The organism is Aeromonas sp. 11P (genome assembly GCF_051920165.1).
GTDB classification, from domain to species: Bacteria; Pseudomonadota; Gammaproteobacteria; order Enterobacterales; family Aeromonadaceae; genus Aeromonas; species Aeromonas veronii.
Window position 1 is genome coordinate 1 of record NZ_JBQBDJ010000001.1, and the last position, 55484, is coordinate 55484.

Annotated in this window: 43 protein-coding genes and 7 pseudogenes; 19 read left to right on the forward strand and 31 right to left on the reverse strand. The window is 61.0% G+C overall.

Translation table 11 applies throughout. From position 1 onward, the window contains the following. The 14 genes and pseudogenes from hscA to ACTG1P_RS00070 all read left to right on the forward strand — a co-directional run. Positions 1-1544 (forward strand): annotated as a pseudogene (hscA, locus tag ACTG1P_RS00005) (Fe-S protein assembly chaperone HscA); the annotation flags it as partial. 1 nt (position 1545) lies between these two features. Further along, positions 1546-1884 (forward strand): ISC system 2Fe-2S type ferredoxin, encoded by a 339-nt coding sequence (gene fdx / locus ACTG1P_RS00010; protein ID WP_005333808.1) that lies wholly within the window; start codon positions 1546-1548, stop codon positions 1882-1884. 173 nt (positions 1885-2057) lie between these two features. Then, positions 2058-3362, forward strand: coding sequence for an aminopeptidase PepB (pepB, locus tag ACTG1P_RS00015; protein WP_440000149.1), 1305 nt, complete (start codon positions 2058-2060; stop codon positions 3360-3362). After that, the gene (gene pepB / locus ACTG1P_RS00020) at positions 3359-4642 is read left to right on the forward strand and encodes an aminopeptidase PepB (RefSeq protein ID WP_005344853.1); all 1284 of its coding nucleotides are present in this window, start codon (positions 3359-3361) and stop codon (positions 4640-4642) included. Before pepB (ACTG1P_RS00015) ends, pepB (ACTG1P_RS00020) begins: the two co-directional genes overlap by 4 nt. A 267-nt stretch (positions 4643-4909) precedes the next feature. After that, positions 4910-5338, forward strand: a complete 429-nt coding sequence (gene ndk / locus ACTG1P_RS00025) for a nucleoside-diphosphate kinase (protein WP_005333805.1) — start codon at positions 4910-4912, stop codon at positions 5336-5338. Between the two features lie 167 nt (positions 5339-5505). Further along, positions 5506-6609, forward strand: coding sequence for a bifunctional tRNA (adenosine(37)-C2)-methyltransferase TrmG/ribosomal RNA large subunit methyltransferase RlmN (locus ACTG1P_RS00030; protein WP_005344856.1), 1104 nt, complete (start codon positions 5506-5508; stop codon positions 6607-6609). Positions 6610-6620: 11 nt separating this feature from the next. Beyond that, the gene (gene tapF / locus ACTG1P_RS00035) at positions 6621-7412 is read left to right on the forward strand and encodes a PilW family type IVa pilus biogenesis/stability lipoprotein TapF (RefSeq protein WP_440000150.1); all 792 of its coding nucleotides are present in this window, start codon (positions 6621-6623) and stop codon (positions 7410-7412) included. Then, positions 7402-8370 carry a cytoskeleton protein RodZ gene (rodZ, locus tag ACTG1P_RS00040; protein WP_440000151.1) on the forward strand — a complete coding sequence of 323 codons (969 nt, stop codon included), beginning with the start codon at positions 7402-7404 and terminating at the stop codon, positions 8368-8370. The genes tapF and rodZ overlap by 11 nt, the downstream gene beginning before the upstream one ends. 10 nt (positions 8371-8380) lie before the next feature. Continuing rightward, entirely contained in the window at positions 8381-9496 is a 1116-nt protein-coding gene (gene ispG / locus ACTG1P_RS00045; protein ID WP_005333801.1) for a flavodoxin-dependent (E)-4-hydroxy-3-methylbut-2-enyl-diphosphate synthase, read from the forward strand. A gap of 138 nt (positions 9497-9634) precedes the next feature. Further along, positions 9635-10912, forward strand: coding sequence for a histidine--tRNA ligase (hisS, locus tag ACTG1P_RS00050; protein WP_005351051.1), 1278 nt, complete (start codon positions 9635-9637; stop codon positions 10910-10912). A gap of 3 nt (positions 10913-10915) precedes the next feature. Continuing rightward, a complete protein-coding gene (locus ACTG1P_RS00055; protein ID WP_236341807.1) occupies positions 10916-11566 on the forward strand; it encodes a YfgM family protein in 651 nt (216 codons plus the stop codon). Next, positions 11559-12743 carry an outer membrane protein assembly factor BamB gene (gene bamB / locus ACTG1P_RS00060; protein ID WP_005333796.1) on the forward strand — a complete coding sequence of 395 codons (1185 nt, stop codon included), beginning with the start codon at positions 11559-11561 and terminating at the stop codon, positions 12741-12743. Before ACTG1P_RS00055 ends, bamB begins: the two co-directional genes overlap by 8 nt. Positions 12744-12817: 74 nt before the next feature. Beyond that, on the forward strand, positions 12818-14314 hold the full coding sequence (der, locus tag ACTG1P_RS00065) for a ribosome biogenesis GTPase Der (protein ID WP_005333794.1): 1497 nt from the start codon (positions 12818-12820) through the stop codon (positions 14312-14314). Between the two features lie 124 nt (positions 14315-14438). Next, positions 14439-14663 (forward strand): zinc ribbon domain-containing protein, encoded by a 225-nt coding sequence (locus tag ACTG1P_RS00070; RefSeq protein WP_031227524.1) that lies wholly within the window; start codon positions 14439-14441, stop codon positions 14661-14663. Positions 14664-15035: 372 nt separating this feature from the next. On the opposite strand, the gene mltF is transcribed toward ACTG1P_RS00070, so the two are convergent. Beyond that, a complete protein-coding gene (gene mltF / locus ACTG1P_RS00075; protein WP_421289913.1) occupies positions 15036-16520 on the reverse strand; it encodes a membrane-bound lytic murein transglycosylase MltF in 1485 nt (494 codons plus the stop codon). 149 nt (positions 16521-16669) lie between these two features. Between mltF and purL the strand changes: the two genes are divergently transcribed. Continuing rightward, positions 16670-20593 (forward strand): phosphoribosylformylglycinamidine synthase, encoded by a 3924-nt coding sequence (gene purL, locus ACTG1P_RS00080; RefSeq protein WP_440000152.1) that lies wholly within the window; start codon positions 16670-16672, stop codon positions 20591-20593. A gap of 242 nt (positions 20594-20835) precedes the next feature. Here purL and nuoN read toward each other — a convergent pair whose 3' ends face one another. From nuoN to ACTG1P_RS00225, 29 genes and pseudogenes are all read right to left on the reverse strand, one after another. Further along, entirely contained in the window at positions 20836-22299 is a 1464-nt protein-coding gene (gene nuoN / locus ACTG1P_RS00085) for an NADH-quinone oxidoreductase subunit NuoN (protein ID WP_440000153.1), read from the reverse strand. Beyond that, a complete protein-coding gene (gene nuoM / locus ACTG1P_RS00090) occupies positions 22296-23840 on the reverse strand; it encodes an NADH-quinone oxidoreductase subunit M (protein ID WP_440000154.1) in 1545 nt (514 codons plus the stop codon). The genes nuoN and nuoM overlap by 4 nt, the downstream gene beginning before the upstream one ends. A gap of 98 nt (positions 23841-23938) precedes the next feature. After that, the gene (gene nuoL, locus ACTG1P_RS00095; protein ID WP_440000155.1) at positions 23939-25786 is read right to left on the reverse strand and encodes an NADH-quinone oxidoreductase subunit L; all 1848 of its coding nucleotides are present in this window, start codon (positions 25784-25786) and stop codon (positions 23939-23941) included. Then, a complete protein-coding gene (nuoK, locus tag ACTG1P_RS00100) occupies positions 25783-26091 on the reverse strand; it encodes an NADH-quinone oxidoreductase subunit NuoK (RefSeq protein WP_005337247.1) in 309 nt (102 codons plus the stop codon). Before nuoK ends, nuoL begins: the two co-directional genes overlap by 4 nt. Next, positions 26088-26639, reverse strand: a complete 552-nt coding sequence (gene nuoJ / locus ACTG1P_RS00105; RefSeq protein ID WP_440000156.1) for an NADH-quinone oxidoreductase subunit J — start codon at positions 26637-26639, stop codon at positions 26088-26090. Before nuoJ ends, nuoK begins: the two co-directional genes overlap by 4 nt. 10 nt (positions 26640-26649) lie before the next feature. Then, a complete protein-coding gene (gene nuoI, locus ACTG1P_RS00110; protein ID WP_005337245.1) occupies positions 26650-27192 on the reverse strand; it encodes an NADH-quinone oxidoreductase subunit NuoI in 543 nt (180 codons plus the stop codon). Between the two features lie 10 nt (positions 27193-27202). Continuing rightward, positions 27203-28171, reverse strand: a complete 969-nt coding sequence (gene nuoH, locus ACTG1P_RS00115) for an NADH-quinone oxidoreductase subunit NuoH (protein ID WP_042019045.1) — start codon at positions 28169-28171, stop codon at positions 27203-27205. Next, positions 28168-30924, reverse strand: a complete 2757-nt coding sequence (gene nuoG / locus ACTG1P_RS00120) for an NADH-quinone oxidoreductase subunit NuoG (protein ID WP_440000157.1) — start codon at positions 30922-30924, stop codon at positions 28168-28170. The genes nuoH and nuoG overlap by 4 nt, the downstream gene beginning before the upstream one ends. Before the next feature lie 41 nt (positions 30925-30965). Beyond that, positions 30966-32351 carry an NADH-quinone oxidoreductase subunit NuoF gene (gene nuoF, locus ACTG1P_RS00125; protein ID WP_236292646.1) on the reverse strand — a complete coding sequence of 462 codons (1386 nt, stop codon included), beginning with the start codon at positions 32349-32351 and terminating at the stop codon, positions 30966-30968. Continuing rightward, complete coding sequence (gene nuoE / locus ACTG1P_RS00130; protein WP_005337236.1) at positions 32348-32890, reverse strand: NADH-quinone oxidoreductase subunit NuoE; 543 nt, start codon at positions 32888-32890, stop codon at positions 32348-32350. The genes nuoF and nuoE overlap by 4 nt, the downstream gene beginning before the upstream one ends. An 80-nt stretch (positions 32891-32970) precedes the next feature. Further along, the gene (gene nuoC / locus ACTG1P_RS00135; RefSeq protein WP_440000158.1) at positions 32971-34776 is read right to left on the reverse strand and encodes an NADH-quinone oxidoreductase subunit C/D; all 1806 of its coding nucleotides are present in this window, start codon (positions 34774-34776) and stop codon (positions 32971-32973) included. Between the two features lie 2 nt (positions 34777-34778). Beyond that, complete coding sequence (locus ACTG1P_RS00140) at positions 34779-35453, reverse strand: NuoB/complex I 20 kDa subunit family protein (RefSeq protein WP_005344917.1); 675 nt, start codon at positions 35451-35453, stop codon at positions 34779-34781. A gap of 29 nt (positions 35454-35482) precedes the next feature. Beyond that, the gene (locus ACTG1P_RS00145) at positions 35483-35887 is read right to left on the reverse strand and encodes an NADH-quinone oxidoreductase subunit A (protein WP_005344919.1); all 405 of its coding nucleotides are present in this window, start codon (positions 35885-35887) and stop codon (positions 35483-35485) included. Between the two features lie 100 nt (positions 35888-35987). Then, a complete protein-coding gene (locus ACTG1P_RS00150; RefSeq protein WP_440000159.1) occupies positions 35988-36224 on the reverse strand; it encodes a hypothetical protein in 237 nt (78 codons plus the stop codon). A gap of 41 nt (positions 36225-36265) precedes the next feature. Further along, positions 36266-36827: pseudogene (locus tag ACTG1P_RS00155) on the reverse strand (DUF1566 domain-containing protein). A gap of 13 nt (positions 36828-36840) precedes the next feature. Continuing rightward, on the reverse strand, positions 36841-38280 hold the full coding sequence (locus ACTG1P_RS00160) for a DUF1566 domain-containing protein (RefSeq protein WP_440000160.1): 1440 nt from the start codon (positions 38278-38280) through the stop codon (positions 36841-36843). Positions 38281-38339: 59 nt separating this feature from the next. Beyond that, entirely contained in the window at positions 38340-40787 is a 2448-nt protein-coding gene (locus tag ACTG1P_RS00165) for a proprotein convertase P-domain-containing protein (RefSeq protein WP_440000161.1), read from the reverse strand. Then, positions 40784-42790: a prolyl oligopeptidase family serine peptidase gene (locus ACTG1P_RS00170; RefSeq protein WP_440000162.1), complete on the reverse strand. Its 2007-nt coding sequence runs from the start codon at positions 42788-42790 to the stop codon at positions 40784-40786. Before ACTG1P_RS00170 ends, ACTG1P_RS00165 begins: the two co-directional genes overlap by 4 nt. Continuing rightward, positions 42790-44928 carry a TonB-dependent hemoglobin/transferrin/lactoferrin family receptor gene (locus tag ACTG1P_RS00175; protein ID WP_440000163.1) on the reverse strand — a complete coding sequence of 713 codons (2139 nt, stop codon included), beginning with the start codon at positions 44926-44928 and terminating at the stop codon, positions 42790-42792. Before ACTG1P_RS00175 ends, ACTG1P_RS00170 begins: the two co-directional genes overlap by 1 nt. Before the next feature lie 163 nt (positions 44929-45091). Beyond that, positions 45092-45967, reverse strand: a complete 876-nt coding sequence (locus ACTG1P_RS00180) for a flagellar motor protein MotB (RefSeq protein WP_101529948.1) — start codon at positions 45965-45967, stop codon at positions 45092-45094. Next, positions 45945-46651, reverse strand: a pseudogene (locus tag ACTG1P_RS00185) (flagellar motor protein). The gene ACTG1P_RS00180 and the pseudogene ACTG1P_RS00185 overlap by 23 nt, the downstream one beginning before the upstream one ends. Position 46652: 1 nt before the next feature. Beyond that, positions 46653-47114, reverse strand: a pseudogene (locus ACTG1P_RS00190) (TPM domain-containing protein); the annotation flags it as partial. A gap of 20 nt (positions 47115-47134) precedes the next feature. Beyond that, positions 47135-47662 (reverse strand): annotated as a pseudogene (locus ACTG1P_RS00195) (TPM domain-containing protein); the annotation flags it as partial. Further along, positions 47652-48218 (reverse strand): annotated as a pseudogene (locus ACTG1P_RS00200) (LemA family protein); the annotation flags it as partial. The pseudogenes ACTG1P_RS00200 and ACTG1P_RS00195, both read right to left, overlap by 11 nt. Before the next feature lie 85 nt (positions 48219-48303). Next, positions 48304-49041: a penicillin-insensitive murein endopeptidase gene (mepA, locus tag ACTG1P_RS00205; protein WP_440000164.1), complete on the reverse strand. Its 738-nt coding sequence runs from the start codon at positions 49039-49041 to the stop codon at positions 48304-48306. After that, a complete protein-coding gene (locus ACTG1P_RS00210) occupies positions 49035-49940 on the reverse strand; it encodes an amino acid ABC transporter permease (protein WP_440000168.1) in 906 nt (301 codons plus the stop codon). The genes mepA and ACTG1P_RS00210 overlap by 7 nt, the downstream gene beginning before the upstream one ends. Next, complete coding sequence (locus ACTG1P_RS00215) at positions 49940-50761, reverse strand: transporter substrate-binding domain-containing protein (protein ID WP_440000165.1); 822 nt, start codon at positions 50759-50761, stop codon at positions 49940-49942. Before ACTG1P_RS00215 ends, ACTG1P_RS00210 begins: the two co-directional genes overlap by 1 nt. A 2-nt stretch (positions 50762-50763) precedes the next feature. Further along, complete coding sequence (locus tag ACTG1P_RS00220) at positions 50764-51561, reverse strand: amino acid ABC transporter permease (RefSeq protein ID WP_201957482.1); 798 nt, start codon at positions 51559-51561, stop codon at positions 50764-50766. Beyond that, the gene (locus ACTG1P_RS00225; protein ID WP_287976932.1) at positions 51554-52324 is read right to left on the reverse strand and encodes an amino acid ABC transporter ATP-binding protein; all 771 of its coding nucleotides are present in this window, start codon (positions 52322-52324) and stop codon (positions 51554-51556) included. The genes ACTG1P_RS00220 and ACTG1P_RS00225 overlap by 8 nt, the downstream gene beginning before the upstream one ends. Before the next feature lie 106 nt (positions 52325-52430). Between ACTG1P_RS00225 and ACTG1P_RS00230 the strand changes: the two genes are divergently transcribed. Together ACTG1P_RS00230 and ACTG1P_RS00235 are read left to right on the forward strand one after the other, a co-directional pair. After that, positions 52431-52973, forward strand: coding sequence for a hypothetical protein (locus tag ACTG1P_RS00230; RefSeq protein ID WP_058057416.1), 543 nt, complete (start codon positions 52431-52433; stop codon positions 52971-52973). Between the two features lie 216 nt (positions 52974-53189). Continuing rightward, on the forward strand, positions 53190-53471 hold the full coding sequence (locus ACTG1P_RS00235) for an RNA recognition motif domain-containing protein (protein WP_005337180.1): 282 nt from the start codon (positions 53190-53192) through the stop codon (positions 53469-53471). 71 nt (positions 53472-53542) lie between these two features. Here the strand turns inward: ACTG1P_RS00235 and ACTG1P_RS00240 are convergent, their stop codons facing one another. Beyond that, positions 53543-54442: an aldo/keto reductase gene (locus ACTG1P_RS00240; protein WP_440000166.1), complete on the reverse strand. Its 900-nt coding sequence runs from the start codon at positions 54440-54442 to the stop codon at positions 53543-53545. 147 nt (positions 54443-54589) lie between these two features. On the opposite strand from ACTG1P_RS00240, the gene ACTG1P_RS00245 reads away from it, so the two are divergent. Further along, on the forward strand, positions 54590-54997 hold the full coding sequence (locus tag ACTG1P_RS00245) for a helix-turn-helix domain-containing protein (RefSeq protein WP_440000167.1): 408 nt from the start codon (positions 54590-54592) through the stop codon (positions 54995-54997). Positions 54998-55060: 63 nt separating this feature from the next. Next, positions 55061-55484 (forward strand): annotated as a pseudogene (locus ACTG1P_RS00250) (hypothetical protein); the annotation flags it as partial.

Sequence of the window (55484 nt, forward strand, 5' to 3'; positions counted from 1 at the left end):
CGATATCGATACCCGCCAGCAGCCTTACCAGTTTGTTGCCGCCGACAATGGCATGCCGCAACTGCAAACCCGTCAGGGGCTGGTCAATCCGGTGCAGGTATCGGCCGAAATTCTCAAAAAGCTGGCCGAGCGTGGCGCCCAGACACTCGGGGGCGATCTCGATGGCGTGGTTATTACCGTGCCCGCCTATTTCGATGATGCCCAGCGTCAGGGGACCAAGGATGCGGCTCGTCTGGCCGGTCTGCACGTGCTGCGGCTGCTCAACGAGCCGACCGCGGCCGCGATTGCCTATGGCCTTGACTCCGGTCAGGAAGGGGTGATCGCGGTTTACGATCTGGGGGGCGGCACCTTCGATATCTCCATCCTGCGTCTTGGCGACCGGCGGCGATTCCGCCCTCGGCGGTGATGATTTTGATCACCTGCTGGCGGACTGGATCAAGGAGCAAGCGGGCCTCTCCGGCGAGCTGGATGCCCATCTGCAGCGCGAGCTGCTGGATGTGGCCGCTGCCGTCAAACACGGCCTGACCGATGCCGAGCATGTGGCGTGCACCTTTGCTGGCTGGCAGGGTTCAGTGAGCCGTAGCCAGTTTGATGAGCTCATCACCCCGCTGGTGAAACGGACCTTGCTGGCTTGTCGCCGCGCCCTGCGCGATGCCGGTCTCGAGCAGGTGGAAGTGCTGGAAGTGGTGATGGTCGGTGGCTCCACCCGGGTGCCGCTGGTGCGTGAACTGGTGGGTGAGTTCTTCCAGCGTACGCCGCTGACCAGCATCGATCCGGACAAGGTGGTCGCCATTGGCGCCGCCATCCAGGCCGATATTCTGGTGGGCAACAAGCCCGATGCCGAGATGCTGCTGCTGGACGTTATCCCCTTGTCGCTGGGTCTGGAGACCATGGGGGGCCTCGCCGAGAAGGTGATCCCGCGTAATACTACCATCCCGGTTGCCCGCGCCCAGGAGTTCACCACCTTCAAGGATGGTCAGACCGCCATGGCCATTCACGTGGTACAGGGTGAACGCGAGTTGGTGGCCGATTGCCGCTCCCTGGCCCGCTTTACCCTGACCGGTATTCCGCCGATGGCAGCCGGCGCCGCCCATATTCGCGTCACCTTCCAGGTGGATGCGGATGGTCTGCTCTCGGTCAGCGCCATGGAGAAATCCTCCGGCGTGCAGGCCGAGATCCAGGTCAAGCCCTCTTACGGGCTGGCGGAGCAGGATATCCTCAACATGCTGAGTGCCTCCATTGAGAATGCCCAGCAGGATATGGATGCCCGCATGCTGGCCGAGCAGCAGGTTGAAGCCGACCGGGTGGTCGAGAGTCTCAATGCGGCGCTGGCCGCCGATGGCGATGCCCTGCTCAATACTGCCGAGCGTGCCGAGATTGATGCCGCCATCGCCCATCTGCTGACCATGCGCAACAGCGGCGCAACCCATCAAATCAAAGAAGCCATTGAGGTGGCAGATGCTGTCAGTGGCGAGTTTGCAGCCCGCCGGATGGACGCCTCCATCCGCAAGGTGCTGACCGGACAAAACGTCAACAAGGTGTAATATGCCAAAACTGATCATTCTTCCTCATCCCGTACTCTGTCCGGATGGCGCCGCCCTCGAGGGGCAAAGCGGCGAGACCATTCTGGATGTGGCGCTGCGCAACGGTATCGAAATCGAGCACGCCTGCGAGAAATCCTGTGCCTGCACTACCTGCCACTGCGTGGTGCGCGAGGGCTTTGACTCGCTCGAGCCAAGCGATGAGCTGGAAGACGACATGCTGGACAAGGCGTGGGGGCTGGAGCCGGAATCCCGTCTCAGTTGCCAAGCAAAATTGGCGGACGAGGATCTGGTGGTGGAACTGCCCAAGTACACCCTGAACCTTGCCTCTGAACGCCATTAATTACACATGAGTGAATTGCACGTGCAGCATCCTGTGGTGCTTCAGTGATATGGTGGAAGGCCGTGACCCTCGGGGGCACGGCCTTTTTTGTATTCGTTATTCTCTCTTTGCCAATAAGCTCTTTCCTATAAAGAGTGCTTATACATAGTGCCAGTAAAAAGGAAGCAAACACGATGGCTGACATGATGAAGGTAGCGTTATCCACCCAGGCTGCGGCTGCCTATTGGGGCGAGGGCGCCCAGCTCAGTTTCAATGGCGACGAGGCACTGATCCATCTTGGTGCCGCCGGTCAGGAGAAGGATGTTCTGCGCACCGTTCAGCGCGCCGCCCGTCGCCTCGAATCGAGCGGGATCAAGCGGCTGACGCTGGTCGGTGAAGGCTGGGATCTGGAGCGTCGCTACGCGTTCGCCCAGGGGTTCTACGCCGCCAAGGGAGCGCGTGAACTGGATTTTGGCCAGCAGAGCGACGCGGATGCCCGCGAACTGGATGCGCTGCTCAAGGCGGCTCGCTGGGTACGTGACATCACCAATGGCTGTCCGGAAGAGATCTACCCCATGAGTCTGGCGGAATCGGCCCTGTTGCTCATTCGTGGTCTGGCCGGGGATCAGGTTACTGCCCGCATCACCGCCGGTGAAGCGCTGCGCGAGTCCGGCCATATCGGGATCTGGTCGGTTGGCCGTGGCAGCGAGCGCGAGCCTGTGCTGCTGGAGCTCGACTACAACCCGACCGGTGATCGCAATGCACCCGTGGTGGCGGCGCTGGTGGGCAAGGGGATCACTTTTGATTCCGGTGGCTACTCCATGAAGTCCTCTGACAACATGCTGCCGATGAAGTCCGATATGGGCGGCGCGGCCATGGTGACCGGCGCGCTGGCGCTGGCTATCAGCCGCGGTCTGAACCAGCGGGTGAAGCTCATTCTCTGCTGCGCCGAGAACCTGATCTCCGGCCACGCCTTCAAGCTGGGCGACATCCTCACCTACAAGAACGGCATCTCGGTCGAGATCCAGAACACCGATGCGGAAGGGCGTCTGGTGCTGGCCGATGGCCTGATGGCGGCCTCCGACAGCGGTGCGGCTTATATCCTTGACGCAGCCACCCTGACTGGCGCCGCCAAGATGGCGCTGGGGCGCGACTACAATGCGGTGTTTGCCCTCGATGAGACCGAACAGCAGCGCGCGCTGGCCGCCGCCAAGGTGGAAAACGAACAGGCGTGGGCGTTGCCGCTGGAGCCCTGGCATGCCAGCCAGCTCACCTCGGCTTTTGCAGATCTGGGCAACGTTGCCTCAGCCGAAGGCACGGCCGGTGCCACTACGGCTGCTGCGTTCCTTTCCCGCTTCGTACGCGATGAGGGCAAAGGCTGGGTGCACCTGGATCTGGCGGCCTCCTATCAGAAATCGGGCAACGATCTCTGGGCAACTGGCGCCAAGGGCCACGGTCTGCGCACCATCGCACGCTGGCTGCAGGAGGTGACCGCATGAATGTCTGGTTAAGTCGTGAATTTGCACCGGCCGAGTGGGGGGAGGGGGCGCTGCTCTCTCACCGTGCCGACGGCATGGTGATCCATCTGGTGACGGCCAATCCGCTGCTCGATATCCAGCAGGCGGCCCGTCGCCTCTGCCAGCAGGGGATCCAGAAAGTGACCCTGGCTGGTCATTGGGAGCGTGAACAGCAGTGGGCTTTTGCCCAAGGGCTGCAAACCCCCAAGGCGGAGGTGCAACTGCAGTGGGCCATGTCCTCGGAAGAGGACAGAGAGGAGCTGGAAGCGCGTTGGCTCTGTGGCCGCTGGGTGCGCGAGATGACCAATGCTACCCCGGAGCAGTTGGGCCCGCTGGAGCTGGCGGTGGAAGCGGCCTCCTTTATTACCGAGCTGGCACCGGACAAGGTGAGTCATCGCATTTTGAAAGGCGAAGCGCTGCAACAGGCGGGCTGGGTCGGCCTCTATCAGGTAGGCCGCGGCAGCGAGCGCGAACCGGTACTGCTGGAGCTCGACTTCAACCCGGGGCGTGACCCCAAGGCGCCGGTAGCGGCAGCGCTGGTGGGCAAAGGGATCACCTTTGACTCCGGCGGCTACTCCATGAAGAGCTCCGAGGGGATGCTCACCATGAAGTGCGACATGGGGGGCGCGGCGATTGTCACCGGTGCGCTGGCGCTTGCCATGCTGCGCGGGCTCGACAAGCGGGTGAAGCTGATCCTCTGCTGCGCCGAGAACCTGGTCTCCGGCCACGCCTACAAGCTGGGCGACATCCTCACTTACAAGAACGGCACCACGGTCGAGATTGTGAATACCGACGCCGAGGGGCGGCTGGTACTGGCCGACGGTTTGCAACTGGCGAGCGAGTCCGGCGCACCGCTGATCATCGATGCCGCAACTCTGACTGGGGCTGCCGTGATGGCGCTGGGTGGGCGCTACAATGCCCTGTTTGGCCTCGATAAAGGACTGGTAAGCCGGGCCATGACCTATGCCGACGCCGAGCATGAGCCTGCCTGGCCGCTGCCGCTGGAGCCCTGGCACCGCCAGCAGTGTCCCTCCCATTACGCCGACACGGCCAACAGCCGTCCGGTGAAGGGGGGCGGGCCGGGTGGCGCCTCCAACGCGGCGGGTTTTCTCTCCCGTTTCGTTGCCAACGAAGGGATGGGGTGGCTGCATATCGATCTGGCAGCTTGCTTCAGTGACAATGGCGATGCCCTCTGGGCGCCGGGGGCCAATACCCTGGGGATGCGCACCATAGCGCGGGCCTTGCTGGCGGAAGCCAAATAGGCGAGACAAGGCACCTTCGGGTGCCTTTTTCATGCTGTTCGAATTGTGAACAAAAGATGGGGTTTTGGCGGCTTAAGGTAACTATCGTGCGCAAGCGCACATATTTTCCGGCTCTGCTCGGTCAAGATGAGTGTGGATGTTGATTGCAAGGGAGTGATGTTTAATAAAAAGTTGCTTGTTTGTGTGTTTTTCCGGTTTTTGTTTACGTATAATCGCCAGCGAACATGGATTCTAACAATAAAACTCTGTAGTTAAGGAAAGATATCAATGGCCATCGAACGTACCTTCTCTATCGTTAAACCGGATGCTGTCAGCAAGAACCTGATCGGTGCCATCTATAGCCGTTTCGAAAGCGCAGGCTTGAAAGTGGTGGCATCCAAAATGCTGCACATGAGCAGTGAACAGGCTGCCGGTTTCTATGCCGAGCATCAGGGCAAGCCTTTTTATGACAATCTGGTCAGCTTCATGACCTCTGGCCCTGTCATGGTGCAGGTGCTGGAAGGGGAAGACGCCATCCGTCGCAATCGCGAGATCATGGGGGCTACCAACCCGAAAGAGGCGCTGGCTGGTACCTTGCGTGCCTGTTATGCCGAGAGCATCGATCGCAACGCAGTGCATGGCTCCGATGCACCGGCATCCGCTGCCCGCGAAATTGCCTACTTCTTCTCTGACAACGAGATCTGCCCGCGCGGCTGATTTTTGTGGATGATGACCCAAGGGAGCCTCGGCTCCCTTTGTTGTTTTCGCCGTTTACGCAATATCCCTCTATTCTCCAGGTGGAAAGCCAGACCCATTATTTGTACAATGCCGCCCCCTGACGTCGTCAGCCAATAATTGATGAAGTGTTTGAACTGAGGCCATTGATGAGCGAAACAAAAATCAACCTGCTGGATCTTGATCGGGATGCCATGCGTGCCTTTTTCGTCGAACTGGGCGAGAAGCCATTCCGGGCAGATCAGGTCATGAAGTGGATTTATCACTTTGGGTGTGATGATTTCGATCAGATGACCAACGTTAACAAGGTGCTCAAAGAGCGCCTCAAGGCGATCGCCGAGATCAAGGCGCCCGAGATCAGTCGCGAGCAGCGCTCTGCCGATGGCACCATCAAGTGGGCTCTGCAGGTGGGCGATCAGGAGGTAGAGACCGTCTACATCCCGGAAGATGACCGCGCGACCCTCTGCGTCTCCTCTCAAGTTGGCTGTGCGCTGGAGTGCAAGTTCTGCTCCACGGCTCAACAAGGCTTCAACCGCAATCTGAAAGTCTCCGAGATCATCGGTCAGGTGTGGCGTGCTGCCCGTGTGGTCGGTGGCAAGCGTCCCATCACCAACGTGGTGATGATGGGGATGGGCGAGCCGCTGCTCAACCTCGCCAACGTGGTGCCCGCCATGCGTCTGATGATGGATGACTACGGCTTTGGCATCTCCAAGCGCCGGGTGACCATCTCCACCTCTGGCGTGGTACCTGCGCTGGACAAGCTGGGCGACCAGATCGACGTGGCGCTGGCTATCTCCCTGCACGCCCCGAACGACAAGCTGCGTTCAGAGATCATGCCGATCAACGACAAATACAACATCGAGGAGTTCCTCGCCGGTGTCCGTCGTTACCTGGCCAAATCCAATGCCAACGGTGGCCGGGTGACCGTCGAATATGTGCTGCTCGATCATATCAATGACGATATGCAGCATGCGCACGAGCTGGCCAAGGTGCTCAAGGACACGCCGAGCAAGATCAACCTGATCCCGTTCAACCCCTTCCCGGGCAACCCTTACGGCAAGCCGAGCAACAGCCGTATCGATCGCTTCTCCAAGGTGCTGATGGAGTACGGTTTCACCGTGATTGTCCGCAAGACCCGTGGTGATGACATTGATGCCGCCTGTGGTCAGCTGGTGGGTGATGTGATTGACCGTACCAAGCGAACTATCAAAAATCGGATGCAACAGGATGGGATTTCCGTCAAAATGGTTTAAATGCTAAGCCATTGTATAGACAGGGAATGGATACACGTACATTGATCGTAGTGGCAGCGCTCTGCGCGCTGCCAGGCTGTGTGACCGAGACCACTTACGCTGGCCAGAACTCGACCCAGCGTGAAGTGGGTCCTGACCTCAAGGCGGCTGCCCAAACCCGCCTCGACCTGGGTATCCAGTACCTGCGTCAGGGCAACGCCGAGCAGGCCAAGTTCAATCTTGACCGCGCACTCCAGTATGACCCCTCCAACCCCCAGATCCAGATCGGTTTTGCCTACTTTTACCAGAAGGTAGGGGATTTCAAGGCAGCCGAGACCAATTACAAGAACGCCCTTGCCATGGATCCGTCCAATGCTGACGCAATGAACAACTATGGTGCCTTCCTCTGTGATCGCGGCAGGTATGCCGAGGCAGATCAGGCGTTCAACCAGGCGGTTATTCAGCCAGGCTACGTAAAAATTGCCGATACCTATGAAAATGCGGCACTTTGTGCGCTGCAAAATCGCAGAAATGATAAAGCAGGCGAGTACTATCGCCTGGCCTTGGGGTATAATCCCCGCAATCCAGGGTTATTGCTGGACTTGGCCGAGCTTTCCATGAAAGATGGCAAGCTGCCTGATGTGCAGTCCTACCTCGCCCGTTTTGCCGATGTGTCAGACGAGAACGAGGAGAGTCTCTGGTTGAGACTGCGACTGGCACAGGCGATGGACAAGCCGGCATTACTTCACCAATTCGGGACTGAGCTGGTAAGGCAATATCCCACTTCGCAACAAGCCAAGCGTTATTTAGCCAATGACTATTGAACAGCAACACGATTTCCAAGACGACTCCCAGGCAGTAGGCCCAGGCCAATTGCTGCGCAACGCCCGTGAACAGCTAGGCTGGACACGAGAACAGGTTGCGTCCCGCATTCACCTTCGTCTGACCCTGATCGCCGCTATCGAATCGGATACCTACGACAAGCACACGTCCCATACCTTTATTCGGGGCTATTTGCGTACCTATGCCAAGCTGGTCGGGATCCCCGATGAGACCATTCTGGCTGCTTACGACAAGCTGGGTCTGACTCCTCCCGACAATATCGACATGCAGAGCTTCTCCCGTCGCTCCCGCCAGCAAGCCAACGACAGTCGGCTCAAGGTGGTGACCTGGCTGGTGATCCTGGTGTTGATTGCGCTCTCGGTCGCCTGGTGGTGGCAGAGTACTTCACGCCGCTCCGCCGGTGATGAAGCGCTGGCAGCCACCGAGATGAGTGCAACCAGTTCGACCCCGGCTGAACCTGCTATCACGTCGCCCGATGCGATCAACACAGCTCCGGTGGAAGGCGCTGCCATTGCACCGGCCGCCACGGACGTGGCTGTCCCTGCGGTGGTCTCCGATGCGACTGCTACCCTGGCGCCTGCTTCTGCGGCTGTTGCCCCGACCGATGTCAGCGCGGCTGTCGGCACTGCGACCGATGCTGCGGTATCCGGCGCCAATGGCACCGAATCTGAAGAGGCTGTCGTTGATCCGGCGACTGCGCCGCAACTGAAGATGAGCTTCACCGCCGATTGCTGGCTGGATGTGAAGGATGCCAACGGCAAGACCCTGTTCAGTGGTCTGAAGAAGGCCAACGACGAGCTGGTGCTGGAAGGCGCCGAGCCCCTGAAGTTCATCATTGGCGCGCCCATGGCCGTCAAGCTTGACTACAAGGGGCAGTCGTTTGATATGAGCCGTTACAACAACGGTCGTACAGCTCGCTTCTCGCTGCCTCAGGAGTAATCTGTTTCCCATGTCTTCTCACGAATCACCCATCATTCGTCGTAAATCCAGACAGATCATGGTTGGTAATGTACCGGTTGGGGGCGATGCCCCCATTACCGTGCAGACCATGACCAACACCAAGACCACAGATGTCGCCGCCACCATCGAGCAGATCCAGCGGATCGAGCGGGTCGGTGCCGATATCGTCCGTGTCTCCGTGCCCACCATGGAAGCGGCGGAAGCCTTCCGGCTGATCAAACAGCAGACCCGCATTCCCATCGTCGCCGATATCCACTTCGACTATCGCATCGCCCTGAAAGTGGCCGAGTACGGTGCCGACTGCCTGCGTATCAACCCGGGCAACATCGGCAACGAGCAGCGGGTGCGCTCGGTGGTCGATTGCGCGCGCGACCTCAATATCCCGATCCGTATCGGGGTCAATGGCGGGTCGCTGGAGAAAGATATCCAGGAGAAGTACGGCGAGCCGACCCCCGAAGCGCTGGTAGAGTCCGCCATGCGTCACGTGGACTATCTCGATCGCCTCGATTTCCAGGATTTCAAGGTGAGCGTCAAGGCCTCCGATGTGTTCCTGGCGGTCGGTGCCTATCGCCTGCTGGCCAAACAGATTGAGCAGCCGCTCCATCTGGGCATCACCGAAGCGGGCGGTTTCCGTGCCGGCGCGGTGAAGTCTGCCATTGGTCTGGGCATGCTGCTCACCGACGGCATCGGCGATACCCTGCGTATCTCGCTGGCGGCGGATCCGGTGGAGGAGGTAAAGGTCGGTTTCGATATCCTCAAATCCCTGCGCATTCGCTCCCGTGGCATCAACTTTATCGCTTGCCCATCCTGCTCACGGCAGGAGTTCGATGTGATCGCTACCGTCAATGCGCTGGAAGAGCGGCTCGAAGACATCATCACCCCGATGGATGTTTCCATCATCGGCTGTGTGGTGAATGGCCCGGGCGAAGCGCTGGTCTCCGACCTTGGCCTGGCGGGTGCCGCCAACAAGAGTGCCTTCTATGAAGGGGGCCAGCGGGTCGATCGGCTCGACAACAAGGATCTCATTCCAACTCTGGAGCGCCGCATTCGCGCCCGCGCCGCCATGCTGGATCCCGCCAACCGGATCCCGATGGACAAGGAGTGAGCGAAACAGGGCCACATTGGGTGGCCCTTTTTCCAGGTGACTGATTTTAAATCCCGCATCCGGATTCCCTGATTTTACCTTGGGGGGGAAAATCCCTATAATGCGGCCAAATTTTACCTCTTTTTCTCGAGTATCAACGTGGCAAAACAGATCCAAGCTATTCGCGGTATGAATGATTGCCTGCCGGAGCAGAGCCCGGTATGGCAGAAGGTTGAACAGATCCTGCGCCAGGTCGTTGCAAGCTATGGCTACAGCGAAGTGCGCATGCCGATTGTCGAGCAGACTCATCTGTTCAAGCGCGCCATCGGTGAAGTGACCGACGTGGTCGAAAAAGAGATGTACACCTTTGAAGACCGTAACGGCGACAGCCTGAGCCTGCGTCCGGAAGGGACCGCCAGCTGCGTCCGTGCCGGTATCGAACACGGTCTGCTCTACAACCAGGAACGCCGGATGTGGTACATGGGCCCCATGTTCCGTCACGAGCGTCCCCAGAAGGGCCGTTATCGCCAGTTCCACCAATTCGGTGTCGAGTTGTTTGGCATCAACGGGCCGGACATCGACGCTGAGCTGATCATGCTGACCCACCGTCTGTGGCGTCTGTTTGGCATCAGCGAGCATGTCACCCTGCAGCTCAACACCCTGGGTCAGAGCGCCGAGCGTGCCGCTTACCGCGATGCGCTGGTGGCCTATCTGGAGCAGTACAAGGAGCAACTGGACGAAGAGAGCCAGCGCCGCATGTACAGCAACCCGCTGCGGGTGCTTGACTCCAAGGATGAAAAGGTGCAGGCCATTTTGGCGGGTGCCCCGCGTCTGTTCGACCATCTGGGCGAAGAGAGCCTGGCCCACTTCGAGGGGCTCAAGCGCCTGCTCGAGTCTGCCGGTATCAAATACGAAGTGAACGAGCGTCTGGTGCGTGGTCTTGACTACTACAACCTGACCGTGTTCGAGTGGGTCACCAGCAGTCTGGGTGCCCAAGGCACCGTCTGTGCCGGTGGCCGCTACGATGGTCTGGTAGAGCAGCTGGGCGGTCAACCGACCCCGGCCGTGGGCTTTGCCATGGGCATGGAGCGTCTGGTGCTGATGCTGGAGACTCTTGAGCTCAACGCCGATATCCGCCCGGCAGTGGATGTCTATCTGGCGATGGTGGGCGAGGGGACCGAACAGGCTGGCTTCCAGCTGGCCGAGCGTCTGCGCGATGCCCTGCCGGACCTGCGCCTCATGAGCCACTGCGGTGGTGGCAACTTCAAGAAACAACTCAAACGTGCCGACAAGAGCGGCGCGGCAATCGCCCTGATCCTTGGTGAGACCGAGGTGCAAAACGGGGAGATCACTATCAAATATCTGCGTGGTCAGGCCGAGCAACAGACCGTCAAGGTTGACGCCGCCATTGCCCTGCTGGCAGCCAAAGGAGAGTAAGCTGTGGAAGTCTATACCACCGAAGAACAACAGGTTGAGGTTATCAAGGAGTGGTGGAAAGAGAACGGAACCTCGGTGATTGCCGGGACCGTGATCGGTCTGGTCGGTCTGTTCGGCTGGCGCTATTACAACCAGCACCAGCAAGAGACCATGGAGGCCTCCTCCCACTCTTACAACCAGGTGATTGAGCAGCTTGCCAAGGGCGATGCCGCCGGTTTCGAGCAGGCACAGCAGTTTGTTACCGCCAACAAGGGTGACTCCTACGGTGAACTGGCCGCTTTGCAACTGGCTGCCGCTGCCGTCAAGGCGGGCAAGCTGGATCTGGCTGCCGAGCAGCTGGAGCTGGTGGCGACCACGGGTGACGAGAGCATTCGTCCCATCGCGGCGCTGCGTCTGGCCCGTGTGCTGAATGATCAGGGCAAGGCAGATGAAGCGCTGGCCAAGCTGGCGACCATCCAGAATGACGCCTTCAAGGCGCAGGTAGCCGAAGCCCGTGGCGATGTGCTGCAAAAGCAGGGCAAGACCGAAGAGGCTCGTGATGCCTATCAGGCGGCGGCGGATGCCGGCGGCCTGCAGGGTAGCGCCGAGCTCAAGCTGAAAATGGACGATCTGGCCCTGCCGGCCGTTGCGACTGGTGAGGCACCGGATGCGTAATCTATTCAAGATGGTGGCGCTGGGGGCTGCGGTCTCCTTCGCTCTGCAGGGTTGCTCCCTGTTCAGTTCCGAAGAGGATCTCAACCCGATGGCGCCGCTGCCCAAGGTTGAATCTGCCTTCACTGCCGACACCGCATGGTCATCTACTGTGGGTGATGGCATCGGTGACTTCTACTCCCAGCTCAAGCCGGTGGTGGAAGAGGATCGCATCTACGCGGCGGCCCGCGACGGCGATGTCAGCGCTTTTGACCGTGCCAGTGGCGATCGCCTCTGGACCGTCGATCTGGCCGACCTGCCGGTCAACGCCGACAAGCGCAGCGCCCGCCTCTCCGGTGGTCTGGTCTCCCGTTACGGCAAGCTCTTCCTCGGCTCCGAGAACGGGGTGGTCTACGCCCTGAACGAAGAGAACGGTGAAGTGCTCTGGCAGACCAATGTGCCCGGCGAAGTGGTGGCAAGCCCTGCGGTGGAAGATGGCCGCGTGGTGGTGTTGACCACCTCCGGTCGCCTGATCGCCCTCGACACTGATGAAGGCAAGATGCAGTGGTCGCTCTCCGAAGAGCAGCCGCCGCTGACCCTGCGCAGTGCCGGTGCACCGGTGATCACCAACGGCGCCGTGATTTACGGTCGTGCCGATGGCAAGGTGGGCATCGCCCTGCTGAGCAATGGCCAGCCTGTGCGCCAGTCCAAGGTGGCTGATCCGCGCGGTGCCACCGAGCTGGACCGCATGGTTGACGTCGATGCCAGCCCGCTGATTGCCGGTGATGAGCTCTATGCCATCGCCTACAACGGTCAGTTGATGGCGCGCAAACTGATGACCGGCGATGAAGTGTGGAAGCGTAAGTATTCCGGCTATCGCGATCTGGCGATGACCGGTAATGCCATCGTGCTGACCGATAGCCGCAGCCATCTGTTTGCCATCGACCGTCGCAACGGTCTGGAGCTGTGGTCCAACACCCAGCTGGAAAATCGTACCGTCACTGCACCTGTCATCTTCGGTGACTATGTGGTGGTGGGTGATGTGGAAGGATACCTGTATTGGCTTGATCGTACCGACGGTACCATCAAGGCGATGCAGCAGCTCGATAGCAGTGGTCTCTATGCCGCCCCGCTGGTGGATGGCGAGACCCTGTATGTGCAGAGCCGTGACGGCAAGTTGTACGCCCTCAAGCGTCCTTGATCGTCCGATAATGTGAATATCCGGCTCCTGGTCTTCGGACCCGGAGCCTTTGTCGTCTTGAGAATGAGGCTTTTATGACTCCTGTAGTAGCCCTGGTGGGCCGCCCCAACGTGGGGAAATCCACCCTGTTTAACCGCTTGACCCGTACTCGGGATGCCCTGGTTGCCGATTTTCCCGGTCTGACCCGGGACCGTAAATACGGTCAGGCGAAGTTGGGCGAGCTGGAATTTATCGTGGTCGATACCGGTGGTATCGATGGCACCGAAGAGGGGATCGAGCTGAAGATGGCCGAGCAATCCCTGCTGGCCATCGAAGAAGCAGACGTCGTGCTGTTCATGGTGGATGCCCGTGCCGGTCTGACCGCGGCGGATCAAGCCATCGCCGAGCACCTGCGCAAGGCCCACAAGAAGGTATTTCTGGTGGCCAACAAGACCGACGGTATCGACGGTGATTCCGCGGTCTCCGAGTTCTACGGTCTGGCGCTGGGCGAGGTCTACCAGATCGCGGCCGCTCACGGTCGTGGCGTGCTGAGCCTGCTGGAACTGGCCCTGGCTCCCCATCTGGAGACCCTGGTCGACTCCGCTACCGATGAAGATGCGCAGGATGAGGAAGAGGAGGACTTCGACGAAGAAGCCCTGCTGCGCATGGTGGCTGCCGGTGAACTCGATACCAAAGAGGACACCAAGGAGACCCCGTTCGCCGACCTGCCCATCAAGTTCGCCATCGTTGGCCGCCCCAACGTCGGTAAATCTACCCTGACCAACCGTATGCTGGGTGAAGATCGGGTCATCGTCTATGACATGCCCGGCACCACCCGTGACTCCGTTTACATTCCGATGGAGCGTGACGAGCAGAAGTATGTGGTCATCGACACCGCCGGTGTACGTCGTCGTGGCAAGGTGCACGAGACGGTGGAGAAGTTCTCCGTTATCAAGACCTTGAAAGCCATCGAAGATGCCAACGTTTGCCTGCTGGTGATCGACGCCCAGGAGACCATCACCGATCAGGACTTGAGCATCCTTGGCTATGTGCTCCACGCCGGTCGCTCCGTGGTGTTGGTGGTGAACAAGTGGGATGGTCTGGATCAGAAGGTGAAAGAGGATGTGAAGAACGAGCTGGATCGTCGCTTGGGCTTCATCGACTTCGCTCGTGTCCACTTCATCTCCGCCCTGCACGGCAGCGGTGTCGGCCATCTGTTTGAATCCATTCAGGAGGCTTACCAGTCCGCCACCCGTCGTACCAGCACGGCCATGCTGACCCGCATCATGCAGATGGCGCAGGAAGATCACCAGCCGCCGATGGTCAACGGTCGCCGCGTCAAGCTCAAGTATGCTCACGCCGGTGGCTACAACCCGCCGCGCATCGTGATCCACGGCAACCAGCTGAACGACTTGCCGGACTCCTACAAGCGGTATCTGATCAACTATTTCCGCAAGTCCCTCAAGATCATGGGCTCGCCGATCCGGGTCGAGTTCCAGGAGTCGGTCAACCCGTTTGAAGGCAAGAAGAACACCATGACCCTGAGTCAGGAACGTCAGCGCAAACGCCTGCTGAAAATGAAGAAGAAATAAGTCCTTGCGGCTGCCCTCACCGGCAGCCGCTTTGTTATCCTCGCCATGTTAAGGTGAGGAATAAGGGGAGGGGGATCTGCCATGGAACAAGACCATGGCAGATCTACTTTTCGAGGAGTTGATTATGGAAGTCCTGCTTTGTCCATCATGCCAGGCTGAACTGGATACCCGCAGCAAGGAGCAAACCTGTGGCCAGTGCCAGGCCCCTGTTCGCGTCACGGCCATCTGCCCCACCTGCCAGCAGGAGCTGGAACGTCTCAAGGCGTGCGGCGCGGTGGATTACTTCTGCAACCACTGCAACTCGCTGATCTCCAAGCGGTCGGTACAGTTCAAGGCGGCGCTGGTGTAAGACAGTATTCAGGTGAGAAAGCAGATAAAAAACCCGGCGAATGCCGGGTTTATGCTGTGTGCTCTGCAATAAGCAGGGTATAGGATCGATTTCTGCGCCACAGGTTGCGCTTGATGTCATTAAGCTTGAGTTTGCGTCTGGGGCTCCAGCTGCACTTCGCTTTTCTGACCAGACTGATTTTTCTACGTTTTTGCATCTTGGTCTCCTCCCAACTCAGTTGGCCATCCCGGCCTTGGGTCATTGATGGAGCCCATCCGAAATTGCTGTTATTTAATCTCTCAACATAATGAAAACAATGCGATTTCGGATAGGCTCCGATGTGAATCGATGGTAACAGAGAAGTTTGCGTGAAAACAGCCGAATAGTGGCTGGTTAGCGCATGGTGATCTGATTGACCACTTCGGCGATGGCGGTGGGGCGCTCGGCCAGCTCGGGCTCGCTGTCGTTGTCGAGACTCTCCCGCTGATGTGCCTTCTGCTGCTCGTTGTCGAGCCAGAGCAGACTCTGGTAATACTGGCGCACGTTGTTGACATAGTTGCGCGCCTCGCTGCCACGGGCATAGCCGTAACGTACCTTGCGGTGCCAGCGCGCTTGCTGTAGCAGCGGCAGCACCTCTTTCACGTCGCTCCAGGCGTCAGGATTCTTGCCGAGCTCTTTGGTCAGGCGGCGGGCGTCCATCATGTGGCCGTAACCTATGTTGTAGGCGGTGAGGGCAAACCACACCTTCTCGTCATCGGGCACCGAATCCGGCACCTTCTCCATCATCTGTTGCAGATAGAGGGAGCCACCTTTGATGCTCTCTTCCGGATGAAGCCGGTCGTTGACTCCCATCGCCTTGGCGGTGGGCTCGGTCAGCATCATCATGCCGCGCACGCCGGTGTAAGAGCGGGCCTGCGGGTCCCAGTGGGACTCCTGATAGCTGATGGCGGCGAGCAGACGCCAGTCGATATTCTTGGCGTGAGTCTGGAACAGCGGCTGGTACTTGGGCAGCAGGCTCTTGGCGCGCTTGAGGAAGGTACGGGTATCGACAAAGTCGAAGTTCTGCACGTGGCCGAAGTACTTCTCGTCCAGCTTGGCGATAGCACCATCCATAAAGCGCTGACCGAAGAAGTCGATCACGCTGGCATAGAGGCTGTCATCGGGCAGCTTGCTCATGGCCCAGGCAACGGTCTGCTTCTGGGCCAGGGTCAGCCCCTCGGTGAGCTCCGGGTAGTAGCGCTGGGTACGGGCCAGCACGGTATCCTGCACCACCGTGTAGTCAATCTTGCCATCCACCACCTGCTTGAGCAGCTCCTCCACATCGGCGTTGTCGCTAGTGCTCCAGGTTAGTTTCGGATTCTCTTTGCTCATCTCTTTGAGCAGATCTTCACCGGTGGAGCCGGCGGCCACCACCAGCTTGCCCTTGATATCGTTCAATGAGGCCGGCTTGGGTTTGCCGTTGCGGTAGACCAGTTTGGGAGAGACCTGGTAGAAGCCCGGGCCGAAGCGAAACAGCTCGCGCCGTTCGGGGGTGACCATGATGGCGGCAGCCGCCAGATCGAGTTTGCCCTTTTTCAGCAGGGTGACCAGTTGGTCGGTAGTGTCGACCGGGATGATGGTGAGTTTCACCCCCAACCAGTCGGCATAATTTTGCGCCAGCTCGTAATCGAACCCCTGGGCGAGGTCGTCACGTTGGTAATAGGAGGTGGGACCATAGATGGTGCCAACCCGGATCTCGCCTCGCTGGCGGATCTGCTCCAGCTGGCTGGAGGGGCTATAGAAGTCGCAGCCAACCAGCGTCAGCGTCAACAACAGCCCGATAAACAGTCGAAAAATGCAGCGCAAGTAGGTGAGTACCTTTGTTGAAAAAATCGGCATTTGTCAAAAAAGAGGCACCTTTATACCAGAGAGTGTGCGCAGAGTCACACTGCACGAAGTGAGAAAAACGTTTGTCCGCTGTGAGCCAGATCCCTATAATACGCGCGTCTCAATTCCCCCCCACTTTAAAACTTGGTGAGAAAGGTCATATGGATATCTTGCGTGGTGCCCCAGCACTGTCTGATTTTCGTGTCCAAAAACTGCTGCAACGCTTCGCACAGATGAGAAATGAGAGTGGAGTAGAGAGCGGAGTAGAGATAGAGGATGTCTATGCCGAGTATGTGCACTTTGCCGAGCTGACAAGCCCCCTCTCTCCCCCCGAGCGAGCGACCTTGGGCCAGCTCTTGCGCTACGGCCCGAGCATCCCCGAACACACCCCCAGCGGTCAGCTGTTTCTTGTTACCCCCCGCCCCGGCACTATCTCCCCCTGGTCTTCCAAAGCAACCGACATCGCCCACAACTGCGGCCTGAAACAGGTCAAGCGGCTGGAGCGTGGTATTGCCTATTACCTGACCATCAAGGGGCAGGGTGAGCTGAATGCCGCCCAGCGCAGCGCCATTGCCGCCGTGCTCCATGATCGGATGATGGAAGTGGTGTTTGCCGAGATGAGCGAAGCTGCCGCCCTGTTTGCTCACCACGAGCCGCGCCCCTTCACCCAGGTGGATGTGCTGGGCGGTGGTCGCGCAGCCCTGGCCGAAGCCAACGTGGCGCTCGGTCTGGCGCTGGCCGACGACGAAATCGACTATCTGGTGGAGAACTTCACCAAGTTGGGTCGCAACCCCAACGACATCGAGCTCTACATGTTCGCCCAGGCGAACTCCGAGCACTGCCGTCACAAGATCTTCAATGCCGACTGGACCATCGATGGCGAGCAGCAGCCCAAGTCGCTGTTCAAGATGATCAAGAACACCTTCGAGCAGACGCCGGATCATGTCCTCTCTGCCTATAAAGACAACGCCGCCGTGATGGAAGGGAGCCAGGGTGGCCGCTTCTTCCCGAGCCCGGCCAACGGCGAATACCAGTATCACCAGGAACAGGTTGACATCCTGATGAAGGTGGAGACCCACAACCACCCGACCGCGATCTCCCCGTTCCCGGGCGCAGCCACCGGCTCCGGCGGCGAAATCCGCGACGAGGGAGCCACCGGTCGCGGTGCCAAGCCCAAGGCGGGTCTGGTCGGTTTCTCCGTCTCCAACCTGCGCATTCCCGGCTTCGAGCAGCCCTGGGAGCAGGATTTCGGCAAGCCGAGCCGTATCGTCAGCGCCTTCGACATCATGCAGGAGGGGCCGCTCGGCGGTGCCGCGTTTAACAACGAGTTCGGCCGTCCGGCCATTCTCGGCTACTTCCGTACCTTCGAAGAGGAGGTGCCGAGCCACAACGGCGTCGAGGTGCGTGGCTACCACAAACCCATCATGCTGGCTGGCGGCATCGGCAACATCCGCACCGAACATGTCCAGAAAGGGGAGATCCCGGTCGGCGCGGCGCTGATCGTGCTGGGCGGCCCGGCGATGAACATTGGTCTGGGCGGCGGTGCCGCATCCTCCATGGCCTCCGGCCAGTCGGCCGAAGATCTCGACTTTGCCTCGGTGCAGCGTGACAACCCCGAGATGGAGCGCCGTTGCCAGGAGGTGATCGATCGCTGCTGGCAGCTGGGTGACGACAACCCCATCGTCTTTATCCATGACGTGGGGGCGGGCGGTCTCTCCAACGCCATGCCGGAGCTGGTCAACGACGGTGAGCGCGGTGGTCGTTTCGATTTGCGCGCCATCCAGAGCGACGAGCCGGGCATGAGCCCGCTGGAGATCTGGTGCAACGAATCCCAGGAGCGTTACGTACTGGCGGTAGCGCAGGACAAGCTGCCGTTGTTCAAGGCGCTGTGCGAGCGTGAGCGCGCACCCTATGCAGTCATCGGCACCGCGACCGAAGAGAAGCATCTGACCCTCTCTGACAGCCACTTTGACAACCAGCCCATCGATCTGCCGCTGGACGTGCTGCTCGGCAAGGCCCCCAAGATGCACCGCGACGTGGTGACTCTGCCTGCACAAGGCAAAGCGCTCCAGCTCGATGGCATCACTTTGAGTGACGCAGCCGAGCGGGTTCTGCGTCTGCCGACCGTGGCGGAGAAGTCCTTCCTTATCACCATCGGCGATCGCAGCGTGACTGGCTTGGTCAATCGCGATCAGATGGTTGGCCCCTGGCAGATCCCGGTGGCCGATTGCGCCGTCACCGCTGCCACCTACGACAGCTATCACGGCGAAGCCATGTCCATGGGCGAGCGTACCCCGGTGGCGCTGCTCTCCCACGCCGCCTCCGCTCGCATGGCGGTGGCGGAAGCGCTTACCAACCTGGCGCCGGCCCACATCGGGTCGCTGAAGCGGGTCAAGCTCTCCGCCAACTGGATGGCCGCTGCCGGTCACCCGGGGGAAGATGCCGGTCTCTATGAGGCGGTCAAAGCGGTGGGCGAGGAGCTCTGCCCGGCCCTTGGCATCACCATTCCTGTGGGCAAGGACTCCATGTCCATGAAGACCCGCTGGCAGCAGGATGGCAAGGAGCACAGCGTCACCTCGCCGCTCTCCCTGCTCATCTCCGCTTTTGCCCGGGTCGAGGATGTGCGCAACACCGTCACGCCACAGCTGCGTACCGATCTCGGTGAAACCGACCTTATCCTCGTCGACCTTGGCAATGGCAAGCAGCGCCTCGGCGCCTCGGCACTGGCGCAGGTCTATCGCCAGCTGGGTGACAAGGCGCCGGATCTCGACAATCCGGTCCAGCTCAAGGGCTTCTTCAACGCCATTCAGGCGCTGGTGGCCGATCGCAAACTGATCGCCTATCACGACCGCTCTGACGGCGGCCTGTTCGTCACCCTGACCGAGATGGCGTTTGCCGGTCACTGCGGCCTCGACATCCAGCTCGATCGTATCGGCGGCGAGCTGCTGCCGGCGCTGTTCAACGAAGAGCTGGGCGCCGTCATTCAGGTGCGTCGTGAAGATAAAGAGGCGGTGATGACCCTGCTGGCCGGGCACGGTCTTGCAGCCTGCTCCCATGTGCTCGGTACCGTGCGAGAAGGGGATCTCATTACCCTGCAGCGGGGCGGTCAGGAGGTCTATCGTGCCAGCCGTACCGCACTTCGCACCATCTGGGGCGAGACCAGCTGGCAGATGCAGCGCCTGCGCGACAATCCGGCGTGCGCCGACAGTGAGCACGCGGCCCGTCAGGACGCCACCGATCCGGGTCTGCATGCCAAGCTGACTTACAACCCGTCCGAGGATGTGGCGGCACCTTACATTGCCCGCGGGGTCTCCCCCCGTCTGGCGGTGCTGCGCGAGCAGGGAGTCAACTCCCATGTGGAGATGGCGGCGGCGTTCGATCGTGCCGGTTTCGCGGCGGTCGATGTCCATATGAGCGATATTCTCTCCGGTCGCATCAAGCTGGAGGAGTTCCAGACCCTGGTGGCCTGTGGCGGCTTCTCCTACGGTGACGTGTTGGGTGCCGGTGAAGGCTGGGCCAAGTCCATCCTGTTCAATGACAACGCCCGCGAGCAGTTCCAGCGCTTCTTCGAGCGCGGCGATACCCTCTCTCTGGGTGTCTGCAACGGTTGCCAGATGATGTCCAACCTGCGAGACCTCATCCCGGGTGCCGATCTCTGGCCGCGCTTTGTGCGCAACCGCTCCGAGCGCTTCGAGGCCCGCTTCAGTCTGGTGCAGGTACAGGAGTCACCGTCGGCCTTCTTCGCCGGCATGGCAGGCTCCGTGATGCCCATTGCCGTCTCCCACGGGGAAGGGCGTGTCGAGGTGCGCGATGCTGCTCACCTGAGCGCACTGCAGCAGAGCGGTCTGGTAGGGCTGCGCTTTGTCGACAACCGTGGCAGCGTGACCGAGCAGTACCCTGCCAACCCGAATGGCTCGCCGGATGGTATCACTGCCGTGACTACCACCGATGGCCGAGCCACCATCATGATGCCGCACCCGGAGCGGGTGTTCCGCACCGTGGCCAACTCCTGGCACCCCGACAACTGGGGCGAGGACGGCGCCTGGATGCGGATGTTCCGCAACGCCCGGGTTCGTCTGGGTTAATAGAGAGAGCACCAGCGCATAAAAACAGAAACCGGCCAATTGGCCGGTTTTTTTATGGTTCAACTGAGTGAGTCAGACAGGCGAGATGCCCAGTCAACCAATGGCTTCGTCGCCCAGTACGTTGATGAGGGGAGAATCGATTCAAGCCCTGTAAATGGTTTAAGGGGAAGGGCTCGATAAAAAAACCGGCAGCCAAGGCTGCCGGTTTTGCGGGTAATGGTGAGGGGGAACGTCTGTGAAGGTTACTGCAATACCACGTGCTGGAACCCTTGTACCAGGCTGATGACCGGCTGGGGATAGAGCCCCAGCAACACCACTAGGGCGGCAGAGAGCAGCACTACCACGCCACCGGAAGAGAGTGCCCAGTCGGCACTGGCATCCCGCTGCTGCATGCCCGGTTCGCGCAGATAGAGGGTCACCATCACCTTGAGGTAGTAGTAGAGACCCAGAGCGCTGCCGAGCACGATGGCACCGGAGAGCCACCAGAGCTGCGCCTCGACGGTCACACCGATGAGGTAGAACTTGCCGATAAAGCCGAGCGTCATCGGAATACCGGCCAGAGATAGCATCATCACCGTCAGCACGGCTGTCAGGTAAGGGCGCTTCCAGAACAGGCCGCGATAGCTGTGCAGGGAGTCAGCATCTTTGCCGCGATAGGGGCTCGACATCATGCTCACCACGCCAAAGGCACCCAGACTGGTGAAGAGATACATCAGCAGGTAGACCCCGGCTGCTTCCACCGGCATCTGGCCGATGCGGCTCGCCACGATCACCGCCAGCAGGTAACCGAAGTGGGAGATGGAGGAGTAACCCAGCATCCGTTTGACGTTGGTCTGCACCAGTGCCAGCAGGTTGCCGACCAGGATGGAGATGACCGCCATGGCAGCCAGCAGCCAGTGGATCATGGGATCGCTTGCCGCCGGTACCGCCAGATAGAAGCGCAGCAGCACGGCAAAGACCGCCACCTTGCTGACGGTGGCGAGGAAGGTGGCGACCGGTGCCGGGGCACCTTCATAGACATCCGGGGTCCAGAGGTGGAAGGGGGCCAAGGAGAGTTTAAAGGCAAAGCCGACCAGCATTAACCCCAAACCGCCCATCAGCAGTGGGTGGTGAGCCGGGCTCTCGGCCAGGGTCTGCCCCAGGGCGGCAAAGCTCAGGCTGCCTGCCTGGGCATAGAGCAGCGCCATGCCAAACAACAGGAAGGCGGTGGCGGCGGCAGAGAGCACCATGTATTTCACCGCGGCTTCCAGCGAGTGGCGCTCGCGGTAGGCGTAACCCACCAGACCGAACATTGGCAGGGTCAGCATCTCGATCCCGATAAAGAGAGAGGCGAGGTGACGGGAGCAGGCCAGCACCAGACCACCAGCGGTGGCGATCAGCAGCAGCAGGAAGAACTCCTCCCGGTTGTCCGGGTAGGCTTTCAGCCACGACTGGCCGAAGGTGCAGGTGGCTAGGGCGCCTATCACTACCAGTCCCATGTAGAAGACGGCGTAACTGTCCACTTGCAGCAGCGGGGTGACCCCCTGGTCCCCCTGCGCCATCACGATGGGCAGCGAGAAGAGCGCCAGGTTGAGGCCAACAATGGTCACGGTAAAGGCGGTAGTGACACAGCGGCGCCAGGCGATGGCCAGCATCAGGGCCGCCATGGCCCCGGTGGTCAACAGCAGGGGAAGCAGTGCCAGCAGTTGGGAAGCGGAGAAAGTCATTGCAGGGCTCCAGCAGTCGGCAGCAGATACCAGTGCAGCACATTGATGAGGCTGCTGCTGGCGGTATCAATCACGGGTTGGGGATAGAGGCCAAGCAGAACCAGCAAGCACGCGATCACCATCATCATGGTCAGCTCGCGGCGATCCAGTCCCTTGAGCACGCTCTCATCCTTGGTAGGGCCAAAGCAGGCGCGCTGCAACATGATGAGGGAGTAGACCGAGGCCAGTACCAGACCGAAGGTGGCGACCGCCGTGATGACCGGGGCAACCTGGAAGCTGCCGACCAGGATCAGGAACTCGCCGACAAAGTTGCCAGTGCCCGGCATGCCGAGCGACGCCACCGAGAAGAAGAGCATCACGCCGGGCAGATAGCGCAGGCGCCCCCACAGGCCGCCCATCAGGCGCAGATCCCGAGTGTGCAACCGCTCGTAGAGCTGACCGCAGAGGATAAAGAGGCCGGCAGCGGAGAGACCGTGGGCGATCATCTGCACCACGGCGCCCTGCAGGGCCACTTCGCTACCCGAGTAGATGGCGATCATCACAAAGCCCATGTGGGAGATGCTGGTGTAGGCCACCAGCCGTTTGATGTCGGTCTGGGCAAAGGCCACGATGGCACCGTAGACGATCCCGATCAGGCCAAGCACCATGGCGTAGGGAGCAAATTCGGCGGACGCTTCGGGGAAGAGCGGCAAGGCAAAGCGCAGCAGACCGTAGGCGGCGGTTTTGAGCAAAATACCGGCGAGATCCACCGAACCTGCGGTCGGCGCCTGACTGTGGGCATCCGGCAGCCAGCCGTGCAGCGGTACCAGCGGCATCTTGACCGCGAAGGCGATAAAGAATCCCAGCATCAGCAGCCACTGAACGCCCTTGCTCATCGGTGTATTGAGCAGCTCCAGATAGTTGAAGGTGAAGACTCCGGTGGCATGCTGGTGGGTCAGCACCAGCCCGATGATAGCCACCAGCATGATAAGGCCACTCACCTGGGTGTAGATAAAGAACTTGGTCGCGGCGTTGATCCGTGATTTGCCGTCAGTGACCGAGTGGCCCCAGAGCGCAATCAGGAAGTACATGGGAACCAGCATCATCTCCCAGAAGAAGAAGAAGAGGAACAGATCCAGCGCCATAAAGACCCCGAGCACGCCGCCCAGGATCCAGAGCAGGTTGAGGTGGAAGAAGCCGATGCGCTGCACGATCTCTTTCCACGAACAGAGAATGGCCAGCACCCCGATAAAGCAGGTGAGGATCACCATCAAGAGCGACAGGCCATCCACAGCCAGATGCAAAGAGATGCCGAAGCGGGGGATCCACGGCAGGCGCCACTCGGCGGCCCAGGCGGATGCAGCACCGGAGACGCCCGCGCTGTCGAGGCCCGTGGTGGCAAGGGAGAAGTCTCCACTTAGCCAGATGGCACAGGAGAGCAGCAGGCTGGCGCTCATGGAGAGCAGGGCTACCCAGCGGACAAACGGCCCGCCGAGACGCTCCATCTGCCAGCAGAGTAAGCCGCCGATAAAAGGAATTAGCAAGATCCAGAGTAAGGTCACGGTATCAGCTCTCGTTCAAGTTCATATGAGATTGCGCTCCCTGTTCCATCAGGGAAAGCAAACAGCCTGGCTGTATGATTGTCCGGTTGTTCATCGCGTTACCCCAGCAGCAACAGCGCCAGCACCAGCACGGCGCCGATCCCCATGGAGGCGGCATACCAGCGCAACTTGCCGGTCACGGTCCAGGCCAGCAGCTGGTTGCCACGCAGGGCAAGCCAGGCGGGCAGGCCCATCATCCAGTCCAGCGGATCCTGCCCGACCAGACGGGTTGCCAGCAGATAGGGTTTGACCCACAGCTGGTCGTAGAGCCAGTCAAAGCCCCAGGCATTGAACCAGAGGGTGCTGAGCAGGCGACCCGGCGCACTGTTGGCAATGGAGGTGGCCAGACGGCGCTCACCAAGGAACAGAAACGCGGCCAGCGCAATGCCGGCAATGGCGATGATGCCGGAGGCTACCTCCAGCGCATGGCGACCCTCTTCTATATGGTCCCCCGGGCCTGCGGGTAGTACACCTGCCAGTGGCGGGGTGATCAGCGCGCCTATGCCGGTGGAGAGCACCAGCAATACCAGCAGCGGCAGATGGTGAGCCAGACCGTGGCCCGCATGGGCTTTGGTCTGCTCTTTGCCATGGAAGGCGATAAAGATCAGCCGAAAGGTATAAAGCGAGGTGAGGAATGCCCCTACCAGACCTGCCCACAGCAGCGCGCTTTGGCCAGAGGCTTCTACTTGCCACAGGATGGCGTCCTTACTGTAGAAACCGGAAGTGACCAGCGGCAACGCCGCCAGCGCCGAGCCCCCCACCAGGAAGCAGGCATAGACCAGCGGCAAACTCTTGCGCAGGCCACCCATCTTGAAGATGTTCTGCTCATGGTGGCAGGCAACGATAACGGCACCGGCGGAGAGGAACAGCAGCGCCTTGAAGAAGGCGTGGGTCATCAGGTGGAAGATTGCCCCTTCCCATGCGCCGACACCGAGAGCCAGAAACATGTAGCCAATCTGGCTCATGGTGGAGTAGGCGAGGATCCGCTTGATATCGGTCTGAACCAGCGCGGCAAAGCCTGCCAGCACCAGGGTGATGGCGCCAACCAGCCCGACCAGATGGAGGATCTCTGGCGCCAGCAGGAACAGGCCGTGGGTACGGGCAATCAGGTAGACACCGGCGGTCACCATGGTGGCGGCATGGATCAGCGCTGAGACAGGGGTCGGGCCTGCCATCGCATCCGCCAGCCAGGTTTGCAGCGGCAGCTGTGCCGATTTGCCGACCGCGCCGCCCAGGAGCATCAGGCAGGCCAGCGACAGGGCAGGGGAGCCCTCGGCAAACATGATGGGCGCGCGCACCAGCAGCTCGTGGATATTGAGGGTGCCCAGTTCCCGATAGAGGATAAACAGGCCGATGGCGAGGAAGACATCACCCACCCGGGTCACGATAAAGGCCTTGAGGGCCGCCGCGCCGTTGTTGCGATCCTTGTAGTAGAAGCCGATCAGCAGGTAGCTGCACAGCCCCACCCCTTCCCAGCCGAGGTAGACAAACAGCAGGTCATCGGCCAGCACCAGAAATAGCATGCTGGCGATAAAGAGGTTGGTGTAGGTGAAGAAGCGGGAGTAGCCCTCTTCCCCGCGCATATACCAGGAGGCGAACAGGTGGATGAAGAAACCCACCCCGGTCACAACTCCCAGCATGGTCAGCGACAGGCCATCCAGTGCCAGTGAGAAGCTCGGGGTAAAGTTGCCCACCGCCATCCACTGCCACAGGCGCTGGACATAGACGCCCCCCTCGGGCGGGTTGCCCACAAAGTCGATGCCCACCCACAGGGTAGTGAGGGCCGACAGGCCAATGGAACCCACCCCGATCAGCGCCGAGGTACGCTCGCCAAACCGGCCGAGGGAGAAGGCCAGCACCAGCCATCCCAGCAGCGGAAATAGAAAAGTCAGATATAAGAGGCTCATCCGCGCATCTCGCTCACAGTGTCCACGTTCAGGGTGTGGTAACGACGATAGAGCAGCAGTAACAGGGCGAGGCCGATACTGGCCTCCGCTGCCGCCAGAGAAATCACCAGGATATACATGATCTGGCCATCGGCCTGGGCCCAGCGGCTACCTGCCACCACAAACGCCAGTGCCGAGGCATTCATCATGATCTCGATACTCATCAGGATGTAGAGCAGGTTGCGGCGGATCAGCAGACCGCACAAGCCGATGCAGAAGAGCACCGCGGCCAGCAAAAGCCCGTGCTCCATAGGGATTCCATTCATTGCTGACCTCCTTCTTGTGCAGTGCGGGATGCGGAGCGCGGGACGGAGAGCACTTCACCGCTCTTGTCTTCCCGACCCAGGTGATAGGCGGTCACTAGACCCGCCAGCAGCAGGATGGAGGCGAGCTCCACGGCCAGTACATAGGGGCCAAAGAGTTCGATACCGACCTGCTTGGCGGTCACCTCGGTCACTCCGATCAGGCCCCCGGTCACCCCGAGAATGCCGTGGCCCAAAAAGCCCAGCAGGATCAGCGAGAGCAGGGCAGGGCCTACCCAGGTCATGGGGGTGAGCCAGTTCTTCTCCTGCGCCTGCGCTGAACCCAGGTTCAGCATCATCACCACGAACACGAACAGCACCATGATGGCGCCGGCGTAGACGATCACCTGCAGGGCGCCCGCAAAGGCGGCGCCCAGGCAGAAGAAGATCATGGCCACGGCGATGAGGGAGATGATGAGATTGAGCAGCGCATGCATGGGATTGCTGGTGCTGATCACCCGCAGCGTGCTGTAAATGGCCACCAGGGCCGAGGCATAAAATGCCAGTTCCATGATTGACTCCTCAGGGCAGCAGGCTCTTGACATCGATGGGTTTGGCTTCGTTTTCGGCATCCCCTTTCGGTTTGCCGTCGATGGCCATCCCGCTCATGCGATAGAAGTTGTAGTCCGGGTATTTGCCGGGCCCGCTGATCAGCAGATCCTCCTTCTCGTACACCAGATCCTGGCGGCGATACTCACCCATCTCGAAATCCGGCGTCAGCTGGATGGCGGTGGTGGGGCAAGCCTCTTCACACAGGCCGCAGAAGATGCAGCGAGAGAAGTTGATGCGAAAGAATTCCGGATACCAGCGACCATCTTCCCGCTCGGATTTTTGCAGCGAGATGCAGCCGACCGGGCAGGCGACCGCACAGAGGTTGCAGGCCACGCAGCGCTCGTCCCCGTCGGGGTCGCGGGTCAGCACGATGCGACCGCGGTAGCGGGGAGCGGCATAGACTGCCTGTTCCGGATAGTTGAGGGTTTCACGGGGCCGCCAGGCATGGGAGAAGACCATGGCCAGGCTGCGTAACTGGGTGCCGACACCCTGAATAATGCTAACAATTTTCATAATGAGTGCCTCACTGCGTACTTATCAGTACAACTGCCGCGGTGATCAGCATATTGATCAGGGTCAGCGGCAAGCAGACTTTCCAGCCAAACGACATCACCTGGTCAAAGCGCGGGCGAGGCAGGGAGGCCCGCAGCAGGATGAAGAACACCATGAAACAGGCGGTCTTCAGGGCAAACCAGATGAAGGGAGGCAGCCAGGGGCCGTGCCAGCCACCGAAGAAGAGGGTCACGATGAGCGAGGAGATCAGCACGATGCCGATATACTCGCCCACGAAGAAGAGACCCCACTTCATCCCCGCATACTCGATGTGATAGCCGTCGGCGAGCTCCTGCTCGGCTTCCGGCTGGTCAAACGGGTGACGGTGGGTGACGGCGACACCGGCAAACAGGAAGGTGACAAAGCCCAGGATCTGAGGCACCACGTTCCACAAGTCTGCCTGTGCCTCGACGATATCCCGCAGGTTGAAGCTGCCTGTCTGGATCACGATCCCCATCAAGGAGAGCCCGAGAAATACCTCGTAGGAGAGGGTCTGGGCCGAGGCGCGCAAGCTGCCAAGCAGGGAGTATTTGTTGTTGCTCGACCAACCGGCGAATAGCACCGCATAGACCGCCAGCCCCGCGATGGCCAGGATGTAGAGCAGTCCCACATTGAGGTCCGCCACGCCCCAGGTGGGGGTGATGGGCACCACCGCAAACGCCAGAATAAAGGCGGTGAAGGCGATGATTGGGGCCAGGATAAAGATCCGCCGATCGGCGAACGGCGGGATCCAGTCCTCCTTGAAGAACATCTTGATCATGTCGGCGGCCAGCTGGAGCAGACCAAACGGCCCCACCCGGTTGGGGCCGTAGCGATCCTGCCACAGGGCCAGCAGACGGCGCTCGATGAAGCTCATGAAGGCGCCCGCCCCTACGATCCCCACCAGCACGATCAGTGCCTTGCCTACCTCCAGCAACAGATCGATCAGCGACTCGCTCATGCGATCACCTCCTGCAGGTTAGTGATTGAGGCTTGTTGCAGGGCCGTCGGCAGGCCGTTCACCCCAAGGGGGAGCCCCACCAGACCGGTGCTCAGCTGTTCGCTCAGGCGCAGGCGCAGTTGCCAGTGGCTACCGCCCCAGGAGAAGGAGACCTGACTGCCCCCGTGGAGGGCAAGACGCTCTGCATCAAGGGGATTGAGCACCAGCTCGGGTTCGTTCATCCGGGCCTGAATAACCGGGCTGCGAGCGGAGAGCTCCTCGCCGCCAAACAGCTGGGCATAATTGACCACTTGCAGCGTCTCTGTGGCCTTGAAGGGGGCGGGGATGGTGGTGAACCAGCCGAGCGGCTCCTTGCCTTCGGCCTGCGGGTCTGTTACTTCCAGCAGACGGCGACCCGGATCGCCAGCACGCAGTTTGCCACCCACTTCATCCTGGAACTTGTTCCAGGCGGAGGGAGAGTTCCAGCCCGGCGCCCAGGCGAACGGTACTTGCGGCAGCGGCTGACGGGCTCCGGCATACCCTTCCATGGAGAAGTTGAAGGGGGAGTCGGGATCTTGCGCTACCCGTGGCTCGCTGACGTTCTGATCCGCCAGCATGGAGGTGCGGCCGCTGTAGCGGTGCGGCTCACGGGCCAGCCGCATGCCACGGATCCGCAAGCCTGCGTTGGGCGCAGCTTCCAGCATGGTAGCCAGCAGCGGATGGCTGGTGGCGCAGTCATGGTTGACCTGGTCGAAGTTCTGCCAGCGCAGCGGCTTGCGTTCGATCGCCCCCTGCAGCGCCGCCAGCCAGCGCCACCCTTCACGCACCTGAATATCGGCGTTGTAGAAGGCGGGCGCATAGACCTGGAAGAAGCGTTGGGCGCGCCCTTCCATGTTCACCAGGGTGCCATCGGCCTCGGCAAAACTGGCCGCTGGCAGCACCAGATCTGCCTTGTTGGCGGTCGGGGTCGCCTGATGGTCGATGACCAGCAGGTGCTGCAGCCGTGCCAGAGCAGCATCCACCCGGTTGCGCGGCGCGCGGCGGTAGAGATCGTTCTCCAGGGTGACCAGCGCCAACCCCTCTTCTGACTCGATACGCGCAAGGGCGGCTTCGAGTGGCTTGTCTGACAAGGTTTGGGCGCCCAGCATGGCCAGACCCAGCGAGTTGGCCTCCTGGCCAACCAGCGCGATGTTGGCTTCCAGACCTCGGCCTTTCAGGGCGCGGGCAATGTTGCTGGCCGCCTCAAGCAGCGCCACATCGCGGGCAGTGGAGCCTGCAATGATGAGCGGCTTCTTGGCGTTGCCGAGCAGCTCGGCCCAGCGAGTCGCTTGTGCCTGCTGCTCGGGGCCGAGATCGGCCACGGCCGGTGCACTCGGGTCGAGCAGGTGGGCGATGGCAAAGCCAAGGCGCGCCTGATCGGCATAGGGGGCGTGCAGCTTGTCGGCCGCCACATCGTCAAGACGGGTGGTGTCGAGACTGGTGATGAGCAGCGGGTAGCGCTCGTTCTGACCCAGGGTCTGAACGGCGGCGACTTGCCACAGATCGACCTTCATCTTGCGGGCCAGCTCGCGAGCCTTGCCCTTGACCGACTGACGCAGCGCCAGCGCGATACGGGCGGCGCTCATGGTGACATCCTCGCCGAGCAGCAGAATGGCGTCGGCCTCTTCCATGTCCCGCAGGCTCGGGGTCGGCACGCCGCCCTGTTGCAGGATCTGCAGGATCTTCTGCTGGCATTCCCACTCGGCCTGCTCGACGCCAGCGTAGAAGTTGTCTGCCCCCACCAGCTCGCGCAGGGCAAAGTTGCTCTCCAGCGAGGCGCGGGGCGAGCCGATGCCGATGAGGCCACGGGCCGTGCGCAGGGCATCGGCGGCGCGGTTGAGGGCGCCATCGACCGTGATGGTCAGCTGGTCGTTGCCATCTTTGAGCTGCGGTTGGCGCGGGCGGTCCGCCAGATTGACGTAGCCATAGCCAAAGCGGCCACGGTCACAGAGGAAGTAGTGGTTGACGCTGCCGTGGAAGCGGTTTTCGATGCGGCGCAGCTCGCCATAACGCTCGCCCGGACTGATGTTGCAGCCCACGGAGCATTGCTGGCAGATGCTGGGGGCAAATTGCATGTCCCACTTGCGGTTGTAACGTTCGGAGTGGGTCTTGTCGGTGAAGACGCCGGTGGGGCAGACCTCCACCAGGTTGCCGGAAAATTCACTCTCCAGGGTGCCATCCTCGACCCGCCCGAAATAGACGTTGTCGTGGGCACCATAGACCCCGAGATCCTCGCCACCGGCATAATCCTTGTAGTAACGGACGCAGCGGTAGCAGGCGATGCAGCGGTTCATCTCGTGACCGATGAAGGGGCCCAGCTCCTGATTCTGGTGGGTGCGTTTGGTGAAGCGGTAGCGACGGCTGTTGTGGCCGGTCATCACCGTCATGTCCTGCAGGTGGCAGGCGCCGCCCTCTTCACACACCGGGCAGTCGTGAGGGTGGTTGGTCATCAACCACTCCACCACGCTCTTGCGAAATTCTTTAGCCTCTTCATCCTCGATGGCGATGTAGCTGCCATCGGTGGCCGGGGTCATGCAAGACATGACCAGACGACCGCGTTTGTCATCGGCATTCTGATACTGTTTGACCGCACACTGGCGGCAGGCGCCAACGCTACCCAGCGCCGGATGCCAGCAGAAATAGGGGACGTCCAGACCCAGCGACAGACAGGCTTGCAGCAGGTTATCTGCTCCGTCTACCTCGTACTCTTTGCCGTCTACATAAATGGTTGCCATACAACTTCCCTGAAACCTGTTTTGTGAAATCTGTGGTGTCGTTACCAGCGCTCGCCCAGCAGATTGGGCTGGATCCCTTTGACCGGCTTGCGGTTATCACCGCTGCCTTTGATCCCGGCCTCGAATTCGGAGCGGAAATATTTGATGGCGCTGGCGAGCGGCTCGACGGCGCCCGGTGCGTGGGCGCAGAAGGTCTTGCCCGGGCCAAGGAAACCGCAGAGTTGTTCCAGAGTCGCCAGATCGCCGGATTGCCCTTCGCCACGTTCCAGTGCCCGCAGCAGCTTGACGCTCCAGGGCAGGCCATCGCGACAGGGCGTGCACCAGCCACACGACTCGCGGGCGAAGAACTCCTCCATGTTGCGCAGCAGGGAGACCATGCTGATGGAGTCATCCACCGCCATGGCAAGACCAGTCCCCATCCGGGTGCCCACCTTGCCGATACCGGCGGTATACATCTGGGCATCGAGGTGCTCCGGCAGCAAGAAACCGGTTCCCGCGCCGCCCGGTTGCCAGGCTTTCAGGCGATAGCCGCTCTTCATGCCGCCGGCATAGTTTTCAAACAGCTCGCGGGCGGTAATGCCAAACGGCAGCTCCCAGACCCCGGGGTTGTTCACCTTGCCGGAGAAGCCCATCAGCTTGGTGCCGTGATCTTCCGAGCCCGGCAGGGCCAGCCCGTGATACCAGGCCACCCCGTTGCCAATAATGGCGGGGACGTTGCAGAGGGTTTCGACGTTGTTGACGCAGGTGGGTTTGCCCCAGACACCTGAGACTGCGGGGAAGGGGGGTTTGGCACGCGGGTTGGCACGGCGCCCTTCCAGCGAGTTGATAAGGGCCGTCTCTTCGCCACAGATGTAGCGACCGGCGCCAGTGTGAACAAACAGCTCGAAGTCAAAACCCGAGCCCAGAATGTTCTTGCCAAGCAAACCGGCGGCTTTTGCCTCTTCCACCGCACGACGCAGGTGGATGGCGGCATCAACGTATTCGCCGCGCAGGAAGATATAGCCACGATAGGCCTTGAGCGCCCGGGCCGAGATGATCATCCCTTCGATCAGCAGATGGGGCAGTTGCTCCATTAGCAGGCGATCTTTCCAGGTGTTGGGCTCCATCTCGTCGGCGTTGCAGAGCAGGTAGCGGATGTTCATGCTCTCGTCTTTGGGCATCAGCCCCCACTTCACACCTGTGGGGAAGCCCGCGCCGCCACGCCCCTTGAGACCGGCATCCTTGACGGTACTGACAATCTCGTCCGGGCTCATCTGGCCGAGCGCCTTGCGCACCGCTTCATAGCCCTGTTTGGCCTGATACTCCTCCAGCCACACCGGCTGGCCGTCATCCCGCAGCCGCCAGGTAAGCGGGTGGGTCTCGGCCGCACGCGGGGTGCGGTTGGCTGTGCCAAGAGAGGCGAGGATCTTGTTCTGCGGCAGGCTCATGGGTAAGCCTCCAGGGTTTTTAGCAAGGTCACCGGATCGAGGCCGCCATAGGTGTCGTCATCGATCATGATCGCTGGCCCCTTGTCGCAGTTGCCAAGGCAGCAGACCGGCAGCAGGGTGAAGCGGCCATCCGGGGTGGTTTGACCGGGGCCGAGGTTCATCACCTCCTTGAGACCGGCCAGCAGATCTTCATGGCCATTGATGTAGCAGACCATGCTGTCGCAGACGCGGATGATGTGACGCCCCACCGGCTGGCGGAAGATCTGGCTATAGAAGGTGGCGACCCCCTCCACGTCGCTGGCAGGAATGCCGAGCTCGGCCGCGATGGCATGAATGGCGCCGTCGGGGACCCAGCCTCTGGCCTGCTGCACGATCTTGAGCGCTTCGATGCTGGCGGCGCGGGGATCTTCGTAGTGGTGTTTCTCGTGTTCGATGGCATCGCGTTCAGCCTGGCTCAGAACGAAGTCGTCCTGTTTGCTGCTGCATGCCCCTTGCCCCTGTGGGGTCTGATTATTGTGACACTGACATTGCTGGCTCATGACTTGACCTTTGGTGGCTTGTCCTTTTACTGCTCGTCCGGTGATCCGAATTCCCGGCCATGGCCGGGAGGCAGGATCACTTAACGGTCCACATCCGACATAACGAAATCGATACTGCCCAGATAGACGATGAGGTCCGACACCATGCTGCCCTTGATCACCGAGGGGATCTGCTGCAGGTGAGCAAAGCTCGGGGTGCGGATCCGGGTCCGGTAGCTCATGGTGGAGCCGTCGCTGGTCAGGTAGTAACTGTTGATCCCCTTGGTCGCCTCAATCATCTGGAACGACTCGGCAGCGGGCATCACCGGACCCCACGACACTTGCAGGAAGTGGTTGATCAGGGTCTCGATGTGCTGCAGGGTGCGCTCTTTCGGTGGTGGCGTGGTGAGGGGGTGATCCGCCTTGAAGGGGCCCTCCGGCATGTTCTTCATGCACTGCTCGATGATCGACATGCTCTGGCGGATCTCCTCGATCCGCACGGTGGCTCTGTCGTAGGCATCGCCATTGCTGCCGACTGGCACCTCAAAGTCGAACTGGTCATAGCCCGAATAGGGGCGCCACTTGCGCACGTCGAAGTTGAGGCCGGTGGCGCGCAATCCGGCCCCCGTGGTGCCCCAGGACAACGCCTGCTCGGTGGTGTAGGAAGAGACGCCTATGGTGCGACCGCGCAGAATGCTGTTGCGCATCGCCGCTTTTTCGTAATCCATCAAGCGCTTGGGCAACCAGCTCAACAGGTTGTCCTGCACCAGCCGCTGCCATCCCTTCGGCAAGTCGTGGGCCACACCGCCGATACGGAACCAGGCCGGATGCATGCGGGCACCGGTGATCGCTTCGATGATGGTGTAGATCTTCTGCCGGTCGGTGAAGGTGAAGAAGACCGGCGTCATGGCCCCCACGTCCTGAATATAGGTCCCGAGGAACAAGAGGTGACTCTGAATGCGGAACAGCTCCGCCATCATCACCCGGATCATGTCGACCCGCTGCGGCACTTTGATGCCGGCCAGCTTCTCGACCGCCAGCACATAGGGGAGGTTGTTCATCACCCCGCCCAGATACTCGACCCGGTCGGTATAGGGGATGTAGCTGTGCCAGGACTGGCGCTCGCCCATCTTCTCGGCACCACGATGGTGGTAGCCGATGTCGGGCACGCAGTTGCGGATCTCCTCGCCATCGAGCTGCAACACCAACCGGAAGGCGCCGTGAGCAGAGGGGTGGTTGGGGCCGAGGTTCAAGAACATGTAGTCCTCATTCTCGTTGCCGCGGGCCAGCCCCCACTCTTCCGGTTTGAACAGCAGGTTCTCCTGCTCCATGTCCTGTTTGGCGGCATCGAGCATGAAGGGATCGAATTCGGTGGCGCGCGCCGGGTAATCCTTGCGCAGCGGGTGACCCTGCCAACTCTTGGGCATCATGATCCGGGTCAGATGGGGGTGGCCATCGAAGGTGATGCCCATCAGATCCCACACTTCCCGCTCGTACCAGTTGGCATTGGGGAAGTGGTTGGTGATGGTGGGCAGATGCAGGTCACTCTCGGCCAGCGCCACTTTCAACATCACATCGGCGTTACGGTCGATTGAGATGAGGTGATAGAAGACGGTGAAATCGCTCTGGGGCAGACCGTCGCGATGGCTGCGCAGCCGCTCGTCAGTCGCACTCAGATCAAAGAGCATCACGAACGGGGAGGGCACCTTGCGCAAAAAGCCCATCACATCCTGCAGCAGTTCGCGGGGGATCCAGACCACCGGCACGCCGGTGCGCGTGGTCTGCACGGTGAAGTGCTCGGCCCCGAAGTGGGCAAACAGTTCGCCAATGACTTTGGCATCCTTGTGGTCGCTGGGCTGCCACTGGGCCATGGCGTAATTGCTGGGAAAATCACGAGTCAGTTTCATGGTCAGATCTCATCCGGCGTGCGCAGGTTGGTCACATTGATCCGTTCGCCGCGCTTGCGCTCTTTTTCGGCCTGCATCTGGGGACGGTAGATTCCCTGATCGCCCACTACCCAGGAGAGGGGGCGGCGCTCTTTGCCGATGGAGTCCTGCAGCAGCATCAGGGCTTGCAAAAAGGCTTCGGGACGGGGCGGGCAACCCGGAATGTAGACGTCGACCGGCAGGAACTTGTCCACCCCCTGCACCACGGAATAGATGTCATACATGCCCCCGGAGTTGGCACAGGCCCCCATGGAGATCACCCACTTGGGTTCGAGCAACTGTTCATACAGGCGCTGGATGACTGGCGCCATCTTGATGAAGGGTGTCCCTGCAATCACCATGAAATCGGCCTGACGGGGCGAGGCACGGATAACTTCGGCGCCGAAGCGGGCCACATCGTGGGGGGAGGTGAAGGCGGTACACATCTCCACGTAGCAGCAGGAGATGCCGAAGTTGTAAGGCCAGAGGGAGTTTTTGCGGCCCCAGTTGACTGTGTCTTGCAGCACCTCCTCGAGGCGGCCCATCATGATGCCGCGCGTCGCTTCTTGCGCCAGTGGGTCATCGACGGTCTGGCGCTGCTCCTGGGGGTAGCGCTCAACGGGTGCATCCGGGTCAATCCGGGTCAGGGTGTACTTCATGGTGCAACCTCAAGGAAAGGGTCTGTGGTTCAATCACTGTTTTTGTTGTTCAACTGCGGTTTGCGCGGTGACCAGTCCAGTGCGCCGATGCGCCAGAGGTAGATCAGGCCGATAAGCAGCAGTCCGATGAAAATGGTGGCTTCAATAAAGCCGACCCAGCCGCTCTCCCGCACGGAGACAGACCAGGCAAACAGGTAGAGCGCCTCGACGTCGAAGATGACGAAGAACATGGCGACCAGATAGAACTTGGCGGAAAAACGCAGGCGGGCACTGCCGACCGAGTCGACACCGGATTCAAATGGCTTGTTCTTGGTGCGGCCGTAGGCGCGACCTCCCAGCAGGGCGGCGAGACCTATCATCACCAGACAGATGGTGATGGCACCGATGACATAAATGGCAAAAGCCCAATGTTGAGCAGAAATATCAGCAAACATAGAGGTTTTTCCTAACCAAATTAATCAAGCGACTTAACAATAATGTTACGCATTATGACACTTTCGCACTGATTTACATGTCATTTTTACGGGTTAATTATTAATCGGTTAACCGGTAATTAAATTTTGTTAAGAAGCGCACTTTTTTGTTGGTTATGGCGGGCGGCAAAGGCTTGGAAAGCGCAGAACGCTGCTCCTCGCCATCACCTGAAAGGGGTAAATGTCCCGTGCGAAGCCGGATCAGGCCGGTATCGCGGGCAGGGGGCACAGGCGGGAGAAGAGCGTGATGGCGGGTGAGGTAGGGGGCGGCAAGAGCAATAAAAAGAGAGGCTTTCAAGCCTCTCCTGTCATCGCGTTCCGGTTTCGAGCGTGGGGCGGTCAGGGTTTATTGGCGACCAGCAAGACCTGATCCGGGTAGGCGCCAATGGCGCGAAGACCGATATCTCCCGAGGTGATGTCCAGATACGCCCGCTGACCATTGGCGGAGGTTACCGTGCTGCTCATCATAACCCTCATTGACCTCTTTACCGCCCCCCGCCATGGCGCGCGGAAAAATGGCTTCATTGAGAGAGGGCTTGTAGCAGGCATGCTCGACCAGGGTCGCCAGCTCCTTGATGTCGGGCAGACGCCACTGGCTGATACCACCGAAGTGATAGAGAGCATGGCGGCTATCACTGCGGATCCGCTCCGCCACTTGCAGCCCCTGCTGCCAGTAGTAAACGGTCGGTTCCCCCAGGCAACTGCTGCCACTCCATGTCTGTCCCAGTTTGCAGCGCATCCAGGTGAGGCCGGTGTGTTGATCCGTGACGGTGCCGTTGCCATGGTCAAGAAAACGGGCAGAGGGGGCGGTGCGATCCATGGTGTCATCACAAATGGCTGCACCGTGGGCCAGGGGGGCCAGCAGTGCCAGCATGGCGAATGAAAAGCGATAAAGGCTCATGATATTCCTCGGATTATTGGGGAGTGGCGACCAGTCGTACCTGCATCAGCTCGATATAGGTATCTTGCTGCACCCGCGCGGGATAGGTGGTGCCCGCATCTTCTCCCAAGAGCAGGACTGTGCGTTTGCTGATGGGGCCACCGGAGAAGCGCTGGGCGGTGTTGCTGGTGGCGCTCCAGTAGTAGCCATGGTAGGTGTCATCTTCCGAGGAGGCGATATCCGGGAAGTAACGGGTATCCACGATGATGCGCTGACCCAGCGGGTCCTTGGCCAGGCTACCGTAGTGCATCAGTGACATCAGCTCACCCATGGTGGGCAGCCGCCACTGGCTGATGCCGCAGCGCTGCTCGCCATTGAGCCACTGCTGATACGCGCGGGTGGTCAGCATGGTGGTCAGCGCCTGTGCTCGGGCGAGGGCCGCCAGATCTCCTTCGTCGGTGAGCTGTTCGATCCTCTTATGAATATGCTGGTAGGCCTCTTGCTGCTCGCCTGCGGTCGCCTTGAACTGCTCATCCTCATAGGCAAAGGGCCTGCTTTTCCAGGCCGGGCTCAAGGGATCGTCCGATTTGACCTCCCACACCAGACCGGTATTGAGATCCTTGACGCACTGCCAGCTCGGCGCGTTGTCGGGGAGAACCTGACCGCGATCATCGAGTTTACGATAGGCAAGTTGGGGACGAGTGTGATTCCAGCTGGCATCTTGTCCCGGATAGTCGGCGGGTTCCTGTTCCAGCAGCGGGTCATTGCCATCGCTGAAGGTGGTGACGCCGGTGACGGTCAGCAGGTTGCGTGGCTGCTGCTGCACCAGCAGGGTCAGCAGTTCGCTTTGGGTCTCTTCAGCAAACTGGCCGTTGCGCTGCCACTCCTGAGCCAATTGCGCCAGCATCAGGCTGATGGCGCGATAGCTGGTGGTGAGCAACTGGGTCTCCTTGGCGGTGATGAGGCGTGTGCGGGCCTGTTGCTGCAAGCTGATCGCCACCTGTTGCAGCGCCTGATCAAACTGGCCGAGACCTGCGAGGGCCGCGAGATCGCCGCCCGGTTGCAGCGGGGCGAGATCGGCCAGCAACTGTGTCAGTGCGCGATCGGCGGCCACCCCTTCGGCAATGCGGCTCTGCAACAGGGTGCTGAGCAGGGTCGGTTGTAGCCGTTGTGGATCCCCTTTGGCGGCCGGATGTGCCAGCAGCAGGCCTCCGCTTCTCGGTACGAACAGCAGGGGCGAGTTGACGATGTTGGCCGAACGGCTGACCAGGGCCACAACGCCTTCGCCGCTGACGGCAGGATCGGCAGGATCACATTGCCAGTTCTGATCCAGATCGGCGCACAGGGTACCGGCAGTCGGCAGGGCGACATCGACCCGGTAGTCCGGGATCGCCAGTGGTGCGTTATCTTCCCCGCCGCCACAGGCGCTGAGCAGGGCTGAGAGGGTTGCAATAACCAGTACGGATGGTTTCACTTCACATTCCTTGATTCGGTCACAGGTTCACGGGGGCGGTAACCCCCGTGGTGTAGGATTCAACGACGCGGGGTGCTCCGGCGCCAGAGGCGGGGCCACAGGGCCAGCAACAGCAACAGGGGGGAAGTCGTGCCGCCACCCCCTTCATCCTGCTCAAGGGGGATGATGCCGGTGTTGGGCAGGGCTTCATCCTTGTCGCAGCGGGCGCCGACTTGCTGGGCTACGTGCCAGCTGCGCAACTGACCGGTGTCACCGGCGCTGGTGTCGTTGATCTCCAGCAGCCAGCGGCCAGCGAGCGGTTCGCCGTGCAGCTTATCGAGTGATTCGAACGGTACCAGTTCACGGGGGAACTCCCCCTTGAGCCGGGTATGGCTGGCGTAGCCCTTGTTCCACAGACTGATCCGGGTGCCGTAAGGGGAGGTGAGCCAGATCTCCAGCTGCTCCAGTTTGCTGTGTTCCAGATCGAGGGCGACCACGAATCCGCTGTCGATGCGGGCCTTGCTCTCGGGTAGGGTGAGGGTGAAGCGGGACAGGCCGTGCCGCTCATCGCTCACCGCATCCTTGATCTGGCCACCCTGGCCGATGGCCCGTTGCCAGAGCAGTTCACCGATCGGCAGTTGCAGGTCAAGGCGGGTCTGGCGCTCGGTGGGGCTGGGTAGGGTGAGCTGGAACTGCAGCGGCAAGGTGACCGCCTCGCCACAGGTCAGGTTGCTCGCCGCTTCCAGCGGCAGGGTCCAGCGGGCGGTGCCATCGGCGTTGAGCTCTCCCTGCCAGTGACCGTCACCCATGAGCCCCTTGGTCGGGAGCAGGCTGGCGTCAGCCACGGTCAGGGGGCGGCCGCTCTGGTTGGTCAATTCGATGGCGAGGCTCTTTTTCTCCCCGGGCAGCAGGTAGCTGTCATCGGCAAGGCGGGCCGCGATGGGAGTGGGCAGCAGGGCGTGGTGGCGGAAGGCCTGCTCCAGCAGCTTGCCATAGCTGCGGTCCGGGTAGAGGCGGTTGGCGGTATCCACGGTGACGCGCGCCAGCTGTGGCATCCGCACCTGCGGGCCGAGGCCGAAGTGGGATTCGATCAGCAAGGTATCGAACTCGTCACGGGCTACCTCGCCATACTGTTCAACAGCCTGGCGCAGCGCGGTGAAGAGCGGGGTGCCCCACAGTTGGTCGCCGTTGCTGCCGTTGATAGTGAGGTGAGCCGGATAGAGGAAGCCCGGGTGATAGCGCGCCCGCAGATCGTCGAGCTGACGGGGCGTCCGGCCGCTGATCCTGGCATCCCAGTTGAAGACCATGAAAGGCTCGAACTGGCGAGCCTCTGGGCTACGCTGGCGCCAGCTGGCGGCCAGATAGTCGCTAAAGCCCTCGCCGATGGCGCCCCAGTCACCCTCGTCTCCCATGTCGGGCAGGATATGGTGCTGCACCGCATGGCCAAACTCGTGCCAGATCACCATGGGATCTTCCGCATCGGGTACCCCGATCCGGCCAATCTCCAACCGGCGCAGGAAGGGGTCATAGAGAGAGTTGTCCTGCTCCCCGGCATCGGTATCGATGGCCAGGGGGCCGCCCATCAGTGCCGGGTAGCCCAGGGATTCCACATGGCGCTGGGCCAGATCCAGATGGTAGTAGCCATTGATATCGAGGAAGGCGGGTTGCTGGTGATCCAGCTGGAAGCCATCGACATCAGGGCTGCTAAAGGGAACGGTTTCCGGCGCCGTGCCATCAACGACCCGGGCGCGAGGGCCGCTCAGCAGGTAGGTGTCATCCACCTTTTGTACCCTGAGCGGGACGGTGCGATAGGCCCCGTTGTCCAGTACCAGATCATGGCGCCAGAGCAGGTTGCCATCTTGCAGCTGGGTGCGTGGATCGAGGGCAAAGATGCGGGCCTGCACCGTGGCCTCTTCCCCTGCCAGCGGGACCGCTTCGGCACGGGTATTGGCCTCTTGCAGCGTGCGCCCCAGCAGGGCGTTGCCATCGCAGGTGACAAACAGTTGCCAGTGGCTGCTCTTGCTGTTGCCCGGCTGGCTTTCCACCGCCAGCAGACGCCAGGCGGGGGTCAGGGTGTCGCCATCCTGCCAGTACCAGGGCTGGGCCTCGTCACTGCTGGCGAATTGCCACACAGCGCCATCCAGCGTGGCGGTATAGGCATCCACCCCGGCGCGGCTTGCCTCATCACATGGCGTCGCCTGTGCCTGCATCAGTCGGGTATTGTGATAAAGGCGCCACGGACGACCCTGCTCATCGAGACTGACGGCGGCCATCAGGCCGGCGATCGGTGCGCCATTGAGTTGCTGGCGATAGTGCAGATAGTGGCCCAGCTTGCCTTGGCGCTGATAGGCCGGGGCATCACTCAGGGTGACGCCGAGCTGCTGTTCGAGCCAGAGGCGGGGATCGGTCGGGGCGTCCTGTTCGACAAAACGCAGTTCGGCGGCCTGAGTGGCAAAGCCAGCCAGCCCCAGCAAGAGGGCGGGCAACAGGGGTTTCATAGTGGTACTCCCAATCAGTGGCAGGGTCATTGATTGATCCCCGCCAGATGCAACAAGAAGGCAAATTCACGAGCCCGATCGCCACCACCGGCGCGGTGGCCTCCCTCCAGTTCGGTCAGCAGCAGGTAGGGGCCGGAGCCCGTACTGTGCTCCCGCAGGCGAGCCAGCCACTTGACCGGCTCCCAGTAGGGCACCTGGCTGTCGTGCAGGGCGGTAGTGACCAGCAGGGGCGGGTAGGGGGCGCGGTGCAGGTTGTCGTAGGGGCTGATGCGGCGCATCGCCTGATACTCTGCAGGCCTGGCCGGGTTGCCCCACTCCTGATACTCCTGACGGGTCAGGGGGAGGGCAGGATCGCTCATGGTGCCGAGCATATCGACGAAGGGGACCTGCAACACGGCGCCGCTAAAGAGTGTCGGTTGCTGGTTGAGGGCCGCAGCAACCAGCGTGCCCCCCGCGCTGCCCCCCATGGCAAACAGGGGCAGGGGAGCGGCGTCGAGCGACCAGTGGCGCAGGGCGTTACCGGCGGCGATAAAGTCGCTGATGCCGTTCTGCTTGTGGATGCCCCGTCCGTCGCGGGTCCACTGCTCCCCCAGCATGCCGCCGCCGCGCACATGGGCGATGGCGTAGACAAAGCCCCGATCCAGCAGGCTCAGCAGCTCTTTCTGGTAGTAGGGACGCATCGGCGTGCCATAGGCGCCATAGCCATAGAGCAGTACGGCGCGGGGGGCCAGATCCTTGCGCCACACCAGCGAGACGGGCACCCGGGCGCCATCGGCAGAAGTGATCCAGCGCCGCTCGCTCTGATAGGGCACTGCTTTATTGCCAGCGGTGTGCTGGTCGTTGATCCACTGGCCGCTGTTTAAATCCAGCCAGCGCTGGCCGGGGGGCTGGCTCAAGCCCTGACTGCGCACCAGAATGCGGTCGCTGGCCGGGTCATGTTCTCCTTGCAGCCAGCCGGTTCCGGCGCCACTGGCCAGCGGCAGGCGCTGGCGTTCATGGCCGTTGCGATCGAGCAAGGCGAGCCAATCCTCCCCCTGTTGGCGAAACTGCACCACCAGATGGCGATCAAACAGTCGCCACTTCTCGGGATCGCCGAGATCTTCCCCGGCGCTGGGCCAGAGGCGCTGCCACTCACCGAGCGGCGTGCTGGCTGAGTAGAGGGCAAACGCCCCCTCCCGGTTGCTCTTGAGCACCCAGCCGGATTGGCTGTCCAGATAGTATTCCACCCCGCGCTGGCGGGGTTTGACCTGCTGCGGCTTGCACGAGTCGAGCAGGTACTGCTCCGAGCTGTCGTGGTTGTTGCCCTGCAACACCAGATGCTGGCCATCCGTGGTGCGATAGAGGCTGAGCAGCCAGGCGGGATCCTGCTCCTCATAGAGAGTCTGCTCCTGGCCATTCTGCCAGCCGCGCAGCTGCCAGGGGCGCAGGGTGTAGCGCTCGTTGGCGATGCTGTAGAGGGTGCGACCATCTTGTGACCAGGCGAGATCAGCGCTGCGCTGCGCCAAACTGGCCAGCGCCTTGCCGCTCTGGAGATCGAGCAGGGTAACCTGATAGTCGAGATCGCCGCGCCTGTCTTCGGCGATGGCCAGCGTGCGGTTATCCGGGCTCAGGGCCCAGCCGCCCGCTTCGTAATAGCCCTCACCCGCTCTGGCGGGAAGCCGCTGCTGCACCTTGCCCCCGTGGCGTTGCCAGAGTGAGCCATCCGGGCGCAGCAGCCATGCCTGATCGCCGCGGACAAGCCAGTTCTCTGGCACAGATTCCCCCGCCGGATGACGGGCAAACTCGGCGCGCAAGGTTGCTTCCAGCGGCTGCTGCGCGGCGAGCTGCTGCTCGCTCCAGCGATTTTGCTGCTTGAGCAGGGCGAGAATGGCCGGGTTGCTGCGGCTCTCGTCCCGCAACCAGAAGTAGGGATCCTGGCGTACGGGATTGCCTGAAATCAGGTGTGGCTGGGACGGGATCGGCGGTGGCAGGGCCTCTTGCGCCCACGCCAATGGGGCGGCCAACAGGGCCGCCATGATTGCATGATGCTTCATCACATCCCCACGAAACGGTAGCTGAGGCTAGCTGACAGGTAGCGGCCGCTCTGGCTGTAGAGGGAGGTGTCGCTGCCCGCCGGGAGTCCGGCGACATCCTGATAGCGGACGTAGCGGGTATCGAGCAGGTTGCCGATGGTGGCATTGACCTTGAGCGCCTCGGTGATCTGCCAGTCGCCGGTGAGATCCAGGCTGAACCAGCCTGCGCTGCTCTGGCAGGCACCGTTGTAGCCAGTCTGCGCATTGGCGCACTGGGGCACCTTGGTCATGGCGGCGGCATAATTGCCACTGAGCTCAACCCCCCAGTCGAGCTGTTGCCAGCGCAGGGTGGTGTTGCCTTCCAGCGGTGTCTGGGTGCGCAGCGGTTCACCGCGGTGATCCTTGCCATCCATCCAGGCCAGATTGGTCGAAAGTTCCCACTCGTCGTTCAGCCAGAGGCTGGCGGCCAGCTCGGCGCCCCAGGTTTCGGCTTTGGCAACGTTGCGATACTGGCGCAGGAAGACACCATCATCGAGGCGGAAACCGGTCTGGCGCCAGTCGATGAAGTTGTAGTAGCGGTTGTAGAAAACGGCCGGTTTGACGCTCCAGTTGTCGCTTTGGCCATTCACTCCCCACTCCAGACTGTGGCTGGTCTCCTCCTTGAGGTTGGGGTTGGCAATGATCTCGAACGGCGGCATGGCAAAGTAGTGGGGAATGTTGCCGTAAACCTGATCGTAAGCGGGGGCGCGGAAGCCGTTGGCATAGCTGAGCCAGCTGCGCCATGTCTCGTTGAAGCGGTAACTGGCCGCCACACTGGGGGAGATGTGGTCGCTGTGGTTCTCGGCCAGATTGCTGTCCGGTGCGCGCAGGCGCTGGCGGTCAAAGCGCAGGGTCGGGGTAAACTGCCAGTTGCCCAGATCGATCACATCGCTCAGCCAGATGCCATCGCGGCGGGTTTCGGCCTTGCTGAAGGGGGCTTTCTGTCCCTGGGTGGTGATGCCATCTTCCAGGGTCAGATTGCTGACCGGTCGCTCGTGGTTGGCCTGCTCCACTTCCACACCGTAGCTGAAGGTGTGCTCCAGCGAGCCGGTGCTCAGCTTGCTCTGCAACTCCAGCTCGCTGCCAAGGCGCAGCTCCTCGAATGTGGAGAGAGTGCGCTGGCTGCGATATCTGGGATAGCCGCTCAGGGCATCGTTGCGCAGCAGCTGGCGCTGGTTGGCTTCGTTGCGTGACTGGTTGCCAAACAGGCTCCAGTTGAGGGTATCAACCATGCCCAGATCGCTGGCCTCCCAGCTGAACTTGCCGCCCTGGGTGTGCTGATCGCCATCTTCCTGAAAACCGACCACGTCCCAGCTGCCATCGGGTTGGGGCACCGCTTTGGGCCCCATCTGGCGTTTGGCGTGATCCTCGTAGTAGTCCAGCTCCAGCCGCAGAGCGTGATGGGCATTGAGGGGGAGGCGGCTGCTGGTGGAGGCGCTCATGCCATCCAGATCCGCCGGAATGCGGTTCTCTTCAAAGTTGGCGGTTTCGTTGCCGCGCCAGCCGGAGAGGCGTAACAGATGTTCGCTCTCCAGTGCCCGTACCGCGCCGGTCATGCTGAGCTTCTTCTTGTTGCTGTCGCCACCGTAGAGAGTCTTGGCCGCCAGATAGCTATCTTGTTGTTGCAGATAATCTTCCGGCTGCTTGGTATTCATCACCACGGTGCCGCCGATGGCATCGGAGCCATGCAGGGAGGAGCCAGCCCCTTTGGCCACCTCAATTTGCTTGATGTCATCGAGATCGAAGTTGAAGCGACCCACCTTGTCATTGATGTTGTCGGCGCCAAAGCCGTCGCTGACGCGCACTCCATCCTTGATCAGCAGGATACGGTTGCCACCGATGCCGCGCACGCTGATGTTTTGCGGTCGCCCGGCAGAGCCGGTGACCGAGACACCGGGGATCTTGCGAAACACATGAGTCAGCTCGCTGGCGACCTGACGGTCCAGCTCTTCCTGGGTGATGACGGTGATGGAGCCGGAGACATCGGAGAGTTTCTGTTGTACCCGTTGCCCGGTGACAATGATGGTGTCGTCGCTGCGAGCCTTCTCCACAGGGGGGAGATCGGCCGCGCCAGCGGAGGCACACAGGAGTGCCGGCCATGCCTGAAGCAGTTTGTTCATAATGATAATTGTTTTTATTTAAGCCTGAGGGGCGGCATTATTGCAGAGGCCTGACCACTTGACAATAAATGGCAATCATTATCATTAAGATCTTATGGTGTTGATATTATTGAGTTATTTGTTTTTAAAAAAGAGGCTCCCGCGCGAAGCGGGAGCGGGGGGATCAAGGCTTGAGCAGTTGCAGTGACTCTTCTGCTGCCTTGCCTTGAGATAGGGTGATATCGACCCGGCGATTCGCCTGGCGATGTTCGGGGGTGTCATTAGCAAAGCGGGGTTGAGTGTCGGCAACCCCCTGAGCGATGACTCGTCTGGCATCCAGTTGGGGGTTGGTCAGCATGGTCTGCACGATGGAAGAGGCCCGCAGCACCGAGAGCTCCCAGTTGTTGCGATAGAGCTCCACCGGTGCCTGGGAGTTGTCGGTATGACCGGTGACCACTACCTGCCCCGGGATATTGGCCAAAATGCCGGCGATCTTGTTGACCAGCGGGATGAATTGGGGCTGCAGGAACGCCGAATCGGCGGGAAACAGCGCCTTCTCGCCGATGCGGATCACCAGCTGACTGCCAAGCTGCTCGACCTCCAGGTCCTTCGATTCGATCTGGGCCTTTAGCTGTTGCTCCAGCTTCTGCTTGGTCACCTGCACCCACTCCTGCTCCTTGGTCTTATGGGGCCAGGCTTCGGTGGCGCTCGGTTTTTCCGAGGCACCTATGGTCTCGTTGAAGGGGTCCGATGCCGCCATGGGGGCATCTTTCTCCAGTACAGTCTCCTCTTTCGGGCTGCTCGGCGTAGTTTTTGATTCCGGCTCGAGAATCCCTGTGCCCCCCTGCATCAAGGGTGAGCCGGCAGGCGGGGAGATGAGGCCGATTTTACCCAGCGACTCGATAAAGCCCTGGATAAGCACCCGGGTTTCGGACTGCTTTGCCATGGCAAAGGAGTAGAGCACAACAAACAAGGCGAACAGCAGGGTCATGAAGTCGGCATAGGAGACCAGCCAGCGTTCATGGTTCTCCGGTGCTTCAGCCTTTTTCTTTTTGGCCACCGTGACCTCCCAGATAAGGTTCGAGGGTAACTTGCAGGCGCGCTTGGGATTCGCCATCCACGATGCAGAGAATGCCGGTCAGGGTCATCTCCTTGTAGTGGCGGATCTGGTGGGCAAACCCTTTGTAGCGGTTGCCGAACGGCAAGAAGATCAGGTTGGCGGCGGATACCCCGTAGATGGTGGCGATAAAGGCCACCGCGATGGCGCCACCCAGCTTGTCGGGGGCATCCAGCAGACCCATGGCGTGGATCAGGCCAAATACTGCCCCGACGATCCCCATGGTCGGGCAGTAGCCGCCCATGGCTTCATAGAATTTGACCGTCTGTTCGAGATCTTCCTGCTCGAACTCGATCTCGTTCTCCAGCACCTCGTGTATCTTGGTTTTTTCGTAGCCATCGACCATCATCTGCACCCCTTTCTTCAGGAAAGGATCCTTGATCTCCTCGATCATCCCTTCCAACGCGAGCATGCCGCTGCGGCGGGCGTTGCCTGCTAGGGTTTCCAGTAACTGGGCCTGTTCATGCATGTCGAGCTTGAGGGGGAGAGCAGCCATTTGAAACGCTTCATGGTGCTGCCGACGACAGAGAAGGGGAACTGGGTCAGCGCAGCACCTATGGTGCCGCCTATGACAATAAGAAATGCGGGCAGATCGAGCAGTGCACTGGGATGACCACCCTCGATCATGTTGCCGCCAAGGATGGCGATCAACGCCAGTACCAAGCCAATCAAGCTCCACCAGTATTTCTACATAGTGCTCGGCGGCTGAGACGAAGATCAGCACCCCGAGCCGGTCGCGGGTGCGGTGCAGCCCCTGCTCGACAAATTGCAGGCGAGCCATCAGGGCAGCCCGGTGCTGGCGAACCTTCTTCGGGATGAGACGCATCTTGATGGGGGTCCAGTGGAACAGCAGGCTCAGCAGCAGCCAGACCGCCCACTGCACCAGCAGGATTTCGTACCAGCCGAGCCAGAAGCCGAGCTGGAACACCAGCAGCGGTGTGAGCATCGCCAGCAGCGCCGCCCAGAGGGTGGGAATGTAGCGATAGCCATCGCTGGCCGGGGCCAGCACGGTGACCAGTTCAGCATCAGTCTCTAGCTCCGCTTCGCGCACCTTGGCCTGAAGCGTGTGGAAGAACTGTTTAGAAATCATGATTTGTCTCTTTACTCCTGTTACCAGCCACCGGAGGCTCCGCCGCCGCCAAAACTGCCGCCGCCACCGCTGAATCCGCCGCCGGAGCGACCACCAAAGGAGCCGGCACCCAATCCACCGGCCATGTAGGCCGACCGACGTCGTCCTCCCGGCCCACCGCCACCACCGCCGCGCAGGTTGTGGAGCACGATCATCGCAATCACCACCAGAATAAACAGCCAGGGACCGCCACCGTTGTCACTCTTTGGCTGCTCGACCGGCTGATACTCTCCGGCGAGTGCCTTCATGATGCTCTGGCTGCCCGCCATGATCCCGGCCACCATATCGCCGCGCTTGAAGGCGGGCAGGATGCGGCCATGGATGATGTTGGCGGCGATGGCGTCGGGCAGGGCGCCTTCCAATCCATAGCCTACCTCGATCCGCACCTTGCGCTCATCTTGGGCGATCAGCAACAGCACGCCATTGTTTTTGCCTTTCTGGCCGATCCCCCAGTGGCGACCGAGCTGGTAGCCGTACTCCTCGATAGTCTCCCCATCGATCATCGGCACCGGGTTTGGCACTGAAACTGGGTTTGGCCTCCAGATCCGAGTAGAGCAGCTTGGACCAGATAACGCCGGGGAAGGTGCGGATCTCGGTATTGAACTGGCGCACCGCCTCGATATAGTCGCGGCGAGCCACCGAGATGCGGTTCTCGGTCCCTTCCAGCTGGGCTTGCAGGGTCAGGAACTGCTGATCCGCTTTCAGCTCGGGGTAGCGTTCTACCACTACCATCAGACGGGAGAGGGCGCTGGAGAGCTGGTTCTGCGCCGCTTCAAACTCCTTGAGCTGGGCAGGGTCGCTCACCTGCACGCTGCCTACTCGGGCTCGGGCATCGGTGACCGCCTTTAGGGTCTCCTGCTCATGGCTGGCGTAGCCCTTGACGGTGGCGACCAGATTGGGGATGAGATCGGCGCGGCGCTGATACTGGTTCTCAACCTGCCCCCAGCTCGCCTTGACCTGCTCATCCAGGGTCGGAATATTGTTCATGCCGCAGCCGGTCAGGCCGAGCAGCAGGGTCAGGGTCAACAGGCTCTGCGTGGTTTTGCGCCAGAGTGATGTGGCCATCTTGTTGTTCTCCTTTGGTATTTCGAGTCGATAGTGCGCCATGGATGGTGTACGACCAAGAGTGCACCACCATACCAGCTTGGGGTCAGTTGCCACAACGCGCAGGTAGCTCGGGTCGCTTGTTGATGCTGGAGACCTTGGGCAGCTGGGGCTTGTCCTTGAGCCAGGAGGCCAGCTCTTCCCCGCAGCCGTTGCCGGGCGGAATGGGGGCCTGAGATTCGCAATCTGGGCTGCCCACCGGGCAGCGCAGCCGCACATGGAAGTGGCTGAAATGGCCCACCCAAGGGCGCAGTTTGGCGACCCAGGGTTCGTTACCTGTCTGTTGGCAGACTGCGGATTTGATCACCGGATTGACGAAGATGCGGGCGACTTCGGGTTTGCTGGCCGCCAGCTGCAGCAGGGTGAGCTGCTGGGGGCCAAAGCGACCCGGCAACATCTTGTAGCTGGGTTCGTCGATCAGCGCCCACTCCTTGGGGGCATCCTGCTCCCATTTGCTGATGGGACGGTTGGCCATGCGAAACCAGATATCGGCATCAAGTCCGGTCTGATGGCTGCGATGGCCGGAGGTAAAGGGGCCGCCCCGGGCCATCGCCAGATCAGCGATGTAGAGATCCGGCAGCCCGGCCATGCGGGTCTGGTTGGCCAGCGTCTGCAGATAGTGGATAAGGTCGGGGTGGCCGTAGTAGCGCAGCCGCTTGGTGCGGATCACTTGATACCCCGGCCCTTCGAGGGGCAGGGATACGCCGTTTTTCAGGCAACCGGCGGCATAACCGCCGATGGCTTCCGCTTGCAATACGGTCGCCAGCAACAGGGACGTCAGCATGTGCGTGCTCCTTGTCTTGCTTCGAGTCGGCTCAGCAGCACGAACAGACTCAAACATATAAATAAATAGGCTGCGGCCACCAGCAGCCAGATCTCGTAGACCAGCCCGCTGGAGTTGGCCATCTCGGTGCCGACGAAGGTAAGCTCCTGCACCGAGATAAGGGAAACGATGGCGGTATCCTTCACCAGCGCGATGAGCTGACCGGTGAGGGGGGGCAACATCAGCAGCATGGCCTGCGGCAGGATCACATGGCGCAGCCGCACCCAGGGGGAGAGTCCGAGGCTCTGCGCCGCCTCCCACTGGCCGCGGGGGATGGCGGCCAGCCCGGCACGGACGATCTCGGCGACGAAGGCTGCGCTGATCATGCCAACGCAGAGGGTGCCTGAGATGAGGTTTTCCCAGCGGGCAGGCGGGCCAAACAGCGCCTCTTGCCACGGGGAGAGCGATACGGTGCCGAGCCAGCGGGAGAGGCCGCTCGCAGGCAGCAGCTGGTTGGCGATAAAGAAGTAGAAGATGAAGATAAAGACCAGCGGCGGCAGATTGCGGATCAGCTGGATAAACAGGGTCGCGGGCATCACCAGCCAGGGGCGGCGGCTGAAGGCGGTTACCCCCAGCGCAGTGCCGAGCAGCAGCGCCAGCACCATGCCGAGCAGGGCGATGCGCAAGGTGGTGAGCAGACCGCTGAAAAAGTAGGGCAACTCGCCGTGAGGGCCAGGGGTGAACAGCAGATCGAAGGCCTCATGCCAGCGCCACTGATAGGCCACCCCGATGTGCAAGCGGCTGGCCAGCCAGAGGCCAGCCAGCAGCAGGATCAGGGCGATCGCCCCATCCAGCCAGTTGATGTTCCGACATGGCTTCCGGACGATGCGCCGGATGGTCTCTTTGAGGGGCATCAGCATCAGGGATTGGCGACCTGCGCTTCCCACGCCAGCGACTTGAACCAGTAGTCATGGCGCGCCTTGAGCCAGCCATCGGCCTGACGGGCGGCGATCCACTCGTTGAACTGCTCAGCCAGGGCATCATCCCCCTTGCGCAGGGCAAAGCCTTCATCGCCTTGTGCCAACGGTTCGGCAAACGGCATAAAGAGGGCATCGGGGTGGCGCAGCGCCTCTTGCTCGGGTTTCGGGGAAGAGGAGAGGGCGCCGTGAGCGCGGCCGTTCAGCACCTCCTGAAATACCTGTGACTCGTCATCAAACTGGCGCAGGGTGGCCTTGGGGAAGTGTTCTTTTGCCACCTGTACCGGTGAGGCGCCACGACGTACCGCCAGGATCACCCCGCGCTGGTTGAAGTGCGCCACGGTTTTCTTCTCTTTGGCCATGGTGCTGGAGGCGGCCAGCTGCACCCCCGAATGGGAGTAGGCCTGGGTGAAGCGCACGCTCTTCTCCCGCTCGGGGGTGATGGTGAGGCCGCCGATGATGACGTCATATTTTTTCGCCAACAGGGAGGGGATGATGCCATCCCAGGCGGTAGGCACGAACTCTACCTGCCAGCCGTTATCTGTGGCGAGGCGACGGGCCACGTCAATCTCGAAACCGATCAGGGCCCCCTGCTTGTCGCGCATCGCCCAGGGGGCGAAGGTGGACATGCCGACCCGCAGGGTACCGCTCTGCTCGATCTGTGCCTGGGTGTCGGAGGGGGCAGTTTGTGCCAATGCCGGAGTGAGCAGGCTTGCCAGCAGCAGGGCAGCGCCCGACAGGGTGGTCTTGAATGACAGATTCATGGTTAGCGTCCTTGTTGATCCGGATTCAGGTGACGGGCCAGCGCCCGCGAACAGGCTGACAGCGTCAGGGTTAACAGCAAATAGAGGGCGGCCACGGTAAACCACACCTCAAAGGTCAGAAACGTATCGGCAACCAGAGTACGCCCTTCGTTGGTCAGATCGAAGATGGCGATCACACTCACCAGCGCCGAATGCTTGATAAGGGAGACCAGCTCGTTGGTGAGCGGCGGCAAGGTGATGCGCACCAGCTGGGGCAGGATCACCTTGCGCAGGGTGATGGCCCGTGACAAGCCAAGCGACTGGGCTGCCTCCCACTGTCCTTTGGGAATAGCCTGTACGCCTGCACGCAAGACCTCGGCGGTGAAGGCCCCCTGATAGAGGGAGAGGCTCAACACGGCGCAGGCAAGGGGAGCCAATCCCAGCATGGGGCCCAGCAAGAAATAGAGAATATAGAGCTGCACCAGCTGGGGCGTGGTGCGCACCAGCGCCAGATAGGCGATGGCGAGCCAAGGGCCGAGCCGGGAGGGGAGCAGCCGCAGGCTGACCACGCACACACCGACCGCCATCGTGCCCAACAGGCTGAGAAGTGCCACCTGCAGGGTGACCAGCAAGCCGTTTAGCAGGGGGCCCGCATAAAAGGTCCCCTCATCCCACTCGCCGAGAAAGGGCAACACCCGCGGCCACTGCCACTCATAACCCATCTGGCGAGCGCCGCTATAGAGCGCCCAGCCCAGTAGCGCACAGAGCATCACAGTGCCTGACAGCCAGCCGAGCAGGCGGGGGCGATTTAGCCTAGCCATGATAGCTGAGCACCTGTTCGAGGAAGGCTTGGGTGCGTGGGTGCTGCGGAGCGCTGAACAGCTGGGCGGGCGGGGCCGATTCGATGATCTTCCCCTCGTCCATAAAGAGCACCCGATCCGCCACCTGACGGGCAAAGCCCATCTCGTGAGTGACGCAGATCAGGGTCATCCCCTCGTCAGCCAGCTCGCGGATCACATCGAGCACTTCGCGGATCATCTCGGGGTCGAGGGCGGAGGTGGGCTCGTCAAACAGCATCAGCTCGGGTTGCATGCAGAGGGAGCGGGCGATGGCGACCCGCTGCTGCTGGCCACCGGAGAGCTGGTGTGGGTACTTGTCAGCCTGTGCCTGAATGCGCACCCGCTCGAGCAGCCCGAGTGCCCGGGCTTTGGCCTCCTGGGGACGCAACCCCAGGGTATGCACCGGCGCCACCATCAGGTTCTCCAGCACCGTCATATGGGGGAAGAGGTTGAACTGCTGAAACACCATGCCGACCCGACCTTGCAGGCGGCGCAGGTAGGCGGGGGTCACCGGCTCGCCAAACAGGAACAGCTGGCCGCCGTCGATCCCCTCCAGCCCGTTGATGGTGCGGATCAGGGTCGATTTTCCCGAGCCTGACGGGCCACAGATAACCCACTTCTCTCCCCGTTCAATGGTGAGATCGATGTGATGAAGAGCCTGAAAGTCGCCATAGAATTTGTCGACGCCACAAAAGCGCACACAGGGTTGCGAGCTGGTCAAGAAGCGGGTTCCACTGAGAATCATTTACGCCATGGTATTGATTTTATAGGGGGATGACAAAGAAAACCCCCTTGTCAGCATCCTGATGGCTATTCACAATGGCGCCATTTCGTGATGACAGGAGCTTTTCATGCGTATTACATCCTTGCTTGCCGGTTCGCAGGTGCAGCTGTTGATGCCGCCAGCGGTGCGCTATCGCTGCGTCATTTTTCTGCTGTTGCTGGTGAGTTGGGGCGTGGTGGCGGCCTCCTTGTGGGATGGCTGGGGCGCCATGGCGCTGCTCAACTGGGTGGGCGTGGTCTTTGGTGGCATCACCGGGATCATGGTGTCGCTGCCCCGCAGCTGGCAGCCCTGGCGCCTGGCGGAGCTAGGGTGGGACGAACAGCATATCTATCTGCTCAATGGCAACAAGGATGAGGCGCTGGCGCTGCCCCGCAACCAGCTGGTGGCGCTTGAACGGGAGCGGCGAGTGGGTCACGACGGCCAGTGGCTCGACTTCAGCCTCGATCTGCAACTGAGTGAAGAGGAGCTGGCGGCGGCCATGGCCTTGCTGGATCTCAAGGCGGGGGAGCTCCATCTGGTGAGCCCGTCGGTCTATCGCTTCGGCTTTAAACGGGCCTGGCACGGTCGCCGGATGCTGGCGCAACGGTTGTCAGATCTGCAATCGGCCTGAGTCGACTATTTTCTCGACAATTCCCGGCAAAGCTCAGATACTGCCAGTGACTCGAATTGATCTTGTCTGCACTGTTAACCCAAGAGATCAATCACTTGACGACAGTGTGGAGAAGGCCACGGCATGAAGCCATGGCAGGTCCGGCATAGGGGTTGTGCCCTTACCGTTATGCTGGGAATTGCATAGAGAAGGCACCTTGAATCGAGAGTGGATGGCATGAAGATTTACGTAGGAAATCTGTCGTACCGGATGACGGCCGACGAACTGAAAACCCTGTTCAGCCAGTTTGGACAGGTCGACAAGGTTGATATCATCATCGACCGCGATACCGGCCAGTCAAAGGGGTTTGGTTTTATTGAAATGCCGGTCAATGGTGATGCCGAGAAGGCCATCGCTGGTCTGCATGGCACTGAAGTCGGTGGCCGTACCATCACCGTCAACCAGGCCAAACCGAAGACAGATGCTCCCCGTGGTCGCCCGCAACAGCGCCACCGCTAAGGTGCCTCGGCAATAAAAAAACGGCATGGGTTTCCCCCATGCCGTTTTTGTTTCTGGACGTTTTGCAGTTATCAGGGAACGTCGTAACCGAGCGCCGCCTTGCGGATGCGGAACCACTGCTGGCGGTTCAGCCCGATGGATTCGGCGGCCACGGCGGCGGCAATCCGCTCCCGCTTGCCGGAGCCAATCAATGGCAGTGGCTGGCTTGGCAGCATCATTACCCAGGCGTAGACCACCTGCTCGATAGTCTGGGCGCCCACTTCCTGACGGATCTGCTCCAGTTCGGCACGCAGCGGGGCATAGGTGTCATCGCTGAACAGTCGGCCGCCGCCGAGACATGACCAGGCCATCGGCTTGATGCCAAGCTGCTGGCACTGATCCAGGGTGCCATCGAGGGTCCCTTCCTGATGAAGCGGCGAGATCTCCAGCTGGTTGGTGACCAGCGGGAAGGGGAGGCGCGATTGCAGCAGCTCGAACTGTCGGGCGGTGAAGTTGGATACCCCAGCGTGCTTGATCTTGCCCGACTGTTTCAGGGTGATAAAGGCGTCGGCCACTTCATCGGCGTTCATCAGAGGATCCGGGCGGTGGATCAGCAGCAGGTCCAGATGGTCGGTGCCGAGCTTGCGCAGCGAGGCCTCTGCGCTGGCGACGATATGGCTCTTGCCGGTGTTGTAGTGGTTGAGGGCATGCTCCGGTTTGGCGGTGAGGGCGATACCGCACTTGCTGACGATCTCCATCCGGCTGCGCAGGGAAGGCTCGAGGCGCAGGGCGTGACCAAAGGCCTCTTCGCACTGATAGCCGCCATAGATATCGGCGTGATCGATGGTGGTGACCCCCAGATCCAGATGATATTTCATCAGGTCAAGCAGAGCGGCCGGAGAGAGTTGCCACTCCATCAGGCGCCAGTAACCCATGATGAGGCGAGAGAAGGTGGGGCCTTGCGGATGCAGGGCGACACGGGATACAGACATGGTTGACTCCTTGAAAAACGCGATGCGAAAACGATGTGCAACATAGATGACTGCGGGCATCTTGGCCTCATGTGGCTGGCAAAGCAATAATGGGCAGTGGCATGATTCGAACTTTGGTTCTGATCGCAGAGTAGGGGAGAGAGTTGGATGGAAGGATTTGCCGAGCGCTTGCAGAGCCTGATCGGGGAGATGAGCGTGAGTGCCTTTGCCCGCAAGGTGGGGCTCAGTGAAGCGCTGATCCGCAAATATTTGAAGGGAGCCGAGCCTGGCCTGGCGCGGGCCAACCAGATCGCCATGGGGGCCAACTGTTCGCTGGAGTGGCTGGCAACTGGCTGCGGTTATCTCTACCGTCAGGCGGAAGTGGTAGACAGGGATGCGCTGGCAGCGGCGCAGCAACTGCTGGGCGATCAGCAACCCGGGGTGGGGTTGCCCGATGAGGAGGCGCTGGTCACCCTGCTCGCCTATTACCAGTTTTTGCGTACCCACAAGAAAGCGGACGGTTTCCTCGATCTGGCGCTGGCGCGGGAGTTTGGTCGCCATCTGGGGGAAGCGTGATGAGGGGCATATTACCCTTTGGTCGTGTCACGGCCGGTTGAGTATTCTGATACGCTCTAGGCGATGAGCTACTTGATCCTCGGAAGCGGTGCGCTGGGCTCGGCGCTGGCAAGAGAGCTGATGGCAAGGGGGGAGTCCTTCCTGCTGGCCGGGCGTACCTATCCAAAAGGGATCGAGATGGGGGCCTTCTTCCCGCTGCAAGAGGTGGACGCCATCTCGTTCGATACCCTGTTTACCCTCTACGACACCGATCCGCTCCCCACTGTGGTGATCAACACCATCGGCGTGTTGCACGATGTCAGCTTTATGCCAGAGCGGCGGGTCGAAGAGGTAGCCCAAGTGGCTGTGCGACAGCCTGCATTTCTGCTCATGCGCCCCTTGCCAAGCGAGGGGCGCATGGCTAACGTCACTCTCCTGTTTCAGGAGGGATCTCATGCGCTATATCGATTTACGAAGTGACACTGTCACCCAGCCTACTGACGCCATG

What these genes read in the sequence shown, in the direction of transcription:
- nuoE (WP_005337236.1), bottom strand. Translation starts at nt 32,890, where the DNA reads ATGAGCCAGCAATGTCAGTGTCACAATAATCAGACCCCACAGGGGCAA.
- ACTG1P_RS00145 (WP_005344919.1), bottom strand. Translation starts at nt 35,887, where the DNA reads ATGTTTGCTGATATTTCTGCTCAACATTGGGCTTTTGCCATTTATGTC.
- nuoG (WP_440000157.1), bottom strand. Translation starts at nt 30,924, where the DNA reads ATGGCAACCATTTATGTAGACGGCAAAGAGTACGAGGTAGACGGAGCA.
- der (WP_005333794.1), top strand. Translation starts at nt 12,818, where the DNA reads ATGACTCCTGTAGTAGCCCTGGTGGGCCGCCCCAACGTGGGGAAATCC.
- ispG (WP_005333801.1), top strand. Translation starts at nt 8,381, where the DNA reads ATGTCTTCTCACGAATCACCCATCATTCGTCGTAAATCCAGACAGATC.
- ACTG1P_RS00235 (WP_005337180.1), top strand. Translation starts at nt 53,190, where the DNA reads ATGAAGATTTACGTAGGAAATCTGTCGTACCGGATGACGGCCGACGAA.
- ACTG1P_RS00030 (WP_005344856.1), top strand. Translation starts at nt 5,506, where the DNA reads ATGAGCGAAACAAAAATCAACCTGCTGGATCTTGATCGGGATGCCATG.
- nuoH (WP_042019045.1), bottom strand. Translation starts at nt 28,171, where the DNA reads ATGAGCGAGTCGCTGATCGATCTGTTGCTGGAGGTAGGCAAGGCACTG.
- ACTG1P_RS00240 (WP_440000166.1), bottom strand. Translation starts at nt 54,442, where the DNA reads ATGTCTGTATCCCGTGTCGCCCTGCATCCGCAAGGCCCCACCTTCTCT.
- ACTG1P_RS00165 (WP_440000161.1), bottom strand. Translation starts at nt 40,787, where the DNA reads ATGACCCTGCCACTGATTGGGAGTACCACTATGAAACCCCTGTTGCCC.
- ACTG1P_RS00070 (WP_031227524.1), top strand. Translation starts at nt 14,439, where the DNA reads ATGGAAGTCCTGCTTTGTCCATCATGCCAGGCTGAACTGGATACCCGC.
- purL (WP_440000152.1), top strand. Translation starts at nt 16,670, where the DNA reads ATGGATATCTTGCGTGGTGCCCCAGCACTGTCTGATTTTCGTGTCCAA.
- ACTG1P_RS00215 (WP_440000165.1), bottom strand. Translation starts at nt 50,761, where the DNA reads ATGAATCTGTCATTCAAGACCACCCTGTCGGGCGCTGCCCTGCTGCTG.
- mltF (WP_421289913.1), bottom strand. Translation starts at nt 16,520, where the DNA reads ATGCCGATTTTTTCAACAAAGGTACTCACCTACTTGCGCTGCATTTTT.
- ACTG1P_RS00230 (WP_058057416.1), top strand. Translation starts at nt 52,431, where the DNA reads ATGCGTATTACATCCTTGCTTGCCGGTTCGCAGGTGCAGCTGTTGATG.
- nuoF (WP_236292646.1), bottom strand. Translation starts at nt 32,351, where the DNA reads ATGAGCCTGCCGCAGAACAAGATCCTCGCCTCTCTTGGCACAGCCAAC.
- mepA (WP_440000164.1), bottom strand. Translation starts at nt 49,041, where the DNA reads ATGCTGACGTCCCTGTTGCTGGCGACCGTATTGCAAGCGGAAGCCATC.
- ACTG1P_RS00225 (WP_287976932.1), bottom strand. Translation starts at nt 52,324, where the DNA reads ATGATTCTCAGTGGAACCCGCTTCTTGACCAGCTCGCAACCCTGTGTG.
- ACTG1P_RS00210 (WP_440000168.1), bottom strand. Translation starts at nt 49,940, where the DNA reads ATGCTGATGCCCCTCAAAGAGACCATCCGGCGCATCGTCCGGAAGCCA.
- fdx (WP_005333808.1), top strand. Translation starts at nt 1,546, where the DNA reads ATGCCAAAACTGATCATTCTTCCTCATCCCGTACTCTGTCCGGATGGC.
- rodZ (WP_440000151.1), top strand. Translation starts at nt 7,402, where the DNA reads ATGACTATTGAACAGCAACACGATTTCCAAGACGACTCCCAGGCAGTA.
- nuoI (WP_005337245.1), bottom strand. Translation starts at nt 27,192, where the DNA reads ATGAAAATTGTTAGCATTATTCAGGGTGTCGGCACCCAGTTACGCAGC.
- ACTG1P_RS00175 (WP_440000163.1), bottom strand. Translation starts at nt 44,928, where the DNA reads ATGAACAAACTGCTTCAGGCATGGCCGGCACTCCTGTGTGCCTCCGCT.
- nuoJ (WP_440000156.1), bottom strand. Translation starts at nt 26,639, where the DNA reads ATGGAACTGGCATTTTATGCCTCGGCCCTGGTGGCCATTTACAGCACG.
- nuoN (WP_440000153.1), bottom strand. Translation starts at nt 22,299, where the DNA reads ATGACTTTCTCCGCTTCCCAACTGCTGGCACTGCTTCCCCTGCTGTTG.
- ACTG1P_RS00220 (WP_201957482.1), bottom strand. Translation starts at nt 51,561, where the DNA reads ATGGCTAGGCTAAATCGCCCCCGCCTGCTCGGCTGGCTGTCAGGCACT.
- ACTG1P_RS00140 (WP_005344917.1), bottom strand. Translation starts at nt 35,453, where the DNA reads ATGAAGTACACCCTGACCCGGATTGACCCGGATGCACCCGTTGAGCGC.
- ACTG1P_RS00245 (WP_440000167.1), top strand. Translation starts at nt 54,590, where the DNA reads ATGGAAGGATTTGCCGAGCGCTTGCAGAGCCTGATCGGGGAGATGAGC.
- nuoC (WP_440000158.1), bottom strand. Translation starts at nt 34,776, where the DNA reads ATGAAACTGACTCGTGATTTTCCCAGCAATTACGCCATGGCCCAGTGG.
- ndk (WP_005333805.1), top strand. Translation starts at nt 4,910, where the DNA reads ATGGCCATCGAACGTACCTTCTCTATCGTTAAACCGGATGCTGTCAGC.
- ACTG1P_RS00170 (WP_440000162.1), bottom strand. Translation starts at nt 42,790, where the DNA reads ATGAAGCATCATGCAATCATGGCGGCCCTGTTGGCCGCCCCATTGGCG.
- pepB (WP_440000149.1), top strand. Translation starts at nt 2,058, where the DNA reads ATGGCTGACATGATGAAGGTAGCGTTATCCACCCAGGCTGCGGCTGCC.
- bamB (WP_005333796.1), top strand. Translation starts at nt 11,559, where the DNA reads ATGCGTAATCTATTCAAGATGGTGGCGCTGGGGGCTGCGGTCTCCTTC.
- nuoK (WP_005337247.1), bottom strand. Translation starts at nt 26,091, where the DNA reads ATGAATGGAATCCCTATGGAGCACGGGCTTTTGCTGGCCGCGGTGCTC.
- nuoL (WP_440000155.1), bottom strand. Translation starts at nt 25,786, where the DNA reads ATGAGCCTCTTATATCTGACTTTTCTATTTCCGCTGCTGGGATGGCTG.
- pepB (WP_005344853.1), top strand. Translation starts at nt 3,359, where the DNA reads ATGAATGTCTGGTTAAGTCGTGAATTTGCACCGGCCGAGTGGGGGGAG.